Source organism: Flavobacterium endophyticum (assembly GCF_003634455.1).
Taxonomy (GTDB): domain Bacteria; phylum Bacteroidota; class Bacteroidia; order Flavobacteriales; family Flavobacteriaceae; genus Flavobacterium; species Flavobacterium endophyticum.
Window position 1 is genome coordinate 1651298 of record NZ_RBLC01000001.1, and the last position, 40515, is coordinate 1691812.

Below are 40515 nucleotides of genomic sequence, written 5' to 3' on the forward strand. Positions count from 1 at the left end.
TTCTTTCCTTCCGTTTTTGAAACGTACTTCGACACAATCAAAAGGAGCTTCTCCGTTAGGAAGGCTCATGTTAGACAGCCAGTCGAATACGGTTAACTTGTTGCAGCTGTCGGTGCCGCAAGTCCCTTTATTTTGACAGCCCTTTGGCGCACTGCCATCAGACGTTGAACAACTTGTACAGGCCATAATTTTATATAGATGTTGCGATTAACGCAACTTAAAATTCGTAAAATGTTTTGTGCGTAAAGATAGTATTTTTACTTTTAATGATGCAAAGCGTGTAACTTGTTGCCAGTCAATGAAAAAACAAAACCTATTCCATGACTCTGGAATAGGTTTTAACGTAAATAAAGTAAAAATATTTTTAGTCTAGAATTTTATACAGCTTATCCGAAAGGCGAATTCTAAAAGGGAGCGTTAAGGTTATTTTGTCTCCAGGCTTTGCAATTGTTCCTTCCACACCATTGACAAACATTTTGGTTATCTGTAATTCTTGATTTCCTGTCGACGGTCCAGAAATAATAATTCTGTCGTTGATTTTTAACTCGTTGCTTTCAATCAAGAATTGTCCGATTTCGGATTTTACAAAATAATGCTCTGCCTTTCCAATCAAAACTTTCTTTATTTTAATTTTTTGTCGGATATCTTTTGGCTTAACTACTTCGGTGGCGCCATTGTCAGCTTTTGCTAAAGCAATATCGGATAACTCTCCAGAGTGTTTGAATTTTAATTTTTCAGATTTTCCTTTTCTAAAAATCATATTTCCATTTTTCACGCCACGACGCAATTTTACTTGCTCTGCTAGTGACATGTGGATGATTTCTTGGCATTCTGTAGAACAGCAGTTTTCCATGACAGCTTTACATTCATCACATTGGATGAATAGTAAATGACAGCCTTCGTTTTCGCAATTGGTGTGATTGTCGCATGGTTTTCCGCATTGGTGGCATTGGGAAATAATGTCATCTGTAATGCGTTCGCCCAATCTGTGGTCGAAAACGAAATTCTTCCCAACAAATTTGCTTTCTAAATTTTCTTCCTTGATTTGCTTAGCATAATTAATAATACCACCTTCGAGCTGGAATACATTTTTAAATCCTTGGTGCTTGAAATAGGCCGAAGCTTTTTCGCAACGAATTCCTCCGGTACAATACATAACCAGATTTTTATCTTCCTTAAAGTCTTTTAATTGTTCGTTGATAATAGGCAAGGATTCGCGAAATGTTTCTACATCAGGAGTAATGGCTCCTTTAAAATGACCAATTTCGCTTTCGTAGTGATTTCTGAAATCGACAACAATCGTATTTGGGTCTTCTAAAATCTGATTGAACTCTTTTGCTTTTAGGTGTACGCCAATGTTGGTCACGTCAAAAGTATCATCATTCAAGCCGTCTGCTACAATCTTATCGCGAACTTTAACGGTTAATTTCAAGAAAGAATGGTCGTCATGTTCCACGGCTACATTCAGGCGTATGTCTTTCATGAAATCATATTGTTCTAATGTTCCTCTGAAAGCTTCAAAATTTTCGGCAGGAACAGACATTTGGGCATTGATTCCTTCTTTGGCGACATAAGTTCGGCCAAGGGCATCAAGCTGGTTCCAAGCTATAAATAAATCGTCACGAAATTTTTTTGGATCTTCAATTTTGGCATACGCATAGAATGACAGCGTGAGTCGCTGTTTGCCGGCTTCGTCAATGAGAGCCGCTCTTTCTTCTGCGCTTAAAGTGTTGTACAGTTGCATGCTATAAACGGTTTAAGTGAGAAATTATGTTGATTCTTATTGAATCTGCGGCAAAAATAAAGCTTTTATTCAAGAATCGAAAATGACATTTGTCATGTTTGGAGAATTGCTTAAAAAAAACCCTTTCAGAGTTTTAAACTCTGAAAGGGTTGAAATAAAAGATTTTAAAGATTTTTAGCAGAATTCTGTATAAGCGTCTTTTAAGTTTTCAGCAATCATTTCAGCTGGACGGCCTTCAATATGGTGACGTTCTAACATGTGAACCAATTCGCCATCTTTGAAAAGTGCCATGCTTGGAGAGGATGGAGGAAAAGGGAACATAAATCCGCGTGCTGCATCAACCGCTTCTTTATCTACTCCAGCAAAAACAGTCACTAGGTGGTCTGGTTTTTTGCTTCCGTCCAAGCTCATTTTTGCTCCCGGACGTGCGTTTCTTGCTGCACATCCGCAAACTGAGTTTACGACTACTAATGTGGTACCTGGTTTTCCAATTGCATTTTCAACGGCACCGGCACTATATAATTCTTCAAAACCTGCGTCTGACAATTCAGCGCGCATAGGTTTTACCATTTCTTCTGGATACATGACTTTTTTAGTTTAAAGTTTTAAGCTACAAAGTTACGAAGTTTTGATATGCAGTAAAAAATTCGGGCATAAAGATTTGTTATAGTTTCATAGTCTTATTTCATATTCCAAATTCTGTTGCACAAAGCTTGAAGGAAGGGCTTTGTCGGACATTTTAAAATGACTTTTATATCTTCATAAAGTGAAGTCTCTTCGTCTAAGAATTTAAAAATAAGAGTCGGATTTCCTTTTTTGAATAAAGAGGAAAAGATGGAACTTCCGAGATGGTTTTTTGTGTTCAGTATATCCAAAAGCAACAAATCATAAAACCAAAATTTATCTTTTCTATGGAATTTTCTAAAGTCGTTTTCTTTCAATAAAAAAGAAACTAGAGCTCTGGATTTTTTTGACGCATTTTTGAACGTATAGCCCGTGCTTGCTTTTGTCCACCCGCCTGCCGATCCGATGTTAAGGATGTTTTGCGTATTGTTTTTCCAAAAAAGATAGCTTGTCATCGGAATAGCGCCTCTTTCTTTTTCAATCACTTCGTAATTCGTAATCCGTAATTTTTCAAGATACTTTTTGATTTCGTCTTCATATTCTTTTTCAGGGAGAAGGTCTTTCGAGAATAAGGTATACTCAATCAAAGCTTCCGTTTCGGAAAAAGGCAGGACATACATAAATCGCGTGTTTCCTTTCTGGGCAACAGAAAAATCCATAAAAGTGGCTTTTTCGGGATTAAAAACGAGTTCTTGGGTTTTTATTTTCCAACCAATAAAATGCTGTTGCAAGTAGGGATATTTTTGTTGTGACAAAATTTCTTGAGCATTTAAAATACTATTGAAAAGCTTGTCGCAATGGTAGGTTTCGATTTCGGTCGTTACAATAACTTCGTTGTTCTTTTCTTTAAAGTTGATGACTTTTTGATTGGAAAACTCAATGTTTTTTTCTTTAGAAATACGATTAAAAACAAAATTGTAGAAATCCAATCCGTGAATCATTTTGTATTGATACGGACTCAAGTCTAAATCTCGAGCATAATTTTGATCTGAAAAAACAGCGATGTTCCATTTTTTGCTGACGAGATTTTCGTAGTCTCCGTCTGGAGTTTCCCAAAAACACCAAGTCCGGTCGTTGTTTTTCTTGGAATCGGAATCTAAAAGTAAGATTTTCTTGTCTTTGAATTTTCTAGAAAGTACTATTTGATAGACTGTCATCAAGGCTGATAGTCCTGCTCCCGCAAAAATGTAATCGTACTTTTTCATAATTCAAAAATAGAGAATATTTTACTGGATTTTGCTTAGAATCTCCAACAGTTCTTTAGGGCCGATATAAGACTGCAGCTGTGCTACTATTGAATAATCGGGATTGAGAATAGTGATTGTCGGATAAACCACATTTCCGTTTTTATCTCCTAAAATAGTGGCGAGTTCATGAATTCCGGAGTTATTTCCTTTTGGTTTGAATTTAAATGTATTTTCCTTGAAAATGATGTCTCTTTTTTCTTCAGCATTGAAGGAAATAAAATAGAAGTCTTGATTCAGTTTGTTGATTATGGCTTTGTTCTTAAATGTAGTGTTTTCCATCGTTTTGCAGAATTTACACCAATCGGTATGGATGAAAATCACGAAAGGTTTTGGATTTGCTTTCGACATTTCTTCTGCTTGCTCGAAAGTATGCGTTTTTAGCTGGGCAAAATTTTCGTTTGCCATCAGTACCAATATAATTAAGAGCAGTTTTTTCATAGTTTGGATTGGAAATTTTTACTTTAAAGTATATCGTATTCCAAAAAAGCTTCGGATTCCTTGATTCGGACCATACACATAACTCGGATCAAAAGTTAAGGCGTACGGATTGTCAGGCGTAGGCAGCACATTTCCTTGCGGGCCATATTGCACATTTTCATCAAAAGGATCGTTGGCTCTTGCAATAATAAAGGGATTGCCTTTGTTTGGCGTCCAGTTTAGCAAGTTCTTGATACCCATATAAATTTCGACATTTTTTATCTTATTATAGGTAAATTGAATGTTTTGTATGCTCCATGTTGGTGAATATTCTTTTCTAGGATCTAATTCGCCTAAAAGTGGCAGTCGCATCGGGCCGTAAATATTTCCTGTATAATCGATATCTAAGAAAAGCTTTGGGATTCGATAGGAAATAGCCCAAGTTCCTGAGAATTTTTCTGTCAACATCTGTCGTGTCTTGATGTCATTTTCGGTTTTTGACACATCCATATACGTAGCGCCGAGGATTAACTTCAATCCGTTTTGAAAAACAACGTCGATATTGGTGCTGATTCCTGTGGTTACTGCAAAGCCATCTAAGTTTTTATAGATAATCTTGTTCGGATAGGTATCATAATCGGGAATAATCGAGTTGGTGAAATAGGTATACCAACCGGCAGTTTCAATACCGATATACGTTCCGTTGCTTGTATAAATCTTTTTCAGGTAATTTAAGTTGGCATTATAAGACCTTTCAGGTTTTAACTCTTCTTCTACAACAACATCTCTCGAACCGGTCAAGGCAGCGTGTTCTTCGGTAAATAGATTTACAACACGAAAACCTGTTCCAGCATTTAGGCGGATAATATCGTTGTCGGTTGCTTTAAATTTATAAGCAAAACGAGGCGTGAAAATCGATCCGTGCTCGCTGTTGTAATCGTATCTGGCACCGAGCAAAATGCTATGTTTTTCATTAAACCGTATTTCGTCTTGTGCAAAAATACTTGGAATCCATGTCTTGTCTGCAGTAGACGTTGCCGGAGTATTGTCGTTATAAAATTGGTAGCGGACAGCTGTTCCGAAAAGCAAATCATGATTGGAAATTTTCTTATCCCAGGTCAGTTGTCCGAAACCTATTCGCTGCTGGGCCATATAAGGCGTATTTCCGTAAACCGAATTTTGATCGTGATCCGTATAAGAAAAAGATAACAACATTTTCTCTTCAATCGGAAGTTCATAAGCTCCTAATACTTCATATCTTTCGGTATAAATACTTTCGCCGTAGATTTCATTTCCACCGCGGTATTTTTTCTCCCACTGCATTTCACCGCCCCAGCGATCTTCATAAAAATAGCGCCCGGCAAGTGAAAACAATTTGTTGCTTTTTCTTCCGAAATTCCACTTTTGAAAAACAGAAATGCGATGTTGCAGCGTCACATCGGTAAAATTATCATGATTATTGTCTGTTGGATTATTGTAATTGAAATAGTTTACGCCAAGCAAAACAGATGAATTTTCCCCGATATTTCCTTTGAATCCTAAATCTAAATTCGCCTCTCCCCAAGAATTGCTGAAGCCGTCAACCGAAAATCGCGGAGCGCTAGATGGGTTTTTAGTGATGATGTTGATTAATCCTCCAACAGCCTCGCTTCCATATAAAGAGGAGGCAGGACCTTTTACGATTTCAATCCGTTCTAATAGCGAATTAGGAATTCCTGACAATCCATAAACAGTAGATAGTCCGCTTACTATCGGCATTCCGTCGATTAATACCAAAGTGTAAGGACCTTCAAGCCCATTGATATGAATGTCGCCTGTATTGCAGATGTTACAGTTCAATTGGGGGCGGACACCGTTGACATTTTGCAACGCCTCAAAAATATTAGCGGTCGGGTTTTTCTTGAAATAAGAAGGCTTGTAGACTTCGACGGGGACAGGACTTTCCAAACGACTTACAGGTTTAAGCGTACCGCTGATTACGACTTCGTCAAGAGAATTTTTATCATTTTCGAGTTCTAAATCTGCAATTGTATTTTCATTTTTTTTGATGAATATGCTTTTTCTTAATGTTTTACTTCCAACATAAGAAACTTGGATTTTATGATTTCCAACAGGAATATTTCTGATTTTATAATTGCCAAGACTGTCTGAAGAAGTGCCAAAGTTTGTTCCTAGAATTTTTATATAGGCATCGGTTATGGCAATTCCGTCAGAAGTTATCGTTCCCGAAATACTTCCTTTTTCTTGAGCAATACTATTTTGAAAACAAGTTATTAGAAATAGTAAAATTATATTTTTCATATAGGTTAATTAATTTTTAGACAAAACTAAAAATTATATTTTACTAAACAAATAAAATAATTATATTTGTATCAGTAACTTAATTGTATGGGCAAATCATTAGAAGAGGTACATGAATCGGTATCCACTCAAAACAAGAAGTCGGTATTCCGGAGAATATTAGCTTTTTTCGGTCCTGCTTACTTAATAAGTGTCGGTTATATGGATCCGGGAAATTGGGCGACTGATATTGCCGGAGGTAGCCAATTCGGTTATACGTTGCTTTGGGTATTGCTAATGAGTAATATCATGGCTCTGCTTTTGCAAAGCTTGAGTGCGAGATTAGGCATCGTGACACAACGTGATTTGGCGCAGGCATCAAGAGAAACGTATTCTCCTTTTATAAATTACATACTTTATTTTTTGGCCGAGATTGCTATTGCAGCTTGTGATTTGGCAGAAGTACTGGGAATGGCCATCGGGATTAATCTTTTGTTTGATATTCCTCTCATCGAAGGCGTCTTGATTACGGTACTGGACACTTTCCTTCTGCTCTTTCTGATCAATAAAGGCATTCGAAAAATGGAAGCTTTTATCATCGCATTGGTAGCAATAATAGGCTTTTCGTTTGTGTTTGAGATGATTTTTGCCGAACCAGAACTTGACAAAGTCGTATTGGGATTGATTCCATCGATACCCAACGAAGCGGCTTTGTATATTGCGATTGGAATTATTGGCGCGACAGTAATGCCGCATAACCTTTACCTGCATTCTTCTTTAGTCCAGACCAGAAAATTCGACAGAAGCAAAGCGGGAATCAAGCAGGCTTTGAAATACAATCTTATCGATTCTACAATAGCCTTGAATTTGGCCTTTTTTGTTAACGCCGCCATATTGATTTTAGCAGCAGCTACTTTCTATCGAAACGGTATGTTTCATGTCGCTGAAATCCAAGATGCGCATCAATTTTTACAGCCACTTTTAGGGACAAAATGGGCTCCAATACTTTTTGCTGTTGCGTTAATCGCCGCAGGACAAAGCTCAACAATTACGGGAACTTTGGCGGGACAAATCGTAATGGAAGGCTATTTGAATTTGAGAATCCAGCCTTGGGTCAGAAGGATAATTACACGTCTGATTGCTATTGTGCCGGCTGTTATTGTCATTTTGATTTATGGAGAACAAGTTACTGGAAAGCTTTTGATTCTGAGCCAGGTAATCTTGAGCTTGCAACTGGGATTCGCGATTATTCCGCTGATTCATTTTGTGAGCGACAAGACTAAGATGAACGGTTTTCATATCGGAAGATGGACAAAAATTGCTTCTTGGATTATTGCCTCGATTATTGTTTCACTGAATGCAAAACTGGTTTATGATGAAATTACGGGCTGGCTTGAAAATTCTGAACACCCTTTAGTGCTTTGGTTTACGGTTGTTCCTTTAGCTTTCGGATTCTTGACCCTGCTTTTATATATCGTGTTCAAGCCATTTTTTGCCAAGGCCAAAGCCAAGAATTATAACCATTCGCCTCATAATTTGGTGTTGAAGTTTTCAGAAACAGCTACCTATGACAAAAAAAATATTGCTATTTCGGTTGACTTTTCTGAAGCTGATGAGGCCGCCATAAACAATGCTTTTGAATTGGGTGGTATGGAAGCAAAATACACGCTGATTCATGTGGTTGAAACCGTAGGAGCAATGATGTATGGAGAAAATATAAAGGATCATGAAACGACAATTGATGAGAAATTGCTCAAGCAATACGAAGAAATGCTTTCCCAAAAAGGCTTTAAGGTCGAAACCCAATTAGGATTCGGTAAGCCTCATAATGTAATCCCAGCTATTGTTAATGAAGGAGCTTTTGATATTCTAGTGATGGGAACTCATGGGCACACCGGTTTCAAGGATTTGATTTTTGGAACGACAGTCGACAAATTGCGTCATAAAATATCCATTCCTTTATTTATTGTAAAGAAGTAAATTTATACCCGAATTAAATAGTTTATAATGACTTTTTCAGAAGAAAATTACCTAAAGACGATTTATCACCTTACAACAGCTTCAGACTCTGAAGTCAGCACTAATGCTATTGCTGAAAGAATGGAAACCAAAGCATCATCGGTTACGGATATGCTGAAAAAACTTGCTGAAAAAGACTTGGTAAATTATAAGAAGTACCAAGGTGTTTCACTAACATCCGCTGGAAAGTCTGAGGCAAAAATGATTGTGAGAAAGCACCGTCTTTGGGAAGTGTTTTTGGTAGAAAAGCTTGATTTTTCTTGGGATGAGGTACATGATATTGCAGAGCAACTGGAACATATAAAGTCAGAGCAACTCATCAATAAATTGGATGATTTTTTAGACAATCCTACCGAAGATCCGCACGGCGATCCAATTCCGGACCGGGAAGGAAGAATCGTAAAAATAGAAAAACAATTGCTTTCTGAATTGTCAGAAAACCAAGTGGGCGTCTGCGTTGGAGTGAAAGATACGTCTTCTGAATTTTTGAAATACCTTGACAAGCAGGAAATTGCCTTAGGCTCAAAAATCGAATTTCTTTCTAGAGAAAGCTTCGATTTGTCTTTAAGAATCCGAGTTGATAAAAAAGAATTGACAATTTCGAATAAAATCGCAAGTAATCTTTTCGTGAAACTGCTTTAGTGACAGCCACAATCATCACCGCCACAGTTTCCTGCTTTCTTTTTCTTCTTCCAAAAGAATTTTTTGATAAGAAAAGCCATGGATCCTGCGACTAAGAGGTACACTATGATTTCTTGAATATTCATCTTGCAAAGGTAAAAATTAAACTCCTTGACTATTGCTAATAAAACTATAAACTCTAGTGACTATTTTAGGATCTGGTAAACAACTAGCGAAACACTATACGCCAAAGCACTCATGAATATCAATTGTATGATAGGCCATTTCCAAGAATTGGTTTCCTTTTTTGTAATAGCTAACGTACTGATACATTGCATTGCAAAAGCATAGAATAGCAAAAGCGATATTCCAGTAGCAAAATTGAAAACTTTCTTGCCATTGACCGGATTTATTTCTGCTTCCATTCTGTTTTTTATCGTGACTTCTTCTTCGCTGTCTACGCTATAAATAGAAGCCAAAGTGCCAATAAACACTTCTCTTGCAGCAAAAGAAGTAATAACGGCAATGCCAATTTTCCAATCATAGCCTAAAGGCCGTATCACCGGTTCTATTGTTTTTCCTAAAACTCCGATATAGGATTTTTCTAGCTTATAGCTTGATATTTCTTGATTTTCCAGTTTTAAGAAAAGTTCTTGTTTCTTATGAGTAAGCGAATCGGCTATATCTTGAGTGCTTATTTTATAAATGTTTTTTGTTACGCTGTCATTAAGTGCTACGTAATGTTCTGACAACTTATTGTCAATATAATGCTGGTTGAATCGCGTCAATCCTTGCTGTTCAATTCTTTTTTTGACTATGGTTTCTGCATTTGCAAATTCATCAGACGAACCGTTAGAGCCAAGGAACCAAAGAATGATCGATATCGCCAAGATGATTTTTCCGGCCCCAAAAACAAATGCTTTTGTCTTTTCAAGAACATTGATGGCCACGTTTTTGAATAAAGGCAGCCTGTAGTTGGGCATTTCAATTACAAAATAGGATTTCGATTTTATTTTCAGGATTTTATTCAAAATATAAGCCGAAAATATAGCCATTCCAAAACCTAAAAGATATAAGGCCATTAACGTCAGTCCTTGCAAGTTCAAAAAACCTAAGATTCTCTTTTCTGGAATAATCAGTGAAATTAAGATGGCATATACTGGCAACCTAGCAGAGCAGGTCGTAAAAGGAGTTATTAAAATAGTAATCAGTCTCTCTTTCCAATTCTCGATATTTCTTGCAGCCATGATTGCTGGGATGGCACAGGCTGTTCCTGAAATTAGTGGTACGACACTTTTTCCGCTGAGTCCGAACTGTCGCATGATTTTATCCATCAGAAAGACTACGCGGCTCATATAACCGCTTTCTTCTAGTACAGAAATAAATAAGAAGAGGAAGGCAATTTGGGGAATGAAAATCACGACGCCTCCAATTCCAGGAATAATACCTTCGGAAATCAAGTCAGTCAGGACGCCCGCCGGAAGATTTGTCTTTGCAAAAGTGCCTAATTTGGCAAAGCTTTCATCAATAAAATCCATTGGGATGCTCGACCAAGAAAAAACCGATTGGAAAATGAGCATCAGTATGGCAAAAAATATCACATATCCGAAAACCTTGTGGACTAAAATCTTATCTAGCTTGGCCCGTATGCCTTTTGCCTTAGTGGTATCAATCTTGTATCCAATTTTAAGGACATCATTGATAAACTGATATCTTTTGATGGTTTCCTTTTGCTGCATTTTTTTGAGCTCGGAATTGGATTTTGCGAACGATTTTTCAGCAATCTCGTTTCGTTGCAGATGTCCAAAATTCACATCCTGTGTAATTACAAGCCACAATTTATAAAGCAATTCCTTTGGGAACGCATGACGAAGCTTGTCGAAATAATCGATGTCTATGCTCGAAGCGTTCAAGCAAGGTTCGGTAGAAATATTCTTATAATCGGCTATCAATTTTTTCAAGCTGTCTATTCCGATATTTTTTCTGGAGCTAATCAGCGCAATTTTGGTCTTTAGCTGTTCTTCGAGATAGGGAATATCAAGTTCAATTCCTTTATAATCCATCCTATCCGACATATTTATGGCTAAGATTGTCGGAATTTCCAAATCCTTGATTTGAGTGAAAAGCAAAAGGTTGCGCTTTAAGTTTTCGACTTCCGTAACAACAACGGCAACATCAGGATAATTGGAGTCGTTTTTATTGAGCAGCAGTTCAATCACGACATTTTCGTCAATCGAACTAGCATTCAGACTGTAGGTTCCAGGCAAGTCAAGAATTGTGGCTTTTAAGTTGTCGGTCAGCTTGCTGTAGCCGATTTTCTTTTCAACGGTTATTCCAGGATAATTACCGACCTGCTGTTTCAATCCGGTAAGCTGATTAAAAACAGAAGTCTTTCCTGTATTGGGATTGCCTATTAAGGCTACTTTAAGATTTTGATGGCTCATAGGGTTTCATTCACGACTTCAACAGTAATAGCATGGGCAGTTTCCTTGCGAATTGCAACATGGCTGTCATTTACATTGATATAGAGCGGATCACCCAGCGGAGCGATCTGCAAGAGTTCCACATGATTGCCTGGGAGACATCCCATTTCTAGCAATTTTAGTGGAATACTATCAATATTAAAATCAAGTATTAGTGCTTTTTGACCGATTTTGAGCTGTGCTAAAGTTTTCAAGCCTTATTTAGATTCAATTTAGATTGCAAAAATAGGAATTATTATTGAAGTAGGCTATAAAACAGAATAGGTTTAAGTCGTATAAGATTATAGTGCAATCGTGTAAAGTTGGATAGGAGATCTCGGCTTACTTTTATAGCATAATCGAAAAATAGAAATGTCATGAAAAAGTTACTTTATGTTGCCCTTATAGCTGTTATTTTTACAGCCTGTAAAGATACCGCGGCAGATAGCGCTGCGATAAAGCAACAACGCGAAATAGATTCTATGAAAGTTGCTATGAAACAGCAAGAAGAAGCATTAGCCAAACAAAGAACAATCGATTCTATGAATGCTATTGTAGCGGAAACTCAAGCTCGTGCAGCACAAGCTGCTGCTGCCAACAAAGCCGCGCCCGTAACTGCAGAACAGAAAAAAAAGGGATGGAGCTCTACTGCTAAAGGAGCTGTAATCGGAGCTGGTGCAGGAGCGATTACCGGTGCAGCCATTTCTAAGAAAAAAGGCGAAGGTGCTATTATCGGCGGACTGGCAGGAGCTGCTGTCGGAGCAGGTACTGGAGCTATTATTGATGGGAAAAAGAAAAAGGAAAAAGAATAATGCTTTATTACAAAAGAAAAGAGGCGGTGTAAATTTACATCGCCTCTTTTTTTATCTAACAGTTATTTTTCTGCACTCAGATAATTAATATCGTCTAAAAGCCTTTTTACATCTTCCAGTTTGGTTCCATCATAAAACCCTCGAATTCGTCTTTTCGCATCGACCAAAACAAAATTTTCGGTATGGACCATATCATATAATTCTGTGGAACTTGTTGTTTTTACGGCTAGATATGATTTTCGGGCAATATAATAAATGTCTTTTTTGTCGCCTGTAACAAGATTCCATTTGCTGTCGATTACTCCTTTTTTAACAGCATAGGCTTTCAAGACTTCTGGAGTATCAATATCAGGCATGACTGTATGCGACAACAGCATGACTTTTGGATTGTCTTTAATTTGCTCTTGTAGCCAAGCCATATTCTCTCCCATCGGCACGCAGATTGACGGGCAGGTGGTGAAGAAAAAATCAGCTACATAAATTTTCCCTTCGTAATCTTTCTGCGTAATCGTTTTTCCGTTTTGGTTGGTAAACGAAAAATCATCTATCGTATGGTATTTTTTGACGTATTGCACGGTTGTATCGACCATTTCCGGATTGACATCTGCCGGATTGTAAATCTTCAAAGTCTTTTTAGGTTTTAATGCGAAGTAAAAAAGAGTAATTATAAGCGCCGATAGTAAGAAAAGGACAAGAAATAAAATTCTATATTTTTTAAAAAAGGTAAGCATTCGAAAGAAATTTTTGCGAAATTACAAAAGAAAGCCTCACGCAGATTTTATTTTAACAGTTATATAAGCCAAACAAATATTTTACTTTTTAAATTTGTAGTAATACTAAACACTTCTATATGAAAATAATTTTGAATAAGGGTATGCTGTCCATCACCGCAATGGTTTTGGCGGCAATTTCGGCAAATGCCCAGGAAAAACCAAAGCATCCTGGAATTGAACTCCAATATATGGATTTGTCGGTAAAGCCAAATGACAACTTCTTTAAATTTGTAAACGGGAAATGGGTTGATGAGACAGAAATTCCAGCAGACAGAACCCGTTGGGGAAGCTTCGACGAGCTTCGCCAAAGAACAGATGAAGACGCGTTGGCTATCCTTAATGAGGCTGTGGCGGATAAAAAACTAGATCCAAAATCAGACCAAGCAAAAGCCGTAAACCTGTATAAAACAATCATGGATACGGTGACAAGAAACAAGCAAGGAATTGCGCCTCTGAAACCGTATTTGACAAAAATCAATGCAGTGAAGAACGTAAAAGACCTTCAGGCTTTGATGATTGAAATGGAACCTATCGGTGGTGTCGGATTTTTAGGTGCTGGCGTTGGAACTGATGCTAAAAACAGCAACAGAAACGTCGTGACTGTTGGTTTAGGAAGTCTTGGTCTTCCAGACAGAGACTATTATGTTTCTGATGAAGCAGATTCTAAAGAAAAACGTGAAAAATATGAACTGCACGTTGCAAAAATGTTGCAATATCTTGGTGAAAAACCAGCCGATGCAAAGAAAAATGCGGCTAAAATTCTAGCCTTAGAAATCGCAATGGCGAAGCCTAGATTGGACAGAGTTGAAAGAAGAGACAGAAGAAAGACCTACAATCCGATGACGATTGCAGATCTGCAAAAATTAACGCCTTCTATTAACTGGAATACCTATCTGACAGGAATCGGACTTCCAAAATTGGACTCTGTTATTGTTTCTCAGCCAAAATATATGACAGCTATCGAAGATATCTTCAAGCAAAATAAAGTAGAGGACTGGAAAGAATATATGAAGTGGACGTTGCTGAACAAATCTTCAGGAACGCTTTCAACAGAAATCGAGACCGCTAACTGGGAATTCTACGGAAAAACCTTAACCGGAGCCATAAAGCAAAGACCTCGCAATGAAAGAGCTTTGCAGACTATAAATGGTAGCGTTGGAGAAGCTTTAGGGAAGCTGTATGTAGCTAAAAAATTCCCGCCAGAAGCTAAAGCAAAAGCTGAAAAAATGATCAAAAACGTATTTTTAGCTTTTGAGAACAGAATCAACAAACTTCCTTGGATGACCAAAGCGACTAAGGCAAGTGCTATCGAGAAATTGCACAAATCAAGAATCAAGATCGGTTATCCTGACAAGTGGAAAGATTATTCTGCATTGACAATTGTAGGTCCTGAAAAAGGAGGTACTTATTTTGACAACATGAAAAATCTGGCTAGATGGAGCTATAAAGAAGATATCGAAAAATTAAACAAGCCAGTTGATAAGGACGAATGGTTCATGTCGCCTCAGACAGTGAATGCCTATTACAATCCTTCCTATAATGAAATTGTTTTTCCTGCAGCAATCTTGCAACCGCCTTTTTATGATTACAAAGCGGACGAAGCGGTAAATTATGGTGGAATTGGAGCCGTAATCGGCCATGAGATTTCTCACGGTTTTGATGATTCTGGCTCTCGATACAATGCTGACGGAAACTTGGTAAACTGGTGGTCAGACGAAGATTTGAAACAATTTACAGGTTTGGGAGGTTCATTGGCAGATCAATACAGTGCTTTACAGCCATTGCCAGGAATTTATGTGGACGGAAAATTTACTTTAGGTGAAAATATCGGAGACTTAGGTGGCGTAAATGCAGCTTACGATGGATTGCAATTGTACTTAAAAGAAAACGGAAACCCAGGATTAATTGACGGTTATACTCCAGAGCAACGTTTCTTTATTTCTTGGGCGACCATTTGGAGAACAAAAGCTCGTGATGAAGCAATCAAGAATCAGGTAAAAACTGATCCGCATTCGCCAGGAATGTACAGAGCGTATGTGCCGCTACAAAATGTGGATGCCTTCTACCAAGCTTTCGGAATCAAAAAAGGTGACGGAATGTACGTAGAGCCAGAAAAGAGAGTTAAGATCTGGTAATAAGATTTATAAGAAATCCCAAGTGTGAGCTTGGGATTTTTCATTTTATAAGGTTTCTATCTGAAATTTATAATCTAAAATAGTTTCCAACTTACGGCTGTCAATAATTTTTCCAACCGATTTCTTTTCAGAGTTGAAACTTGGCAAATCTAAGTTTAAGCTTTTGGCTTTTTTAGTGTAATAGTCTTTTCTTGTAGGATGAGATGGCGCAGCAGCATTAAAAGTTTCATTCCAAATCCCTTTTTCAAGAATTGTTGAAATGATTCCAATACAATCTTTTTGATGGATAAGGTTTATCGGACCATCTGGATTCTCAATATTTTTACGTCCCGAGAGAAATTTTATAGGATGTCGGTCTTCGCCAATCAATCCTCCAAATCGCACAATTGTAGTATCGAATTTAGAATTGCTTAATAAGAGATTTTCTGCTTCGAAAAGCTGCTTTCCGCTTTCGGTATCTGGATTTGGAATATCTTTCTCTGTAATAATAGAAATACTTTCTGTGTCGTTATACACAGACGTAGAGCTAATAAATACTACTTTTTTGATTGAGGATTTTTCAATTTCAACAATCAGTTTTTGGATTTTTAAAGCAAAATTTTCGGATGGATCGCTTTTCAGTTTAGGCGGAATATCAATGATAAGTATTTCGGAATTTCCTAAAAAACTATTGATATCTCCTGATATTTCTTGAGTGCCAACAGAAATCAAAAAAGGCTTTATTTCCGCATTTTCTAGAATGGAAAGTTTGCTTTCTGAAGTCGTCGAGCCTTTCACCGAAAATCCTTTTTCGATTAAAACTTTTGCCAAAGGAAGTCCGAGCCAGCCGCAGCCTAAAATACTAATTTCCGGCATTGATTTCTAGAGTTGCGGGCTGTTGCTGTATGCTGTCCAAGATTTGAGCAGGAACAATTTCTTGTTTAAAGTTCGGCTTGATTTTTTGTTTTATAACAACGGCATCGTTTAATACAAAAGGCGTCGGCATCATCCAGTCTTCACGTTTGGCAATGCTGAACATCTTGTTGGACAGCAAATCGAAAGAAGATTCCATTAATTCCATATCAAGAACGGCTTTGGAAGCGACGCTGAATTGCAATTCCAATGGCTCATTGTCGGTTACATAATAACTTAAAATCTTTCTACCTTTTCTCTTAAAGGCCGAGCCTTCTTGGTTGATATGTTTCACGCCATTTGTTCTCAGGTTATGAAAAGTCAGATTTTCATGAGCAAAAATATCATAGCGATTAACTTTTCTATTAGGACTGATTTGAATCTTCAAATGCCTTTGTGTTCCTATTACGGTATCTCTCAAGAAACGAATCGTAGGGCCGTCCAGATCTTTGGCAGGAGCAGTATGAGAATATGTGAATTTTGAATTGTATTTGCTGAACAAGTTATAAGGTTCTAATTGTTTGGCATCCGAAGGTTTTTCACCAAGATAACCTTTTGTCCAAGAATCAAGATTTTGGTCATACGTGACCCATAGCGCCTTATTTGTGTCGCTGTCGTAGACATATAAAAGACTATTTTGTTTTGCTTTTCCGGGTTCATAACCAGATTCCAGATGTGCTTTTATAAAAAAGCCTATCGCTATTGTGACCATTGCCATTGCCCAAATTCCTTTCTTTGGATAATAGCCAAAAACAGGCATAAGCAAGGTGAAAACTAAAACAGTTAGTGCGGCGCTCGCTCCTAAAAGTTTTAGTCCTAAGCCAATCGGGAAAGTGGTAATAAAAGGAACAAAAATTATAAAAGCAGGAATGCTCAGGATAAGATTTAAAATCCAGCTTTTCTTCTGCGTAATCACAAAATAAGCCAACATGATCAAGGAGCAAAAAACAGGAATGATAAAAAATCCGGCTCCAGGAAGATAAACAGCCAAAGCTATATTGATGAGAATCCAAATAAATAAAGGCGCGATAGAAAAATTCATGGCCTGATTCTCGAAGTAGTATTTTTTATAGAAACCAAAGCTTATGGCCAAGCTGATGAACACGAAGAATCCTATATAATAATGGCCGTTGTATGTAAATCCGTGTAAGATGTCTTTGTATTGAGGATAAAATTCGTTTATGATTTTCCATCCTAAAAAAGCCGCTGCTCCAGATACTAAGAGAGAAGCAAAAAACGGAACAAAACCGCGTCCGATTTCTTTAATGGACAATGTTCTCTTTCCGATACCGATGAATACGAGAAAGATAAAGAGCGCTCCTGCAATAATTACCAAGATATAATTCCAAGAAAAAGGATAGCTTACAAAGTAAAAAGGAGTATTGAAATAGACGTAATCTTCTGTGCTACTGAGCGTCTTCAAGTCGGCATTGGCAAAATAGTTCAGCAATGGCATGATGTAAGTGCCTTGGTGCGCTAGCGTTGTCTGACTCAAATGCTGAATGTCGTCTTGCTGCGTATGATAATTGAAATGATCATCGATAAAGGCAAAATTGAATCCTTGGATTTTTCCTTCTTCTCTAAAAACGGTCAGATCGGTATCATTAGGCAGCATTTTGTAGATGCTGTACATTAATGAGTTTGAGACAGGATAGCTAGGATTTGCTTTTGTAAATTCTCTAACCATGGAAGCGTTGCCTTCATTAGTTTCCATCAGCATATAAGAAGGTCCGGCACTTCCTCTTGCTTCCAGATTGAGTACCAAACCTACCTCTTTTGCCCAAGGATGTTCCGTCACAAAAAGCGCAGCGCCATTAAGGCCCAATTCTTCTGCGTCTGAAAATAAGATGATAATATCATTTTTATTGGCCGTCTTATTGGCCAAAAAGGCACGTACACTTTCTAAAATTGTAGCAATTCCCGAAGCATCATCACCAGCACCTAAAGAAGAAGAGTGCGGAGCGCTATCGTAATGGGACAAAAGCATAAGTGCTTTGGAGCTATTTGATCCTTTTATTCGGGCAAGAATATTTTTTGATTTAGCGAGATTTCCCCATTCGGTCAAGGTATAGCCTTCTTGAGTAGTCGTTTCTAATCCTAGTTTTTGAAGTTCTTTTTCAAGAAGAGAGGCTACGGTCTTGTGATTTTCAGAACCAACATAATGGGGCAGCTTGGATATCGAGGCTACTTGTTCAAGAGCTCTTTTTGTAGAAAATTCCGTCAATGGAACTTCCTCTTTGGCAACGGTTTGGGGCATCATTGCAAAGAAAATTCCATAAATAATTCCTGCAACAAGCAAAGCAGAAATAAGGGAACTATATCTTTTTTTCATTCAGTTCGTGAGTATTTAGGTGGTGTTAATTTTTTTTGACGAGCACGTAAAAATCATTATCCAACAGCAAATAACCTTGATTATAAAGGAAGTAGTAGGTACTTCCAGCTTGTGTATGCAGGATGTTCGTAAAGAATTCAAAGTCAAAGCCTTTGCTTAAAAGTTTCGACTTGGTGACCTTCGTCTTACCCTCGACATTCATTTCGGATAAAATTCTATAATTTTTGCGTAACTTGTTGTTAATGTCCCGCATTAAATTATTCAAATCTTTATTAATTTTGTTATTATATGCATTTCTGCATCCGTCATTGCAAAACTTTTTGTCCTCGCGGCCTATTATGACCGCTCCGCACTCTAAACATGTTTTTGGCATAATCTTTCTTTTTTTGGTGTAAATATTTAACAAACTTCATGTGAACTTGGAGGGTGTTTTGGCTAAAATAAAAATAAAAACAAATCATTGTTCTTTTTTCTTACACAAACATCAGAAATTTTTTTCTATTTCAGCTTTTTAATTTTATATAAATCATCACGTCTATCTTTTAATATCCTGACACTTCCCTGTTCATGCAGTTTTTTCAACATATCAAGATCTACATCTGCAATGAGGGTCATTTCGGTATTCGGAGTCGCTTCAGCCTTGATTCCATTAGACGGAAAGGCAAAATCTGAAGGAGTGAAGACTGCTGCTTGGGCATATTGAATGTCCATGTTATTCACTTTTGGAAGATTTCCAACACAACCCGCAATTGCAACATAACATTCGTTTTCAATGGCTCGGGCCTGAGCGCAAAGCTTTACGCGCGTATAAGCATTTTGCGTATCGGTAAGAAAAGGCACAAATAAGATTTCCATCCCTTCATCGGCCATTAGCCTTGACAATTCTGGAAATTCTACGTCGTAGCAGATCATGATTCCAATTTTGCCGCAATCTGTATCAAAAGTCTTGATTTCAGAACCGCCTTTCATTCCCCAATATTGTACTTCGTTAGGCGTGATGTGGATTTTCGTATACATTTCAGAAGTACCATCTCGTTTGCAGAGGAATCCTACGTTGTATAAGTTTCCATCCTCTGTATACGGCATGCTTCCGGTAATGATGTTGATATTGTAAGCAATCGCAAATTCTTGGAATTTTTTGCGAATGGGCTCGCAGAAATGCGAAATCTCTCGGATAGCATCGGCCTCAGAAAGATGGTTATAATCGGCCATTAATGGAGCGATAAACAATTCTGGGAAAAGCACAAAATCGCTACTATAGCCAGAAACGACATCGATAAAAAATTCTGACTGTTCAAAAAGTGCTTCCAGATTAGCAAGTGGACGCATCTGCCATTGTACTAACCCAAGACGGATGACACTTTTTCTGGCATTGATCAGCTTTGGACTTTTTTCGTAATATATGTTGTTCCATTCCAGCAAGACGGCATATTCTTGCGAGCTGACATCGCCTTCAAGGTAATTTTTCATGATTTTCATAACATGGAAATCATTGCTCAGCTGAAAAGAGAGAACGGGGTCGTAGAATTCCTTCAACCGCACCTTGTCGATATATTCCTTAGGCGTCATTTCTTCCGAATACTTAGAATACTTTGGAATCCTTCCTGCAAAAATTATCGATTTCAGATTTAATGTTTCGCAGAGTTCTTTACGGGCATCGTATAATCTTCGTCCTAAGCGGAGTCCGCGATATTCCGGGTCAATAAAGACATCAATTCCATATAAGACTTCACCCTCGGGATCATGTGTTGAGAAGGAAGAATTTCCGGTAATCTTTTGATACGTATGATTTGAGCTGGCTTTTTTATAATTTACGAGAATAGAAAGTGCTGAGCCGACAACTTTGTCATCTACAAGAATAACCAGCTGTCCTTCTGGAAATAAAGAAAGCAATCGTTCTATTTCTTCTTCTTCCCAATAAGGCTCATCAAATTCATCATAAGCATGAAGCATTGAAGTTTTGAGCTGCTTGTAGTCTTCTATCTGTAAGTTTCGTAATTCTACTTTATTAATTTCCGCCTGCATAAAAAATTCATTTTCCGAAAGTTAAACATAATATTTTCCGTTTGCAAACGATTATAAACACTTATAATCGAAAGTAAACGGATTACTACCGAATAATTTCACTTAACTATCACATCTTTGCAATGTTGGTTAAAACGAGGCATCGTATTATGCGGATTTGATATAAATATAATAACTTAAATTTAAACGCCATGAATGCATTAAGAAACAGAGTACAGCTGATTGGGAATACTGGCAAAGATCCTGAGATCAAGAATTTTGATGGTGGGAAAAAATTAGCAACGCTGACTATCGCTACAAATGAGTCTTTTACTAATGACAAAGGTGAGAAAGTTACCGATACCCAGTGGCATTCTCTTGTGGCTTGGGGGAAGACGGCCGAAATCATAGAAAAGTATGTCACTAAGGGCGACCAGATTGCGATTGAAGGCAAACTGACACACAGAAGCTATGACGATAAGAACGGAGAAAAACGGTATGTCACTGAAATCGTGATTGCTGAAATTATGCTATTGGGAAATAAGTAGACTCGATTACAAAGATTAGTAACAGTTGTTTGAATTTGATATAGGAAGATAAATTATGTTAAACGCCACTTCAGAAACTGTTATTATTTTGACCATCCCTATTTGGGATGGTCTTTTATGTAAAAAGACTTTTTGCTATGCGATACGTATTGGCATGAGCTTCGATAATCGTTTTTATTTCTGGGGAATAACCGCCACCCATGCTACATTGTACAGGAATTTCGAATTTCTTGCAAAACGATAAAATAATTTCATCCCTCTTTTTGCAACCTTGGATAGAACAGCCCAGTTTTCCTAGTTTATCAGAATCTAAGATGTCTACGCCGCTTAGATAAAATATAAAATCGGGCTTTTCTTGTGCAATCAATTTCGGGACAATTTCATTTACGATACGAAGATATTCTTCATCGCTTGTTTTGTCAGGCAACGCAATATCTAAATCGGAAGTTTCTTTCTTGAAAGGATAATTCGATTTCCCGTGTATTGAAAAAGTAAAAACATCGGGATTATTCTGGAAGATTTCAGCAGTTCCATTTCCTTGATGGACGTCCAAATCGATGATTAGGATTTTTGAAGCTAACTTTTTGTCTAAAAGATATTGAGCGCCAATGGCCTGGTCATTCAATAAACAAAAAGCTTCTCCTCGGTTGCTATAAGCATGATGCGTACCGCCGGCAATATTAAATGCTATTCCTGTCTGTAATGCTTTTTCACAGCCTGAAATTGTGCCTTCCGCTATTCGTAATTCGCGTTCGATTAATTCGGCTGAAAGCGGGAAACCTATTTTTCGTGCTGCTCTCGCATCCAATGTCAGAGTAAGCAATTCTTCAACATAATCTTTATCATGAACTGCCAAGATGTGCTTTAGGTCTGGAATATCAGGTGTGAAAAAATCATTTTCTGTGACAATCCCTTCATGAAGCAATTGCTGTGGAAGCAATTCGTATTTCAGCATCGGAAAACGATGGCCCTCGGGTAAAGGATGTTTGTAAATCGGATGAAACGCAATCGGAAGCATTAAACTTGGAGATTAGTCATTAGAATCTTCAAATTTTCGCAATGCATATTCTTTCTTTTTCGAGTCGTAATAGCCCATAATGAAATAATCGTGATAAGGAAAAACGGATACCAGCGAGACATTATTTTCATGCTGAAACTGGGAAATATAATCTACCGCAAGTCCTTGTTGTTGGATATTTTTGTGCTGGAATTTTTCATCGAACAATCCTTCAAAATAGATAGATTGCAGGTTTTGAGTGTCAAGTAGTCCGTCAATAGGATAATAACTTCCCGCTGTAATCATAGCAAAGCTGGCTGAAATTCCTAAAAGAAGCCCTCCTGTTGAACTTACATCCCTAATGCCGCCAGCCGTAACCATAATTGCATTAGGTGTTTTGTAGACAGAAATTCCGACTTCGCAATTTCTTAATTTTTGGATAAACTTTTTGGTGTTTTTTAATTCCTGACCTCTTTCATTTCCTGTCTGCGAATAAAGCGGTGAATTTTTAAATGAGATGGTATCTTTTTGACCAACAGCATAACTTTTTAACGTCTCTCCAGAAGCAATGTCAACAGCGGCAATCATCAATTCTTCATCATTTGCTTTGATTTGGTAGAGTTTGTCTTGGTGAAAATAGGAATTTGATTTGCCAATGCTTGTCGCTAATGTTAGAGACGGAATTGTTTTCTCTGTTATGCTAAAAGTATTCAAGTCAATATCAAATAACTGCGTTCTGCTCAAAGAATCAAAAGTCAGAATCATGCGATTTTTCAAAATATAAAACTTTACTTTTGAGATACTTTGAAATAAAGGATTGAGAGATCTCGTGTCTATTTTTTCAATAGAATTCTCTGCCATCAATTTATTAAACGTAGAAGATTTCCCATTCTCGTCTATAAATTTATAAGAAGAAAAGTCAATTATTTTTTCTTCTAGTTTTCCTTTATTGAAACAATAAAATTTCAGCTTGTCTTCTTTTTTGAATTGGGTAAGAATATAGAAGGAATTGTTTTCGCTAAAGACCGAAATAATTGCTTCATCCTTATAAGGAATTCGGAATTCGGTAGTGGTTGCCGTTTTATTTTCAAAATCAAAGTAAATCGATTGGATTTTGAAATAATCGCCAGAAGCCCAATATAGATATGGGTTTCCATTATCTTCAAAACTAAAGCCAGCCATAAATTCATAACTCTTATCCGGACGAGCAGCAGAAATACTATCTTTAAAAAACAAGGCGTTATTATATTTCAGCGCTCTCAAGCTTTCTTTGTCGGCTGCAAATGCAAAAACTTGGTTTTGGTTATTTACAGCGTTTAGAATCTGGTGGCTGCTGGCCGTTTTTTTCAATTCTAAAGGTTGCGAGGCAAGCAGTGTCTGCCCAAAAGAAGAAGTCGCAAAACCGTAAAAAGCAAGAAGCGTAAAAAGTAATTTTTTCATAGCCTGTTTATTTTTTATTTCTTCCTGCTCAAAAACAATACCAGTAGTTTTTTAGGAATCCATAAATTCTTGAAACTTATTTATAAACTCTCCGACATGGAAGCCATCCATAAGACCGTGATGCACATGGACAGAAACGGACATGGTTCTTTTTCCATTTTCATGAAGGACCATCTTTCCTATAGAAATTTTTGGACAGCTGTCGGGAAAAGTGAAACTTCTCGCATGGGACAAAGAGGTAAAATCCACCCAAGGAATTGCTGAAAAGTGAATCAGATTATCAACTTCGAAGCTTCTTGTAAAAAGACCTGGCGTATTTCTGACTCTTTCTATTTCTTCTAAAGCTTTTGCCTCAAAAGTTTCAAAATCAGGAAAAAATTCGACCAACGAAAACCCAAAAGTATTGTCTTCTCGAGTTAATGTAGGCGAGGCATTGACTTTGTCATAGCGATACACTTCTCCTTCGGAAATCCTGTAATGAAAATTTTCAACAGCATTTACGGCAGCTAATGTCTTGTGCAGGTAATACAAAAAAAACGAAACACCTTTTTTCTTAGAAGTTTCATATGCTTTTGTACAATCTATTGTGGCGGTTAATCCAAAAAATGGTTCTTCGAATTTACTGAAAAATTCAAAGTGCTCTTTTCTCGGCCAGTTATTTAAATCCAGTTTGGTTTTCACTTATGCTAAAATTGGCAAAACATCAGTAATCTTTTCTAATGCTTTAAAGTTTTTGTGTTCTACTTTATGGTCTATTTTTTCGTGTGCCCAAGTCGTATGAAAAGGAATATGTACAGCATGGCCTCCGATTCCCAAGACAGGCAAGACATCTGATTTTAAAGAATTTCCGATCATGAAAAATTCTTCTGGTTTGATTTCCAGTCGGCTTAACAGATCATGATAATCTTTTTCCTGTTTGTCTGACATAACTTCGATATGGTGGAAAAAATGTCCTAATCCTGAATTATGCAGTTTACGACGTTGGTCTAGCAAGTCACCTTTTGTAGCAACGACTAATTTATATTTTCCGTGCAAGGCTTCCAAAGTTTCTTCTACACCATCTAATAATTCGATTGGTCTTTGGAGCAATTCTTTCCCGTATTGGATTATTTTTTCGATAACATCGACGCTGATTGTCTTGTTAGAAATCTTCATCGCGGCTTCGATCATCGAGAGGATATATCCCTTGATGCCATAACCGTATAAGGAAAGATTTTGTATTTCTACCCGGAACAACTCTTGCGACAGTCCTTGATGTGACAGATAATCTTGCATCAAGGCGCAGAATTTTTCTTCTGTTTCTTGAAAATACGGCTCGTTTACGAATAAAGTGTCGTCTGCGTCGAAAGCAATTACTTTTATATTCATTTTATATCGTATAACCCTGTCAGCGTTTAAGCGCTGATAGGGTTGGTTGAATTATATTAATTTATAGTTTCTCCGTTTCCGGCTTCTGCATCTGGGTTGACGAAAACTAATTTTCCTTCTGCGTTTGTAGTCATCAGAATCATTCCTTGGCTTTCTACGCCTCGAAGATTTCTTGGCGCTAAGTTGGCCAAAACAGTAACTTTTTTTCCGATAATTTCTTCAGGAGAAAAGCTTTCTGCAATTCCAGAAACGATGGTTCTTACGTCAATTCCCGTATCAATTTTTAATACTAAAAGCTTGTTTGCTTTTGGCATTTTTTCAGCTTCCAAAATAGTTCCGACACGCAAATCCATTTTTGCAAAGTCTTCATACTGGATTAAGTCTTTTTGCGGTTCTGCTTTTTTATTTTCGGCCTTATTGGCTGTTTTTGTAGCTTCCAACTTATCGATTTGTTTTTGAATTTCTTCGTCCTCTATTTTAGCGAAAAGCAATTCAGCTTCTCCAATTTTATGTCCGGCTGGAATTAGGTCTGAATCTTCGGAAATTGTATCCCAAGAAAAATTGTTTTCTGTTTTCAGAATACGTGCTAATTTTTGTGCTGTAAAAGGCAAAAATGGTTCCGCTAAAACGCTCAAAGCTCCAGCAATCTGTAATGCCACATACATCTGTGTATGAACTCTTTCCGGATTGTCTTTAATAACCTTCCAAGGTTCTTCGTCTGCCAAATATTTATTTCCTAAACGGGCTACATTCATCAATTCTCCTAAGGCTTCTCTAAATCTATAACGCTCTACCGAGCTTGCGATTACGGCAGGATAGGCTTTTAATTCAGCTAAGGTCGCTTCGTCGATTTCAGAAAAATCATTTGGCTGCGGCACGATTCCGTCATAATATTTGTTGGTCAGGACAACCACACGGTTAATGAAATTCCCAAAAATTGCTACTAATTCATTATTATTTCTGGCTTGGAAATCTTTCCATGTAAAATCATTGTCTTTTGTCTCAGGCGCATTTGATGTCAAGGCATAACGCAATACATCTTGCTTGTCTGGAAAATCTTCCAGGTATTCGTGCAACCATACCGCCCAGTTTTTAGAAGTAGAAAGCTTGTTGCCTTCCAAATTCAAGAACTCGTTTGCAGGAACATTGTCCGGAAGAATATAACTTCCTTCGGCCTTCAGCATTGCTGGAAAAATCACACAGTGGAAAACGATATTGTCTTTTCCGATAAAATGTACAAGTTTTGTGTCGTCTGATTTCCAATACGGTTCCCAGTCTTTTCCTTCGCGTTGCGCCCATTCTTTTGTAGAAGAAATGTAGCCAATAGGTGCGTCAAACCATACATACAACACTTTTCCTTCTGCACCTTCCACAGGAACTGGGATTCCCCAATCTAAATCTCTTGTTACGGCGCGAGGCTTTAGGCCGTCGTCTAGCCAAGATTTTACTTGTCCGAATACGTTAGGTTTCCAGTCGTTTTTATGTCCGACTAAAATCCACTCTCTCAAAAAAGCATCATATCTGTCCAAAGGTAAAAACCAATGTTTTGTTGATTTCAAAATAGGAGTTTCACCTGTAATAGTTGATTTTGGATTGATCAAATCAGTTGCATTTAACGACGAACCACATCTTTCGCATTGGTCGCCATATGCTTCGTCATTGCCACATTTTGGACAAGTTCCAATCACAAAACGGTCAGCTAAAAACTGATTGGCTTTCGCATCATATAATTGCTCTGTTACTTCTTCGATAAAATCGCCTTTTTCATATAAAGTCCTGAAGAATTCAGAAGCAGTATCGTGATGTATTTTTGCAGAGGTCCTTGAATAATTGTCAAAAGAAATTCCGAAATCCTCAAATGATTTTTTGATTATCGCATGGTATTTATCGATGACTTCCTGCGGGGTGATTCCTTCTTTTTTTGCTTTCATAGAAATGGCCACGCCATGTTCGTCGCTTCCGCAAATAAAAGCCACATCGCGGTTCTGCAAACGCAAGAAACGCGCATAAATATCGGAAGGAACATACACTCCTGCCAAATGCCCGATGTGTATCGGTCCGTTAGTATATGGCAAAGCCGCTGTAATCGTATATCTTTTTGGATCTTGTATCATGGATTTTCTATAATAAGTATGCAAAAATAATCTATTAGCGCTGAAATACCTAAAACCGTCCTATAATTCTAAGGATTAAGAAAACATGATTTCTTCAAGCCTTGAAGCAATGCCCAACTTGCATAGTAAGCCGTTTATTCGTTTATTTGTTTAACAGAAAATAGACATTATGCAAAGGCCAAACCGATTAAAATTATTCTTCATAATAGTATCATTATTAAATTTCGTAACCTTTCATGCGCAAAACAAAGTCATCATGCCAGAATATTTAAAAAAAGGAGATACTGTAGGCATTTTAGCTACAGCCAGAAAAATTGACTTAGCCACATTGGAACCAGGGATTAAATTGCTGGAAAGCTGGGGGCTAAAAGTTATCATAGGAAAAACTATCGGCAAAGAACAAAACCAATTGGCTGGTGCTGATTGGCAGCGTGCTACCGACTTTCAGGAAATGTTGGACAATCCGAATATCAAGGCGATCTGGGCTGCAAAAGGCGGTTATGGAACCGTGAGAATCGTCGACAGGATTGATTTTACTAATTTCAAGAAGAAACCGAAATGGATTGTAGGTTTCAGCGATGTCACGGTCTTGCATAGTCATATCAATAATATGGATATCGGTACGCTTCATGCTATCATGGCCATCAGCGCGAAAACAGCTACACCAGAAGCCATCGAATCTTTTAGGAAAGCATTATTTGGCGAAAAATTAGAATATCATATTCCGGCTCATCCGTTTAACAAAAACGGAAAGGCGCAAGGCGAACTGGTTGGAGGAAATCTTTCGGTGTTGTATAGCATCCAAGGTTCCAAATCAGCAGTAGATATGAAAGGCAAGATTCTTTTTCTAGAAGATTTGGACGAATATCTCTATCACATCGACAGGATGATGATGAACCTCAAAAGAAACGGTTCGCTGGAAGGTGTTAAGGGAATTATTATTGGCGGAATGACTTCCATGAATGACAACGATATTCCTTGGGGCAAAGATGCTTTGGAAATCATCCAAGATATCGTAAAAGACCTTAAAATACCAGTTGCTTATAATTTTCCAGCCGGGCATATCAAAGACAATCGTGCCTTGATTTTAGGAAAAAATGTGACGTTTGAAATCAATGACAAAGAAACAATCTTGAAGTTTGAATAACCATGGCCGTCCACAATGAGCTTGGAAAATTAGGAGAAGAACTAGCTGTAGACTATCTTCAGAAGGAAGGGTATGAAATTCTGGAAACCAATTGGATTTTTCAAAAGGCAGAAGTCGATATTATTGCTAGGAAAGCGGAAACCCTTGCTATCATTGAAGTTAAGACGAGATCAAGTATTGAGTTCGGACTGCCGCAAGAATTTGTAAAGCCTAAAAAAATACAACTTTTAGTAAAAGCTGTAAATGAATATGTAATTGTTAAAAATTTAGATGTCGATGTACGCTTCGATATCATATCAATTCATAAAAACGGCAAAAATTTCACAATTAACCATCTGATTGATGCTTTTTTACATTTTTAAGTGGTTATGCTTTTAACAAATTGTTTTTAAATTGTATGTTTGTAAAACTATTACCACCAACATAACCATTATGAAAACAATTTCTTCTGTTGTAGAGCACTACATCAAAACAAAGCCTTTCCTCTTGAGTGCTTTGTCGCAAGGAATCATCAATCTGACCTCGCTGTCCAGAAATATGCTTCCTGATTTAAAACAAGAGTTAGGAAAAGAGGTTAAACAAGGAGCTGTCGTCATGGCCTTAAAACGCCTTTCTGAAGACCTTGATTTTAGATTGAATCACAAAATTTTAAAAGTACTGAAAAGTATTGGAGAGATTACAGTGCGTTCATCGCTTACCGATTTTACATTCGCAGTATCAGATAAGATTTTAGACAAGCAAGCCAGCTTGATTTCTGAAATCAATACTTATTCTGATATTTTCTATACTTCCTCGAGAGGTGTCAGCGAAACCAATATTGTGGTCAGCGAAAGCGTAAGCCATTTAGTTGACAAACATTTTGTGGGCGAGAAATTGCTCCACAAATGGGAAAATTTGGCTTCGATTACGGTAAAACTTCCAAAAGACAACGTTTCGACTCCTGGAGTATATTACTTTATTTTCCAGCGACTGGCTTGGGAAGGAATTATCGTAAACGAAGTAATTTCGACTTCTTATGAATTCACGATTCTTGTCAGCGAAGAAGAAGTAGATGTCGCTTTCAAAGTAATCAAAGACTTGAAAAGTCTATAAATAAAAAAGCCGTTTAATTTAAACGGCTTTTTTATTGTTACATCATTTCGATAAGCTCTAATGCTTTTTTGACCGACTTTACATTCTCGAAAGTCAAGAGAAGTCGTAAGCCATTTTTTGTTTCCTTTTCTTTCATCTTGCACAAGTTGCCATTCTTTTGCACAAACTGTAATACTTTGTGGAATTGGTTTGATGTGTAATATTCCGACTGCTGGTCCGAAACAAAATAAGCGACCATCTTGCCTTGCTTTAAGACTAATTTTTCGATTCCTAAACGGGTAGCAATCCACTTGATACGGATGCTGTTTAGCAAAGCGATAGCTTGTTTTGGTAATGCGCCAAATCGGTCAATCAGTTTCTTTTCATAAGCGATGAGTTCTTCTTCGTTCTTCACATTGCTCAGTTCATTATAGAGATTTAGCCTTTCGGAAACATTATTGATATATTCATCGGGGAACAATAATTCGAAATCAGAATCAATCTGTATTTCTTTTACATATTCTTTCTCGCCGCCTTTGTCTTCATCTTCATATAAATCTTTGAACTCATTTTCTTTCAGCTCTTCGATGGCTTCGTTCATGATTTTTTGGTAGGTTTCAAAACCAATCTCGTTAATGAAGCCGCTTTGCTCTCCACCTAATAAATCTCCAGCACCCCTGATCTCCAAATCTTTCATGGCGATATTGAAACCGCTTCCCAGTTCACTAAATTGTTCCAAAGCTTGGATTCTTTTTCGGGCATCATCTGTCATGGCAGAATACGGAGGCGTGATAAAATAACAGAATGCTTTTTTATTGCTTCGTCCTACGCGACCACGCATCTGGTGAAGATCCGACAGTCCGAAATTGTTGGCATTGTTGATGAAAATCGTATTGGCATTTGGCACATCAAGTCCGCTTTCAATAATGGTAGTCGCTACCAATACGTCAAATTCGCCGCTCATAAAGGCAAGCATCAATTCTTCTAGCTTTTTGCCGTCCATCTGACCGTGGCCAATTCCGACTCTTGCTCCTGGAACAAGACGCTGGATCATTCCGGCAATTTCTTTTATGTTTTCAATTCGGTTGTTGATAAAGAAAACCTGTCCGTTTCGTTGTATTTCATAAGAAATCGCATCACGAATCAATTCTTCATTGAAACCTACTACCTGCGTTTCAATCGGATAACGATTTGGCGGAGGCGTCGTAATAACCGACAAATCTCGTGCGGCCATCAACGAAAACTGTAACGTTCTCGGTATTGGCGTTGCGGTCAATGTCAAGGTATCAATATTGTGGGCAATCGTCTTTAGCTTATCTTTTACGTTAACGCCGAATTTTTGCTCTTCATCAACAATCAGCAATCCAAGGTCTTTGAAAACCACATTTTTATTGACTAATTGGTGCGTTCCGATGATAATGTCCAATTTTCCTTCGGCCAACTGTTTTAGGGTTTCTGTTTTCTGTTTTGCAGTTCGGAAACGATTCAGATAGCCCACAGAAACAGGCATGTCTTTTAGCCTTTCCGAAAAAGTCTTATGATGTTGGAAGGCCAAAATAGTTGTCGGGACCAAAACAGCAACTTGCTTTCCGTTGTCTACCGCCTTGAATGCCGCACGAATAGCGACTTCTGTTTTTCCGAAGCCTACATCGCCGCAAACCAAACGGTCCATTGGGCGTTCGTTCTCCATGTCGGCTTTTACTTCTTGGGTTGCCTTGAACTGATCTGGCGTGTCTTCATATATAAAAGAAGATTCCAATTCGGCCTGAAGATAACTGTCCGGATCGTATTTGAATCCTTTTTCCAATCTTCGCTTGGCATACAATTGAATCAGGTTGAAAGCGATGTGCTTGACTCTTGCTTTGGTCTTCTGCTTAAGGACTTTCCATGCGTTCGAACCGAGCTTGTATATTTTTGGCGGAGTGCCGTCTTTTCCGTTGAATTTGGAAATTTTGTGCAAAGAGTGAATGCTTACATACACAATGTCATTATCCGCATACACCAGCTTGATGGCTTCCTGCGTTTTTCCTTCGACTTGAATTTTCTGCAAACCGCCAAACCTTCCAATTCCGTGGTCGATATGCGTCACATAATCGCCTACAGAAAGCGTATTCAGCTCTTTTAGCGTGATGGTCTGTTTTTTAGAATAACCGTTTTTGATGCTGAATTTGTGGTAACGTTCAAAAATCTGATGGTCCGTATAACAGGCAATCTGGTTTTCTTCGTCGATAAATCCTTGATATAAAGGGAAGACGATCGTATGGTATTGCTTTCTGATGTTTTCGCTATTGGCCTCGTCTAGAGATTCAAAAATATCGTGAAAGCGTTTGGCTTGCTGTTCGTTAGAACAGAAAATAAAATTTTTATATCCGTTGAAATGATTGTCGTTAAGGTTGTTCAGCAACAAATCAAATTGTTTATTGAAAGAAGGCTGCGGCAGAATATGAAACTCGAAAGTCTTCTGTGTCTTAAAAATAGGCTTGGAACTGACTTCTGCAATCGTAAAATCCAATGCTTTTTTGATGAATGCTTCTTGATTCAGGAATAATTCTTCGGGAGCGATATGATTGACGGTCGATTGCATAGAACCGAAAATCTCTTTTGCTTTTCCAAAAAGCTGGTCCAATTTTGAAAAAAGCAATTCTGTATTTTGGATAAAAAGAACTGTCCTTTCGTTGATATAATTTAAAAAGCTTTCACGGTTTTCTTGAAAGAATTTATTTTCTACGTTTGGAATAATCGTGATCTTTTTCTGCTTTTCGATCGAAAGCTGCGTTTCTACATCAAAAGTTCGAATGCTGTCGACTTCGTTTCCAAAGAATTCAATACGGAAAGGGTTTTCATTCGAAAACGAAAAGACGTCGAGAATACCGCCTCGTACCGAAAATTCTCCCGGCTCCGTTATAAAATCAACACGCTTGAATTCGTATTCAAATAATACTTCGTTGATAAAATCTATTGAGATTTGGTCGCCTACAGCAACCTTTAAAGTGTTTTTATCGAGTTCTTTTCGAGTGACAACTTTTTCAAAAAGCGCCTCGGGATACGTTACGATGACGGCCGGTTTTTTTCGCGAATTGATTCTGTTTAAAACTTCGGCACGAAGAAGAACACTGGCATTGTCGGTTTCTTCAATTTGATACGGGCGTCGGTAAGAACCTGGGTAAAAGAGCACGTCTTCTTCGCCTACCAATTGTTCCAAATCATTCAAGTAATACGCGGCTTCTTCCTTGTCTTGAAGAATAACAAGGTAAGGCTGGTCGCTTTTTTCAAACAATGAGGCCACGACAAAAGACAGCGAAGAACCGATAAGGCCCTTTAACTGTATTTTAGTATCTCGAACAGCAAGACTTTCAGAAATCTGCTTGATTTTTGGAGTGCTAGCGTATATTTTTAGAATGTGCGGTTTCAAATGTGCTATTGACTTTTTTGTTTTGGATTATGGTGCGGGATAATTCCTCCTTGTTGTGTGGTGTTGCTTGGCTTTGGCTGTTCGGAAGGCGGCTGGGGTGTTTTTAATGAATCTTTTCCTAGCGATTGAAGCATTTCTGCTTCCCCTTCTTCAAGACGGATCTGGCTTTTCTTTACGATTTCATCCATCTGTGATGTAAGCGAGGCAAGTTCTTCATTGATTTCAGGAATGAGCTTTATTACTTTTTGTTCTTGAATATGGCTCAGGTTTATGTATAAATCTAACGATCTTACTTTTGTAGCCAGCGTCATGATACGGCTTCTTACTTCTGGTTTGTCAAAGACAGCAGGAATGTGATTGTTGAGGTCTATGACTCTTTTCGATAATGTTTTTGCCTTTTGTTGGAACGCTCCAATAGAGCTTTTTGGCTTTTGGTTCAGCTCGGTCATGAAAAGACGCCATTCATCCCAATTCTCGATGATGTTTGCAACAGAAGGATTCATCGACGGAGTATTGAAATTCCACGATTTGTCTATAGAGGCAAAAATCTGCTCATTTTTTTTGGAGTCTTTTGCATTGGCTTCAAGTCTAGCGGCCTCGTCATCTTTGCAGGAAACAAGAAAGCAAAAAAGCACCAATATGATATAGGAATAAATCTTCATCGAAATATTTTTGAAATGCAAAGTTAGCAAACAATTGCATAAGAAAACGAAGGCAATAAGGCTGATATTCATAAAAGTTCATTAAAATTTGTCCTTATTGGCAACTGAATAATTGTTAGTGAATGAGGCGATTATAAAGAATAAATTATGAAATCTGAATTTATCCAACGGAAAAATCACAAATCTTTCAGATTCTCTTCCTAAATCCAACGAGCCAAAGTAAATTTTGTTTTTCGAAATCGTTATCTTTGTCCAACAAAAATCTGGAAGAATGCATGCAAAAATCTTAATTATAGGGGCTTGTGGCCAAATAGGAACTGAATTGACAAAAAAACTTCGAAGCCAATATGGCAAGGATGCAGTAATCGCTTCGGACGTTCGAAAAGGAAGTCCTGAATTTGTAAACTCTGGTCCGTTTGAAGTTGTAAATGCTTTAGATTTCAACCAAATTGAGACTATAATTGAGAAATATGAAATTGAAGATGTGTATTTGATGGCAGCATTACTTTCTGCTACAGCTGAAAAAAATCCTGCTTTTGCGTGGGACTTGAATATGAATTCGCTTTTCCACGTATTGAATCTGGCTAAAGCCGGAAAGATCAAAAAAATATTCTGGCCATCGAGTATTGCCGTTTTCGGACCGACGACGCCAAAAGAAGATACGCCTCAATATACGATTATGGAGCCTTCAACAGTATATGGCATCAGCAAGCAGTCAGGTGAAAGATGGTGCGAATACTATCACAACATTTTTGGCGTGGACATCCGAAGCATCCGTTATCCAGGCTTGATCAGCTGGTCGACTCCTCCAGGCGGCGGTACTACTGATTATGCTGTGGATATCTATCACAAAGCTTTGAGCGACGGAAAATACGAATGCTTTTTGTCTGAAGAAACTAAGCTTCCGATGATGTATATGGACGATGCAATCCGTGCCACGATAAGCATTATGGAAGCTCCGAAAGAAAGTATCAAGATCCGTTCTTCGTATAATTTAGCAGGAATCAGCTTTACCCCAGAAGAGATTGCTGCCGAGATCAAAAAACATATTCCAGAATTTTCGATTTCGTATGCGCCTGATTTCAGGCAGAAGATTGCCGACAGCTGGCCATCAAGCATTGATGATTCGTATGCCAGAAAAGATTGGGGCTGGAAGCATGAATTTGACTTGGAAAGTATGACTAAAGATATGCTGGAACATTTATCAGAATAAAAAGAAACCCGAGAGCTATTTGTTCTCGGGTTTCTTTTTTAAGTTTAATTAAAAAAGGCTTATTGCTTTTTTAATTTATCGATAAGCGGATTTTCTATCGGTTCTTTAATTTTGATTACTTCATTTGAAATGTCATTTGGAATGGTCATCGAGAGCACATAATGTCTAATTTTCCATTCGCCATTGACTTTTACCACAACTCCAGAGCCACGACAGATTTTCATCTCGGTGTCCAAAAGTTCGTCAAACCAAGCCAGTTTTTTATCGTCGCTGAAATAAATGTTTCTTTCTAAAGCTTTGAAATTCCATGCCTGACCTTTGTCAAAATAAGGTTTGGAGAACGCTTCGAATTCTTTTTTGTTCCAGTTTTCTGTAGCATCTGTCCCGATAAAAATCGAATTCTCGGTCAGTTGGTCAAAATAGTTTTTGTAGTCTGCATTGGCTGCTGCGGCATGCCAGTTGTCTAGCATTTTTGTGATTTTTTCTTTTTCAGCATCAGCTTTCTTTTGGCCGTAAGTTGCTACAGTTAGCGTCAGGATAATGATAAGCGTAATTTTTTTCATCTGTAATTTTTTCTTTAAAGATAACAAAATTACTAATAGGTCACGAGTGTCCTAGCTGTTCATCATGTTGGGAAAGATCCAATCCTATAATTTCCGATTCTTCGGATACGCGAAGCGGGATAAATAAATTGGTGAATCGAAACAGGAAATAAGACCCAAAAAAGGTAAAGCTAGAAACCAATACCAATGCCATGATGTGGTGGGCAAAGACATTCCATCCGCCGTGAAGCAGGCTTGCATTTTCTCCCTGTGCAAATATAGCCGTGAGCACCATTCCGGTTATGCCGCCAACTCCATGACAGGCGAAAACATCGAGGGTATCGTCAATCTGTTTTAGCTTTTTCCAATAAAGCATTTTGTTGGATATAATTGCGGCCAAGAATCCGAAGAAGATACTTTTCGGAATAGAGATGTACCCCGCTGCTGGCGTAATAGCGACCAGTCCGACTACTGCTCCGATGCAGGCTCCCATGGCTGAAACTTTTCTTCCATTGATTCTGTCGAAAAACACCCAAGTAAGCATGGCTGAGGCTGAGGCAATTGTTGTTGTTGCGAAGGCCATGGCCGCGGTTGCATTTGCGGCAAGAGCCGATCCTGCGTTGAAGCCAAACCATCCGAACCATAGCATTCCTGTTCCTAAAAGGACAAACGGAATATTGGCGGGAATGTGTTCGCTATTCTTGCGTTTCCCTAAAACAAGTACTCCTGCTATGGCAGCAAAACCAGCGCTCATATGAACTACAGTGCCTCCTGCGAAATCCTTAACTCCGAAATAACTTCCTAGCAGGCCGTTCGGATGCCAGACCATGTGGCAGAGCGGCGTGTAGATAAACAAAGTAAACAAACAAATAAACATGAGAAAGGAGATAAAACGGATTCGTTCCGCAAGAGATCCTGTAATTATAGCGGGCGTGATTACTGCAAATTTCATTTGGAAAAGGGCAAACAGTATAAAGGGAATAGTGGAGGCCATTTTGAGATGGGGATGTTCTCCGACATTGTCGAAAAAAGAAAAAGTAGCAGGATTTCCTATAATCCCATAGTGTTTTCCATCAATTACAAAGCCAATAGAGTCTCCGAAAGAAAGGCTAAATCCAACGACTACCCATAATAGGCTAATGACTCCTAGGCAGATAAAGCTTTTTAGCATTGTTGAGATTACGTTTTTCTTGCCTACCATTCCTCCATAGAAAAAGGAAAGCCCTGGAGTCATCAGAAGGACAAGACAGGAAGCTGTCAGAAGCCATGCTACATCAGCAGGGATTATAGCGTTTGTACTTCCGAAATCGGAAGCAGGAAAGTCAGTTTTGGGTTCATAGACTAATCCGATGAGGGCAACAACGGTGATAATGATAAAAGAAGCAATCCAACGTTTTTCTATTTTCATTTCTATTATTTTATAGTTATACCCTATTTTTATATAGGTAAAAGTATAAAATTATATTAAAATATAAAATTATGCCCTATAAAAACATAGGTATAATTTACGAAAACGTTATAATTTTAAGTTTGAAATAATTTAAAAATCGCGATAATGAATTTTTTTGTGGACGCTTTCTATTTCTTTTTCTATGGTCCGGACGGTTGTATAAATCTTTCTTTTTACGTCCTTGCTCCAAAACCGAAGCACAAGCCAGCCTTTAGAAGCTAGGTATTCATTAACGATTTTATCACGGTCTCTATTTTTTTCAATTTTTGCCACCCAATATTCTTTGTTGGTGTCGAGCCGATGTTTTATGGTTTCCCAGTCTTTGCCATGAAAGAATTCTCCATCGACAAATATTGCGATTTTATACTTTTTGAAAGAAAGGTCAGGAGTTCCAAAAATAGTTTTGTCGTGTTTCCTATATCGGTGCCCGCGGTGCCAAAGTGCTTTCGCCAAAAGTCTTTCTTCTTTGGTGTCTTTGCCTTTTATGGCCCGCATTATCTTGCTTCGTTTTTCTTTTGAGAAAACATCCATTTCTAAAAACTATTAGTGGCGTTAGTTTTTGAAGGCGGATACTAAATTTAAGAACTGGCGATTACTGTGATTAGCTAAGATAATCAAAAAAGAAACGCGGGTCAATTGCCCGCGTTCTGTAAAAAGTTATAAGATTTTTAGAAAGTACAAGCACAATTGCTGACACCTTGGAAAATATCAAGACCCAAAGTAATCATGTGAGTACCGCTGTTATAGGCCAATAGCTCATTTGTGGTAAGCTGATAGGAATAGGCGAAATAAAAATTAGATTTTTTCAATCCTGCCATAGGTCCTATGTTGACAGGCTCTAACATCTGGTCGTTTAGGAAACGGTAGCTTATCCCAGCCCAATAGTAGTCTTCGCTGTCTTTCCAGCGCAGTTTTACGTTCAAGTCTGTGGAAGAACGTCCGTCGCTTTCAAAATATTGGACATAGGCAGAAGGCTCTACTTCGAAGTCGCTGTTTCTGTTTTCTCTAAAAATGTAACCGGTATAAAATTGATAATTTCGAAGTTTTCCAGGTTCATTGATGTTGAATTTATCTAGATTTTTATCCAAGATATTGCTGGCATTAAAACTGAAGTAAAAATCTTGGAATCGGTACAATACGGCCACATCAAAGTTATGGTTGACAACGGAACGATCATCACGGACAGCCATATCTGGGACATTAAAATTTTCGATTTCAAGTCGGAATTGGTTCAAGTTGTACGAAATACCGAAGGATAAGAACTGGTCGTAATATTTGTCCAAGATAAGGTGATGGGCAAAAGAAAATTTGCCTCCATATTGCCTTGTGTTTCCGTTTTTGTCATTATAAAGAAATACTCCGATTCCTGAATTGTCCGAGATTCTCATGTCGCCAGCCAAAGACTGCATGTCTGGCGCATCTTTGATTCCGACCCATTGGGTCAGTCCGTTCATCCTAATCTTCACATTGTCTCCGATTCCGGCATAAGCAGGAGAAATCACAAATGGATTATCTGCCAAATATTGAGTGAAGGTAGGTATCGACAATTCTTGAGAATGCAGGCTGTGCATAGACAAGAAAATCAGCAGAAGATAGTATATTTTTTTCATTTTGTGTTTGTTTTTGGGGCACTTTAATTGAAGCCGTTTCTGCCAAATAGTAGCAGAAACGACTTTTCTTTTTTTATCTGTAAATAGTGAAGTTTCCGACAAATTCTCTGTTATCATTCGGATTTCCGAGCTTGATGAGGTACCAGTAATCTCCAGAAGGCATTTCGGTTCCGTTGTATCTTCCGTCCCACGATTGGCCTTGTCGCAACGATGCGAGTTTCCTTCCGTATCGGTCAAAGATATCGGTCGTAATGTTCGGATAGTTTTGAGTATTGCCTGGCGACCAAGTGTCGTTGTCGCCGTCGTCATTCGGAGTGGTTACGTTTGGAATCGTAATATCTGTAAATATTACATTGATAACAGCTCTGGCTTCGCAGCCGCTGCTGTCGGTCACTACAACTTCATAAGTACCCGATTGGAAGAATACATATACATTATTCCTTCCGTTGTCATAGCCGTTGAAAGTATAGGTATAATTCCCTGTTCCTCCAGAAGCTGTCGCGGTAATTTGGTTAAGCCCTGTTTCTGCTAATGTTACTGTCAGCGGTATTCCATTGTTGATGCTAAAAGAAACGGTATCTGTACACGCAGAAGCATGAACTACCTCCACAGTATGGCTTCCATTAGGAAGATTTGTAAAGATGTTTCCAGTCTGAGGTGTTCCTCCATCCAACGAATAAGTTACTGCGTTGGCCACACTTGGGTTGATTAGGATTGTAACTGTGTTTTCGCCGCAGTTGTAAACGATAGTTTCGTCAGCATCAATGTCAACTGGAGCATCTAAGGTCACTTGAACAGAAGTAGTACAGCCTTTTGCATCTTTTACATAGATGGTATAGGTCTGTCCTCCGTCTAAGTTCTCGTATAAAAATTCACCTCGTACATAAGTACCGTTTTCTGTAAGACTCGTAGAATAAGGTGCTGTTCCTCCGCTTACCGAAATCTCAATAGCGCCATTATTGTCATCTACGCAGATTTCTTGAAGTACATCTATTGCTGTTGCCTGCAAAGCATTTGGCTCGGTTACTGCAATAGCGACTTCTCTGTAACATCCTTTAGAATCAACAGCTCTTACAAAATAATTTCCTGCCGCAATATTCTGGAATACGTTGCTAGAAGAAAGGACAAAGTCAGGAGAAATTCCATATTGTAAAGGTCCTGTTCCGCCAGAAGCTGTTATGGTAATTCTTCCGTTCGCAAGTCCGTTGCAGGTTGCATTAACTGCTGTTGCCGTTGCCGTAATTGGCACCACTGGGTTGATTCTGAAAGAGGCAGTTTTAGTACATCCGTTGGTATGCTTGACATAAACAGTATGGTTTCCAGGTGCCAAATTGCTGAAGGTGTTTGATGTCACATATGTAATTCCGTCTAATGAATACTGTACGTCGTTTACAACCGCCGGATTTACTGAAACAGTTACGGTATTTCCAGGTATATTGTTGTCACAATTCGTCGTTACAGCTACAGTCGGCTGTAAGTTTAAGCCTTCGTTTATGCGGAATACTGCAGGAGCCATTAGACATCCGTTGGCATCTTTTACATACACAGTATACTGTCTTCCTCCAATCAATCCGGTATAGGTCAACGTCGGCGTGAAGTTGGCAGGATTGTTTGAATTAAGACTCGTGAAATACGGAGCCGTTCCTCCAGAAGGGATTATCGTTATTGTTCCATCATCCGATCCGTCGCAGGTTTCTGGTGTTCCGTTTACGATAGCCGTAAGTGCAGCGGCAGGCTGTGTTACTGTAATATTCGTAAGCGTAACTTCGCAACCGTTTTGGTCTTTTACTTTTATCGAATAAGTTCCAGCAGCAAGATTGTTGAAAGTGCTTGATGAAATATAGGTATAAGCCGGAGAAATTGCATATTGGAATATTCCTGTTCCTCCTGATGCTGTAACTTGAATACTTCCTGTCGATTGTCCGAAGCATAGAACGTTAGCCGTCACATTAGCAGTTGCTGTAACAGGCACTATAGTATTGATTGTGAAAGGAGCCGTTTTCGTACAGGTATTCTGATGCTGAACGTAAGCGGTATAGTTTCCAGGCGCCAGGTTGGTAAAGGTATTTGAAGTGCCATAGGTTATTCCGTCTAGTGAATATTGTACCTGTCCTGCGACCGCTGGATTTACGTTTATGGTTACCGTGTTTCCAGGGACATTATTCGTACAGTTCGTTACTACGGTTGCTGTAGGTCGAATGTCTACACCTCGATTTATGGTAAAAGTCAGCGGTGTTATAGAACATCCGTTGGCATCCTTCACATATACAGTGTAGGTCTGTCCTCCGTTCAAATTCTGGTAGACGAAAAGATCCTGTACAAAATCTGCAGCGTTGTTGGAATTGAGGCTAGTAAAATATGGAGCCGTTCCTCCAGAAGGCGTAATGGTTATTGTTCCGTCATTATTTCCAAGGCAGGTTTCTGGCGTTCCGTTTACCGTTGCAGAAAGCGCTGAAGCTGGCTGTGTTACGGTGATGTTCGATAATACGATTTCGCATCCTATCGCGTCCCTTACATTTATGGTATAAGTTCCGGCCGCAAGATTGCTGAAAGTATCCGAAGTTCCATAAACAAAGGCTG

The 40515-nt window shown here is 38.3% G+C and carries 35 protein-coding genes (1 of these 35 running past the window's edge); 9 read left to right on the forward strand and 26 right to left on the reverse strand.

What is annotated here, in order from left to right; all coding sequences use genetic code 11:
• From CLV94_RS07570 to CLV94_RS07595, 6 genes are all read right to left on the reverse strand, one after another.
• On the reverse strand, positions 1-186 hold the 5' portion of the coding sequence (locus tag CLV94_RS07570) for a PSP1 domain-containing protein (protein WP_121375797.1). It extends 1128 nt beyond the left edge of the window; 186 of the gene's 1314 nt are visible here — the first part of the coding sequence; it begins with the start codon at positions 184-186; the stop codon falls past the left edge of the window.
• Between the two features lie 178 nt (positions 187-364).
• A complete protein-coding gene (gene trhO, locus CLV94_RS07575; protein ID WP_121375798.1) occupies positions 365-1744 on the reverse strand; it encodes an oxygen-dependent tRNA uridine(34) hydroxylase TrhO in 1380 nt (459 codons plus the stop codon).
• 174 nt (positions 1745-1918) lie between these two features.
• Positions 1919-2329: a BrxA/BrxB family bacilliredoxin gene (locus tag CLV94_RS07580; protein WP_121375799.1), complete on the reverse strand. Its 411-nt coding sequence runs from the start codon at positions 2327-2329 to the stop codon at positions 1919-1921.
• 95 nt (positions 2330-2424) lie between these two features.
• Positions 2425-3573 (reverse strand): lycopene cyclase family protein, encoded by a 1149-nt coding sequence (locus CLV94_RS07585; RefSeq protein ID WP_121375800.1) that lies wholly within the window; start codon positions 3571-3573, stop codon positions 2425-2427.
• A gap of 21 nt (positions 3574-3594) precedes the next feature.
• Positions 3595-4053, reverse strand: a complete 459-nt coding sequence (locus CLV94_RS07590; protein ID WP_121375801.1) for a thioredoxin family protein — start codon at positions 4051-4053, stop codon at positions 3595-3597.
• Positions 4054-4071: 18 nt separating this feature from the next.
• Positions 4072-6333, reverse strand: a complete 2262-nt coding sequence (locus tag CLV94_RS07595; protein WP_121375802.1) for a TonB-dependent receptor — start codon at positions 6331-6333, stop codon at positions 4072-4074.
• Between the two features lie 87 nt (positions 6334-6420).
• Between CLV94_RS07595 and CLV94_RS07600 the strand changes: the two genes are divergently transcribed.
• Complete coding sequence (locus CLV94_RS07600; protein ID WP_121375803.1) at positions 6421-8292, forward strand: Nramp family divalent metal transporter; 1872 nt, start codon at positions 6421-6423, stop codon at positions 8290-8292.
• A gap of 27 nt (positions 8293-8319) precedes the next feature.
• Positions 8320-8973: a metal-dependent transcriptional regulator gene (locus CLV94_RS07605; protein ID WP_121375804.1), complete on the forward strand. Its 654-nt coding sequence runs from the start codon at positions 8320-8322 to the stop codon at positions 8971-8973.
• On the opposite strand, the gene CLV94_RS07610 is transcribed toward CLV94_RS07605, so the two are convergent.
• The 3 genes from CLV94_RS07610 to CLV94_RS07620 are packed head-to-tail and all read right to left on the reverse strand — an operon-like array spanning position 8970 to position 11629.
• Positions 8970-9098, reverse strand: a complete 129-nt coding sequence (locus tag CLV94_RS07610; protein WP_121375805.1) for a FeoB-associated Cys-rich membrane protein — start codon at positions 9096-9098, stop codon at positions 8970-8972. The genes CLV94_RS07605 and CLV94_RS07610 overlap by 4 nt on opposite strands.
• 60 nt (positions 9099-9158) lie before the next feature.
• The gene (gene feoB, locus CLV94_RS07615) at positions 9159-11396 is read right to left on the reverse strand and encodes a ferrous iron transport protein B (protein WP_121375806.1); all 2238 of its coding nucleotides are present in this window, start codon (positions 11394-11396) and stop codon (positions 9159-9161) included.
• Complete coding sequence (locus CLV94_RS07620) at positions 11393-11629, reverse strand: FeoA family protein (RefSeq protein ID WP_121375807.1); 237 nt, start codon at positions 11627-11629, stop codon at positions 11393-11395. The genes feoB and CLV94_RS07620 overlap by 4 nt, the downstream gene beginning before the upstream one ends.
• Before the next feature lie 162 nt (positions 11630-11791).
• On the opposite strand from CLV94_RS07620, the gene CLV94_RS07625 reads away from it, so the two are divergent.
• Positions 11792-12226, forward strand: a complete 435-nt coding sequence (locus CLV94_RS07625) for a YMGG-like glycine zipper-containing protein (RefSeq protein ID WP_121375808.1) — start codon at positions 11792-11794, stop codon at positions 12224-12226.
• 62 nt (positions 12227-12288) lie between these two features.
• Here CLV94_RS07625 and CLV94_RS07630 read toward each other — a convergent pair whose 3' ends face one another.
• Positions 12289-12957, reverse strand: a complete 669-nt coding sequence (locus tag CLV94_RS07630; RefSeq protein WP_121375809.1) for an SCO family protein — start codon at positions 12955-12957, stop codon at positions 12289-12291.
• Between the two features lie 119 nt (positions 12958-13076).
• Here CLV94_RS07630 and CLV94_RS07635 point away from each other — a divergent pair, with 119 nt between their 5' ends.
• Positions 13077-15134: a M13 family metallopeptidase gene (locus CLV94_RS07635; protein ID WP_121375810.1), complete on the forward strand. Its 2058-nt coding sequence runs from the start codon at positions 13077-13079 to the stop codon at positions 15132-15134.
• Between the two features lie 45 nt (positions 15135-15179).
• Here the strand turns inward: CLV94_RS07635 and CLV94_RS07640 are convergent, their stop codons facing one another.
• The 4 genes from CLV94_RS07640 to CLV94_RS07655 form a co-directional block, all read right to left on the reverse strand.
• A complete protein-coding gene (locus CLV94_RS07640) occupies positions 15180-15989 on the reverse strand; it encodes an NAD(P)H-binding protein (protein ID WP_121375811.1) in 810 nt (269 codons plus the stop codon).
• Positions 15976-18357 (reverse strand): M28 family peptidase, encoded by a 2382-nt coding sequence (locus CLV94_RS07645; RefSeq protein ID WP_245982485.1) that lies wholly within the window; start codon positions 18355-18357, stop codon positions 15976-15978. Before CLV94_RS07645 ends, CLV94_RS07640 begins: the two co-directional genes overlap by 14 nt.
• 25 nt (positions 18358-18382) lie before the next feature.
• Positions 18383-18730: a hypothetical protein gene (locus tag CLV94_RS17150; protein ID WP_121375812.1), complete on the reverse strand. Its 348-nt coding sequence runs from the start codon at positions 18728-18730 to the stop codon at positions 18383-18385.
• Positions 18731-18855: 125 nt separating this feature from the next.
• Positions 18856-20382 (reverse strand): carbon-nitrogen hydrolase family protein, encoded by a 1527-nt coding sequence (locus CLV94_RS07655; RefSeq protein ID WP_121375813.1) that lies wholly within the window; start codon positions 20380-20382, stop codon positions 18856-18858.
• A gap of 191 nt (positions 20383-20573) precedes the next feature.
• Here CLV94_RS07655 and CLV94_RS07660 point away from each other — a divergent pair, with 191 nt between their 5' ends.
• On the forward strand, positions 20574-20909 hold the full coding sequence (locus CLV94_RS07660; protein WP_121375814.1) for a single-stranded DNA-binding protein: 336 nt from the start codon (positions 20574-20576) through the stop codon (positions 20907-20909).
• A 115-nt stretch (positions 20910-21024) separates the two neighbouring features.
• Here the strand turns inward: CLV94_RS07660 and CLV94_RS07665 are convergent, their stop codons facing one another.
• The 5 genes from CLV94_RS07665 to metG are packed head-to-tail and all read right to left on the reverse strand — an operon-like array spanning position 21025 to position 26828.
• Positions 21025-21927, reverse strand: coding sequence for a histone deacetylase family protein (locus tag CLV94_RS07665; RefSeq protein WP_121375815.1), 903 nt, complete (start codon positions 21925-21927; stop codon positions 21025-21027).
• Positions 21928-21939: 12 nt separating this feature from the next.
• Positions 21940-23346, reverse strand: a complete 1407-nt coding sequence (locus tag CLV94_RS07670; protein WP_121375816.1) for a hypothetical protein — start codon at positions 23344-23346, stop codon at positions 21940-21942.
• A gap of 51 nt (positions 23347-23397) precedes the next feature.
• A complete protein-coding gene (locus tag CLV94_RS07675; protein WP_121375817.1) occupies positions 23398-24027 on the reverse strand; it encodes a chloramphenicol acetyltransferase in 630 nt (209 codons plus the stop codon).
• Positions 24028-24714 (reverse strand): HAD family hydrolase, encoded by a 687-nt coding sequence (locus tag CLV94_RS07680; protein WP_121375818.1) that lies wholly within the window; start codon positions 24712-24714, stop codon positions 24028-24030. It lies immediately after the preceding gene.
• A gap of 56 nt (positions 24715-24770) precedes the next feature.
• Positions 24771-26828, reverse strand: a complete 2058-nt coding sequence (gene metG / locus CLV94_RS07685; protein ID WP_121375819.1) for a methionine--tRNA ligase — start codon at positions 26826-26828, stop codon at positions 24771-24773.
• 256 nt (positions 26829-27084) lie between these two features.
• Here metG and CLV94_RS07690 point away from each other — a divergent pair, with 256 nt between their 5' ends.
• The 3 genes from CLV94_RS07690 (at position 27085) to CLV94_RS07700 (ending at position 29067) form a co-directional block, all read left to right on the forward strand.
• Positions 27085-27975 (forward strand): S66 peptidase family protein, encoded by an 891-nt coding sequence (locus tag CLV94_RS07690; protein ID WP_245982488.1) that lies wholly within the window; start codon positions 27085-27087, stop codon positions 27973-27975.
• A gap of 2 nt (positions 27976-27977) precedes the next feature.
• Positions 27978-28337, forward strand: a complete 360-nt coding sequence (locus tag CLV94_RS07695; protein WP_121375821.1) for a YraN family protein — start codon at positions 27978-27980, stop codon at positions 28335-28337.
• A gap of 70 nt (positions 28338-28407) precedes the next feature.
• Positions 28408-29067, forward strand: coding sequence for an aspartate kinase (locus CLV94_RS07700; protein WP_121375822.1), 660 nt, complete (start codon positions 28408-28410; stop codon positions 29065-29067).
• 37 nt (positions 29068-29104) lie between these two features.
• Here CLV94_RS07700 and mfd read toward each other — a convergent pair whose 3' ends face one another.
• Positions 29105-32416 (reverse strand): transcription-repair coupling factor, encoded by a 3312-nt coding sequence (gene mfd / locus CLV94_RS07705; protein WP_394345737.1) that lies wholly within the window; start codon positions 32414-32416, stop codon positions 29105-29107.
• 47 nt (positions 32417-32463) lie between these two features.
• The gene (locus CLV94_RS07710; protein ID WP_121375824.1) at positions 32464-33120 is read right to left on the reverse strand and encodes a hypothetical protein; all 657 of its coding nucleotides are present in this window, start codon (positions 33118-33120) and stop codon (positions 32464-32466) included.
• Positions 33121-33391: 271 nt separating this feature from the next.
• Here CLV94_RS07710 and CLV94_RS07715 point away from each other — a divergent pair, with 271 nt between their 5' ends.
• The gene (locus CLV94_RS07715; protein ID WP_121375825.1) at positions 33392-34333 is read left to right on the forward strand and encodes an L-threonine 3-dehydrogenase; all 942 of its coding nucleotides are present in this window, start codon (positions 33392-33394) and stop codon (positions 34331-34333) included.
• A gap of 59 nt (positions 34334-34392) precedes the next feature.
• Here CLV94_RS07715 and CLV94_RS07720 read toward each other — a convergent pair whose 3' ends face one another.
• The 5 genes from CLV94_RS07720 to CLV94_RS17045 all read right to left on the reverse strand — a co-directional run.
• The gene (locus CLV94_RS07720) at positions 34393-34896 is read right to left on the reverse strand and encodes a nuclear transport factor 2 family protein (protein WP_121375826.1); all 504 of its coding nucleotides are present in this window, start codon (positions 34894-34896) and stop codon (positions 34393-34395) included.
• A 40-nt stretch (positions 34897-34936) separates the two neighbouring features.
• On the reverse strand, positions 34937-36283 hold the full coding sequence (locus CLV94_RS07725; RefSeq protein ID WP_121375827.1) for an ammonium transporter: 1347 nt from the start codon (positions 36281-36283) through the stop codon (positions 34937-34939).
• A 132-nt stretch (positions 36284-36415) separates the two neighbouring features.
• Positions 36416-36856, reverse strand: coding sequence for a very short patch repair endonuclease (locus CLV94_RS07730; protein ID WP_121375828.1), 441 nt, complete (start codon positions 36854-36856; stop codon positions 36416-36418).
• Between the two features lie 137 nt (positions 36857-36993).
• Positions 36994-37935 (reverse strand): PorP/SprF family type IX secretion system membrane protein, encoded by a 942-nt coding sequence (locus CLV94_RS07735; protein WP_121376265.1) that lies wholly within the window; start codon positions 37933-37935, stop codon positions 36994-36996.
• A gap of 73 nt (positions 37936-38008) precedes the next feature.
• On the reverse strand, positions 38009-40515 hold a 2507-nt coding region (locus CLV94_RS17045), incomplete at its 5' end, for a T9SS type B sorting domain-containing protein (RefSeq protein WP_170148763.1).

Bases quoted from the DNA above. Each gene is read 5' to 3' on its own strand.
- trhO (WP_121375798.1), bottom strand. From the start codon at position 1,744: ATGCAACTGTACAACACTTTAAGCGCAGAAGAAAGAGCGGCTCTCATT.
- CLV94_RS07580 (WP_121375799.1), bottom strand. From the start codon at position 2,329: ATGTATCCAGAAGAAATGGTAAAACCTATGCGCGCTGAATTGTCAGAC.
- CLV94_RS07585 (WP_121375800.1), bottom strand. From the start codon at position 3,573: ATGAAAAAGTACGATTACATTTTTGCGGGAGCAGGACTATCAGCCTTG.
- CLV94_RS07590 (WP_121375801.1), bottom strand. From the start codon at position 4,053: ATGAAAAAACTGCTCTTAATTATATTGGTACTGATGGCAAACGAAAAT.
- CLV94_RS07595 (WP_121375802.1), bottom strand. From the start codon at position 6,333: ATGAAAAATATAATTTTACTATTTCTAATAACTTGTTTTCAAAATAGT.
- CLV94_RS07600 (WP_121375803.1), top strand. From the start codon at position 6,421: ATGGGCAAATCATTAGAAGAGGTACATGAATCGGTATCCACTCAAAAC.
- CLV94_RS07605 (WP_121375804.1), top strand. From the start codon at position 8,320: ATGACTTTTTCAGAAGAAAATTACCTAAAGACGATTTATCACCTTACA.
- CLV94_RS07610 (WP_121375805.1), bottom strand. From the start codon at position 9,098: ATGAATATTCAAGAAATCATAGTGTACCTCTTAGTCGCAGGATCCATG.
- feoB (WP_121375806.1), bottom strand. From the start codon at position 11,396: ATGAGCCATCAAAATCTTAAAGTAGCCTTAATAGGCAATCCCAATACA.
- CLV94_RS07625 (WP_121375808.1), top strand. From the start codon at position 11,792: ATGAAAAAGTTACTTTATGTTGCCCTTATAGCTGTTATTTTTACAGCC.
- CLV94_RS07630 (WP_121375809.1), bottom strand. From the start codon at position 12,957: ATGCTTACCTTTTTTAAAAAATATAGAATTTTATTTCTTGTCCTTTTC.
- CLV94_RS07635 (WP_121375810.1), top strand. From the start codon at position 13,077: ATGAAAATAATTTTGAATAAGGGTATGCTGTCCATCACCGCAATGGTT.
- CLV94_RS07640 (WP_121375811.1), bottom strand. From the start codon at position 15,989: ATGCCGGAAATTAGTATTTTAGGCTGCGGCTGGCTCGGACTTCCTTTG.
- CLV94_RS07645 (WP_245982485.1), bottom strand. From the start codon at position 18,357: ATGAAAAAAAGATATAGTTCCCTTATTTCTGCTTTGCTTGTTGCAGGA.
- CLV94_RS17150 (WP_121375812.1), bottom strand. From the start codon at position 18,730: ATGCCAAAAACATGTTTAGAGTGCGGAGCGGTCATAATAGGCCGCGAG.
- CLV94_RS07655 (WP_121375813.1), bottom strand. From the start codon at position 20,382: ATGCAGGCGGAAATTAATAAAGTAGAATTACGAAACTTACAGATAGAA.
- CLV94_RS07660 (WP_121375814.1), top strand. From the start codon at position 20,574: ATGAATGCATTAAGAAACAGAGTACAGCTGATTGGGAATACTGGCAAA.
- CLV94_RS07665 (WP_121375815.1), bottom strand. From the start codon at position 21,927: ATGCTTCCGATTGCGTTTCATCCGATTTACAAACATCCTTTACCCGAG.
- CLV94_RS07670 (WP_121375816.1), bottom strand. From the start codon at position 23,346: ATGAAAAAATTACTTTTTACGCTTCTTGCTTTTTACGGTTTTGCGACT.
- CLV94_RS07680 (WP_121375818.1), bottom strand. From the start codon at position 24,714: ATGAATATAAAAGTAATTGCTTTCGACGCAGACGACACTTTATTCGTA.
- metG (WP_121375819.1), bottom strand. From the start codon at position 26,828: ATGATACAAGATCCAAAAAGATATACGATTACAGCGGCTTTGCCATAT.
- CLV94_RS07690 (WP_245982488.1), top strand. From the start codon at position 27,085: ATGCCAGAATATTTAAAAAAAGGAGATACTGTAGGCATTTTAGCTACA.
- CLV94_RS07695 (WP_121375821.1), top strand. From the start codon at position 27,978: ATGGCCGTCCACAATGAGCTTGGAAAATTAGGAGAAGAACTAGCTGTA.
- CLV94_RS07700 (WP_121375822.1), top strand. From the start codon at position 28,408: ATGAAAACAATTTCTTCTGTTGTAGAGCACTACATCAAAACAAAGCCT.
- CLV94_RS07710 (WP_121375824.1), bottom strand. From the start codon at position 33,120: ATGAAGATTTATTCCTATATCATATTGGTGCTTTTTTGCTTTCTTGTT.
- CLV94_RS07715 (WP_121375825.1), top strand. From the start codon at position 33,392: ATGCATGCAAAAATCTTAATTATAGGGGCTTGTGGCCAAATAGGAACT.
- CLV94_RS07720 (WP_121375826.1), bottom strand. From the start codon at position 34,896: ATGAAAAAAATTACGCTTATCATTATCCTGACGCTAACTGTAGCAACT.
- CLV94_RS07725 (WP_121375827.1), bottom strand. From the start codon at position 36,283: ATGAAAATAGAAAAACGTTGGATTGCTTCTTTTATCATTATCACCGTT.
- CLV94_RS07730 (WP_121375828.1), bottom strand. From the start codon at position 36,856: ATGGATGTTTTCTCAAAAGAAAAACGAAGCAAGATAATGCGGGCCATA.
- CLV94_RS07735 (WP_121376265.1), bottom strand. From the start codon at position 37,935: ATGAAAAAAATATACTATCTTCTGCTGATTTTCTTGTCTATGCACAGC.